This window comes from Fusibacter sp. QWL-12 (genome assembly GCF_058683495.1).
Genome location: NZ_CM178745.1, coordinates 1,784,047 through 1,841,717 on the forward strand (window position 1 = coordinate 1,784,047; position 57,671 = coordinate 1,841,717).

The 57,671-nt window shown below is 40.2% G+C and carries 50 protein-coding genes, 1 riboswitch and 1 other annotated feature (2 of these 52 only partly in view); of the genes, 34 read left to right on the forward strand and 16 right to left on the reverse strand.

From position 1 onward, the window contains the following. Nucleotides 1-901, forward strand: the 3' portion of a protein-coding gene (locus AC4PID_RS08800; RefSeq protein WP_492135198.1) for a Cna B-type domain-containing protein. 4,529 nt of this gene lie to the left of the window's left edge; the window shows 901 of its 5,430 coding nt (coding positions 4,530-5,430); its start codon lies off the left edge, out of view; the stop codon is at nucleotides 899-901. 100 nt (nucleotides 902-1,001) lie between these two features. On the opposite strand, the gene AC4PID_RS08805 is transcribed toward AC4PID_RS08800, so the two are convergent. The 3 genes from AC4PID_RS08805 to lplA form a co-directional block, all read right to left on the reverse strand. Beyond that, nucleotides 1,002-1,571: a hypothetical protein gene (locus AC4PID_RS08805; RefSeq protein WP_492135199.1), complete on the reverse strand. Its 570-nt coding sequence runs from the start codon at nucleotides 1,569-1,571 to the stop codon at nucleotides 1,002-1,004. A gap of 141 nt (nucleotides 1,572-1,712) precedes the next feature. Then, nucleotides 1,713-2,594: a lipoyl synthase gene (gene lipA / locus AC4PID_RS08810; protein WP_492135200.1), complete on the reverse strand. Its 882-nt coding sequence runs from the start codon at nucleotides 2,592-2,594 to the stop codon at nucleotides 1,713-1,715. A 63-nt stretch (nucleotides 2,595-2,657) separates the two neighbouring features. Next, entirely contained in the window at nucleotides 2,658-3,644 is a 987-nt protein-coding gene (gene lplA / locus AC4PID_RS08815) for a lipoate--protein ligase (RefSeq protein WP_492135201.1), read from the reverse strand. A gap of 224 nt (nucleotides 3,645-3,868) precedes the next feature. Here lplA and AC4PID_RS08820 point away from each other — a divergent pair, with 224 nt between their 5' ends. Next, nucleotides 3,869-4,231, forward strand: a complete 363-nt coding sequence (locus AC4PID_RS08820) for a VOC family protein (RefSeq protein ID WP_492135202.1) — start codon at nucleotides 3,869-3,871, stop codon at nucleotides 4,229-4,231. Nucleotides 4,232-4,376: 145 nt separating this feature from the next. Here the strand turns inward: AC4PID_RS08820 and msrB are convergent, their stop codons facing one another. Further along, nucleotides 4,377-4,853 carry a peptide-methionine (R)-S-oxide reductase MsrB gene (gene msrB, locus AC4PID_RS08825; RefSeq protein ID WP_492135203.1) on the reverse strand — a complete coding sequence of 159 codons (477 nt, stop codon included), beginning with the start codon at nucleotides 4,851-4,853 and terminating at the stop codon, nucleotides 4,377-4,379. 134 nt (nucleotides 4,854-4,987) lie between these two features. Here msrB and AC4PID_RS08830 point away from each other — a divergent pair, with 134 nt between their 5' ends. From AC4PID_RS08830 to AC4PID_RS08850, 5 genes are all read left to right on the forward strand, one after another. After that, the gene (locus AC4PID_RS08830) at nucleotides 4,988-5,362 is read left to right on the forward strand and encodes a GntR family transcriptional regulator (protein WP_492135204.1); all 375 of its coding nucleotides are present in this window, start codon (nucleotides 4,988-4,990) and stop codon (nucleotides 5,360-5,362) included. Nucleotides 5,363-5,371: 9 nt separating this feature from the next. Further along, nucleotides 5,372-6,232 carry an ABC transporter ATP-binding protein gene (locus AC4PID_RS08835; RefSeq protein WP_492135205.1) on the forward strand — a complete coding sequence of 287 codons (861 nt, stop codon included), beginning with the start codon at nucleotides 5,372-5,374 and terminating at the stop codon, nucleotides 6,230-6,232. A 1-nt stretch (nucleotide 6,233) separates the two neighbouring features. Next, nucleotides 6,234-6,845 (forward strand): ABC-2 transporter permease, encoded by a 612-nt coding sequence (locus AC4PID_RS08840; protein ID WP_492135206.1) that lies wholly within the window; start codon nucleotides 6,234-6,236, stop codon nucleotides 6,843-6,845. 91 nt (nucleotides 6,846-6,936) lie between these two features. Further along, entirely contained in the window at nucleotides 6,937-7,668 is a 732-nt protein-coding gene (locus AC4PID_RS08845) for an NAD-dependent protein deacylase (protein WP_492135372.1), read from the forward strand. Between the two features lie 14 nt (nucleotides 7,669-7,682). Next, nucleotides 7,683-8,480 (forward strand): TIGR00266 family protein, encoded by a 798-nt coding sequence (locus AC4PID_RS08850; protein ID WP_492135207.1) that lies wholly within the window; start codon nucleotides 7,683-7,685, stop codon nucleotides 8,478-8,480. 115 nt (nucleotides 8,481-8,595) lie between these two features. Here AC4PID_RS08850 and lysS read toward each other — a convergent pair whose 3' ends face one another. Both lysS and AC4PID_RS08860 read right to left on the reverse strand, forming a co-directional pair. Then, nucleotides 8,596-10,167, reverse strand: a complete 1,572-nt coding sequence (gene lysS / locus AC4PID_RS08855; protein WP_492135208.1) for a lysine--tRNA ligase — start codon at nucleotides 10,165-10,167, stop codon at nucleotides 8,596-8,598. A 146-nt stretch (nucleotides 10,168-10,313) separates the two neighbouring features. Then, nucleotides 10,314-10,571: a binding site (T-box leader), on the reverse strand. Nucleotides 10,572-10,624: 53 nt separating this feature from the next. Next, nucleotides 10,625-11,098: a GNAT family N-acetyltransferase gene (locus tag AC4PID_RS08860; protein ID WP_492135209.1), complete on the reverse strand. Its 474-nt coding sequence runs from the start codon at nucleotides 11,096-11,098 to the stop codon at nucleotides 10,625-10,627. 135 nt (nucleotides 11,099-11,233) lie between these two features. Between AC4PID_RS08860 and AC4PID_RS08865 the strand changes: the two genes are divergently transcribed. The 21 genes from AC4PID_RS08865 (at nucleotide 11,234) to AC4PID_RS08965 (ending at nucleotide 38,166) form a co-directional block, all read left to right on the forward strand. Then, nucleotides 11,234-12,628 (forward strand): WG repeat-containing protein, encoded by a 1,395-nt coding sequence (locus AC4PID_RS08865; RefSeq protein WP_492135210.1) that lies wholly within the window; start codon nucleotides 11,234-11,236, stop codon nucleotides 12,626-12,628. Nucleotides 12,629-12,707: 79 nt separating this feature from the next. Then, complete coding sequence (locus tag AC4PID_RS08870; RefSeq protein ID WP_492135211.1) at nucleotides 12,708-13,286, forward strand: putative metalloprotease CJM1_0395 family protein; 579 nt, start codon at nucleotides 12,708-12,710, stop codon at nucleotides 13,284-13,286. 107 nt (nucleotides 13,287-13,393) lie between these two features. Further along, nucleotides 13,394-14,854, forward strand: coding sequence for a sensor domain-containing diguanylate cyclase (locus AC4PID_RS08875; RefSeq protein ID WP_492135212.1), 1,461 nt, complete (start codon nucleotides 13,394-13,396; stop codon nucleotides 14,852-14,854). A 103-nt stretch (nucleotides 14,855-14,957) separates the two neighbouring features. Beyond that, nucleotides 14,958-15,449 (forward strand): hypothetical protein, encoded by a 492-nt coding sequence (locus AC4PID_RS08880; RefSeq protein ID WP_492135213.1) that lies wholly within the window; start codon nucleotides 14,958-14,960, stop codon nucleotides 15,447-15,449. A gap of 236 nt (nucleotides 15,450-15,685) precedes the next feature. Further along, on the forward strand, nucleotides 15,686-17,506 hold the full coding sequence (locus AC4PID_RS08885; protein WP_492135214.1) for a peptidoglycan-binding domain-containing protein: 1,821 nt from the start codon (nucleotides 15,686-15,688) through the stop codon (nucleotides 17,504-17,506). Nucleotides 17,507-17,664: 158 nt separating this feature from the next. Then, nucleotides 17,665-19,650 (forward strand): diguanylate cyclase domain-containing protein, encoded by a 1,986-nt coding sequence (locus AC4PID_RS08890; RefSeq protein ID WP_492135215.1) that lies wholly within the window; start codon nucleotides 17,665-17,667, stop codon nucleotides 19,648-19,650. 405 nt (nucleotides 19,651-20,055) lie between these two features. Then, a riboswitch (cyclic di-GMP riboswitch) is annotated at nucleotides 20,056-20,140 on the forward strand. Nucleotides 20,141-20,167: 27 nt separating this feature from the next. Then, entirely contained in the window at nucleotides 20,168-21,286 is a 1,119-nt protein-coding gene (locus AC4PID_RS08895) for a hypothetical protein (protein ID WP_492135216.1), read from the forward strand. 154 nt (nucleotides 21,287-21,440) lie between these two features. Then, complete coding sequence (locus AC4PID_RS08900) at nucleotides 21,441-21,986, forward strand: DUF4358 domain-containing protein (RefSeq protein ID WP_492135217.1); 546 nt, start codon at nucleotides 21,441-21,443, stop codon at nucleotides 21,984-21,986. A gap of 242 nt (nucleotides 21,987-22,228) precedes the next feature. After that, nucleotides 22,229-23,083, forward strand: coding sequence for a lipoate--protein ligase family protein (locus AC4PID_RS08905; RefSeq protein WP_492135218.1), 855 nt, complete (start codon nucleotides 22,229-22,231; stop codon nucleotides 23,081-23,083). A 10-nt stretch (nucleotides 23,084-23,093) separates the two neighbouring features. Beyond that, nucleotides 23,094-24,179 (forward strand): pyruvate dehydrogenase (acetyl-transferring) E1 component subunit alpha, encoded by a 1,086-nt coding sequence (gene pdhA / locus AC4PID_RS08910; protein WP_492135219.1) that lies wholly within the window; start codon nucleotides 23,094-23,096, stop codon nucleotides 24,177-24,179. Then, entirely contained in the window at nucleotides 24,180-25,154 is a 975-nt protein-coding gene (locus AC4PID_RS08915) for an alpha-ketoacid dehydrogenase subunit beta (RefSeq protein ID WP_492135220.1), read from the forward strand. 10 nt (nucleotides 25,155-25,164) lie between these two features. Beyond that, nucleotides 25,165-26,586, forward strand: coding sequence for a dihydrolipoamide acetyltransferase family protein (locus AC4PID_RS08920; RefSeq protein ID WP_492135221.1), 1,422 nt, complete (start codon nucleotides 25,165-25,167; stop codon nucleotides 26,584-26,586). A gap of 8 nt (nucleotides 26,587-26,594) precedes the next feature. Continuing rightward, complete coding sequence (gene lpdA / locus AC4PID_RS08925; RefSeq protein ID WP_492135222.1) at nucleotides 26,595-27,980, forward strand: dihydrolipoyl dehydrogenase; 1,386 nt, start codon at nucleotides 26,595-26,597, stop codon at nucleotides 27,978-27,980. A 209-nt stretch (nucleotides 27,981-28,189) separates the two neighbouring features. Then, the gene (locus AC4PID_RS08930) at nucleotides 28,190-30,058 is read left to right on the forward strand and encodes a sensor domain-containing diguanylate cyclase/phosphohydrolase (protein ID WP_492135223.1); all 1,869 of its coding nucleotides are present in this window, start codon (nucleotides 28,190-28,192) and stop codon (nucleotides 30,056-30,058) included. Nucleotides 30,059-30,173: 115 nt separating this feature from the next. Next, entirely contained in the window at nucleotides 30,174-30,365 is a 192-nt protein-coding gene (locus AC4PID_RS08935; RefSeq protein ID WP_492135224.1) for a DUF1858 domain-containing protein, read from the forward strand. Between the two features lie 8 nt (nucleotides 30,366-30,373). Next, nucleotides 30,374-30,994 (forward strand): hypothetical protein, encoded by a 621-nt coding sequence (locus AC4PID_RS08940; protein ID WP_492135225.1) that lies wholly within the window; start codon nucleotides 30,374-30,376, stop codon nucleotides 30,992-30,994. After that, nucleotides 30,991-31,563, forward strand: a complete 573-nt coding sequence (locus AC4PID_RS08945; protein WP_492135226.1) for a hemerythrin domain-containing protein — start codon at nucleotides 30,991-30,993, stop codon at nucleotides 31,561-31,563. Before AC4PID_RS08940 ends, AC4PID_RS08945 begins: the two co-directional genes overlap by 4 nt. A 196-nt stretch (nucleotides 31,564-31,759) precedes the next feature. Next, nucleotides 31,760-33,892 (forward strand): amino acid permease, encoded by a 2,133-nt coding sequence (locus tag AC4PID_RS08950; RefSeq protein ID WP_492135227.1) that lies wholly within the window; start codon nucleotides 31,760-31,762, stop codon nucleotides 33,890-33,892. A 61-nt stretch (nucleotides 33,893-33,953) separates the two neighbouring features. Continuing rightward, the gene (locus AC4PID_RS08955) at nucleotides 33,954-35,165 is read left to right on the forward strand and encodes an EAL and HDOD domain-containing protein (protein ID WP_492135228.1); all 1,212 of its coding nucleotides are present in this window, start codon (nucleotides 33,954-33,956) and stop codon (nucleotides 35,163-35,165) included. Nucleotides 35,166-35,174: 9 nt separating this feature from the next. Beyond that, nucleotides 35,175-36,992 (forward strand): sigma-54-dependent Fis family transcriptional regulator, encoded by a 1,818-nt coding sequence (locus AC4PID_RS08960; protein WP_492135229.1) that lies wholly within the window; start codon nucleotides 35,175-35,177, stop codon nucleotides 36,990-36,992. 103 nt (nucleotides 36,993-37,095) lie between these two features. Then, complete coding sequence (locus tag AC4PID_RS08965) at nucleotides 37,096-38,166, forward strand: SPM autocatalytic domain-containing protein (protein ID WP_492135230.1); 1,071 nt, start codon at nucleotides 37,096-37,098, stop codon at nucleotides 38,164-38,166. Nucleotides 38,167-38,401: 235 nt separating this feature from the next. Here AC4PID_RS08965 and AC4PID_RS08970 read toward each other — a convergent pair whose 3' ends face one another. Beyond that, nucleotides 38,402-38,797, reverse strand: coding sequence for a YybH family protein (locus AC4PID_RS08970; protein WP_492135231.1), 396 nt, complete (start codon nucleotides 38,795-38,797; stop codon nucleotides 38,402-38,404). A 103-nt stretch (nucleotides 38,798-38,900) separates the two neighbouring features. After that, the gene (locus tag AC4PID_RS08975) at nucleotides 38,901-39,938 is read right to left on the reverse strand and encodes a 6-bladed beta-propeller (RefSeq protein ID WP_492135232.1); all 1,038 of its coding nucleotides are present in this window, start codon (nucleotides 39,936-39,938) and stop codon (nucleotides 38,901-38,903) included. 461 nt (nucleotides 39,939-40,399) lie between these two features. On the opposite strand from AC4PID_RS08975, the gene lon reads away from it, so the two are divergent. Then, entirely contained in the window at nucleotides 40,400-42,775 is a 2,376-nt protein-coding gene (lon, locus tag AC4PID_RS08980) for an endopeptidase La (protein WP_492135233.1), read from the forward strand. Between the two features lie 131 nt (nucleotides 42,776-42,906). Here lon and AC4PID_RS08985 read toward each other — a convergent pair whose 3' ends face one another. From AC4PID_RS08985 to AC4PID_RS09000, 4 genes are all read right to left on the reverse strand, one after another. Continuing rightward, nucleotides 42,907-43,317 (reverse strand): VOC family protein, encoded by a 411-nt coding sequence (locus AC4PID_RS08985; protein WP_492135234.1) that lies wholly within the window; start codon nucleotides 43,315-43,317, stop codon nucleotides 42,907-42,909. A 136-nt stretch (nucleotides 43,318-43,453) separates the two neighbouring features. Continuing rightward, the gene (gene lipB, locus AC4PID_RS08990; protein WP_492135235.1) at nucleotides 43,454-44,119 is read right to left on the reverse strand and encodes a lipoyl(octanoyl) transferase LipB; all 666 of its coding nucleotides are present in this window, start codon (nucleotides 44,117-44,119) and stop codon (nucleotides 43,454-43,456) included. Nucleotides 44,120-44,774: 655 nt separating this feature from the next. Next, entirely contained in the window at nucleotides 44,775-46,091 is a 1,317-nt protein-coding gene (locus AC4PID_RS08995; protein ID WP_492135236.1) for an L-cysteine desulfidase family protein, read from the reverse strand. 340 nt (nucleotides 46,092-46,431) lie between these two features. Next, nucleotides 46,432-46,854, reverse strand: a complete 423-nt coding sequence (locus AC4PID_RS09000; RefSeq protein ID WP_492135237.1) for a hypothetical protein — start codon at nucleotides 46,852-46,854, stop codon at nucleotides 46,432-46,434. A 348-nt stretch (nucleotides 46,855-47,202) separates the two neighbouring features. On the opposite strand from AC4PID_RS09000, the gene AC4PID_RS09005 reads away from it, so the two are divergent. Continuing rightward, a complete protein-coding gene (locus AC4PID_RS09005) occupies nucleotides 47,203-47,601 on the forward strand; it encodes an OsmC family protein (RefSeq protein WP_492135238.1) in 399 nt (132 codons plus the stop codon). A 434-nt stretch (nucleotides 47,602-48,035) separates the two neighbouring features. On the opposite strand, the gene AC4PID_RS09010 is transcribed toward AC4PID_RS09005, so the two are convergent. The 3 genes from AC4PID_RS09010 to AC4PID_RS09020 all read right to left on the reverse strand — a co-directional run bounded on the left by AC4PID_RS09010 (nucleotide 48,036) and on the right by AC4PID_RS09020 (nucleotide 52,501). Next, nucleotides 48,036-49,382: a glycoside-pentoside-hexuronide (GPH):cation symporter gene (locus AC4PID_RS09010; protein WP_492135239.1), complete on the reverse strand. Its 1,347-nt coding sequence runs from the start codon at nucleotides 49,380-49,382 to the stop codon at nucleotides 48,036-48,038. 81 nt (nucleotides 49,383-49,463) lie between these two features. Beyond that, the gene (locus AC4PID_RS09015) at nucleotides 49,464-51,914 is read right to left on the reverse strand and encodes a glycoside hydrolase family 2 protein (protein WP_492135240.1); all 2,451 of its coding nucleotides are present in this window, start codon (nucleotides 51,912-51,914) and stop codon (nucleotides 49,464-49,466) included. A 23-nt stretch (nucleotides 51,915-51,937) separates the two neighbouring features. Beyond that, nucleotides 51,938-52,501, reverse strand: coding sequence for a TetR/AcrR family transcriptional regulator (locus AC4PID_RS09020; protein ID WP_492135241.1), 564 nt, complete (start codon nucleotides 52,499-52,501; stop codon nucleotides 51,938-51,940). A gap of 423 nt (nucleotides 52,502-52,924) precedes the next feature. Here AC4PID_RS09020 and AC4PID_RS09025 point away from each other — a divergent pair, with 423 nt between their 5' ends. After that, nucleotides 52,925-53,575, forward strand: coding sequence for a methyltransferase domain-containing protein (locus AC4PID_RS09025; protein ID WP_492135242.1), 651 nt, complete (start codon nucleotides 52,925-52,927; stop codon nucleotides 53,573-53,575). Nucleotides 53,576-53,596: 21 nt separating this feature from the next. Here AC4PID_RS09025 and AC4PID_RS09030 read toward each other — a convergent pair whose 3' ends face one another. Then, entirely contained in the window at nucleotides 53,597-55,003 is a 1,407-nt protein-coding gene (locus tag AC4PID_RS09030; RefSeq protein ID WP_492135243.1) for an MFS transporter, read from the reverse strand. 319 nt (nucleotides 55,004-55,322) lie between these two features. On the opposite strand from AC4PID_RS09030, the gene AC4PID_RS09035 reads away from it, so the two are divergent. The 3 genes from AC4PID_RS09035 to AC4PID_RS09045 form a co-directional block, all read left to right on the forward strand. Next, the gene (locus AC4PID_RS09035) at nucleotides 55,323-55,976 is read left to right on the forward strand and encodes a glucosaminidase domain-containing protein (RefSeq protein ID WP_492135244.1); all 654 of its coding nucleotides are present in this window, start codon (nucleotides 55,323-55,325) and stop codon (nucleotides 55,974-55,976) included. 98 nt (nucleotides 55,977-56,074) lie between these two features. Continuing rightward, nucleotides 56,075-57,094 (forward strand): DUF362 domain-containing protein, encoded by a 1,020-nt coding sequence (locus tag AC4PID_RS09040; protein WP_492135245.1) that lies wholly within the window; start codon nucleotides 56,075-56,077, stop codon nucleotides 57,092-57,094. Between the two features lie 134 nt (nucleotides 57,095-57,228). Then, nucleotides 57,229-57,671 carry the 5' portion of a hypothetical protein gene (locus AC4PID_RS09045; RefSeq protein ID WP_492135246.1) on the forward strand. 154 nt of this gene lie beyond the right edge of the window, so the window shows 443 of its 597 coding nt (coding positions 1-443); it begins with the start codon at nucleotides 57,229-57,231; its stop codon lies beyond the right edge, outside the window.

Below are 57,671 nucleotides of genomic sequence, written 5' to 3' on the forward strand. Positions count from 1 at the left end.
AAACATCACATTTGATGCAGAGCATCTAGAAAAATCAATCGTAGTAATCAATCAAAGAACGGCTGATGAACCAAGTATAGATGTTAACAAATCAATTTCAAATGCATTGGTAGAATTATCAAATGGTACGGCGACATTTAATTATAGCGTTGAACTAATTAACAATGGTAATAGAACACTTAGTGCATTAAAAGTGGTTGACCAAATGACAGGCCCAGAAGGTTCAGCTTTAGTATATGCACCAACACCTGATCAACAGGATGAAAATGGTGTTGTTTATGAACTCGATGGCACATTAAAGCCAGGTGAAAAAGTTGTGTTTAACTACTCAGTAACCGTTAACCTAGCAGGCACTTATACAAATACAGCTGTTGGCTATGGTTACTATGTTGAAACAGAAGTAAGTGACAATGGAAATGCAACCGCAGTTGCAACCAACCCTGAGGTACCTACAACTGAACCACCAACTGAGACACCAACTGATCCAATCCCTACAGATCCTACACCTCAAGGTGTTGTCAATGTAAGCTTTGTAGACACCAATGGTGATACTTTATCACCAAGCTATCAATTAGTTGGAGCAGTAGGAAATGATTATGCGACTACAGCTAGAGATATTTTAGGATTTGCATTGGTTGCGACACCTGAAAATGCTAACGGTACATTCATTAACGGTGCACTTACAGTTGTGTATGTATACGATGTCGTAGTGGAAACCATTACAGAAGAAGAGCCACCGCTTGGTGAAGCGACAACAGAAGCCGAAGAAGTTATCGTAGATGAAGGTACACCACTTGGTGAAGCCTTACCACAAACCGGTCAATTACCTCCAGAATTATATTATGGAATAGGTAGTATCGTAACCGCTGCTGGTGTTTTCTTGAAAAGAAAAAATAAATAATTGAAGACAAAACTAAAAGGAGTCATTCTTATGAATGACTCCTTTTTTTTAATTCACATAGCAATTAGAAAGTTTGACTGAACTCTGATATAGAATCGTATTAGTTACCAAATCCCATGCCTCTGCCGCCCATCATGCCACGACCTCTACCAGTACCAGTGCCTAAAGCACCATCAACATTTTGACCATTAAAGCCAGTACCGTCTTGAAGCTGTACGCCTGTACCGCCACAGTATCCACCTTGACCTAAACCTTGTCCATAGCCTAGACCATTCATCAGACCAGTACCATCAGCATTATAACCAAATCCCATGCCATAGCCAAGAGTTTCTCTGATGATGTGGTTTTGAGTACCATCACAATTTTCAAGCGCATCAATAATGGTTGCTGCTTGTTCTTCAGTGATCTTGCCATCACTTACAAGTTCATTGATTCTGGTGATTTTTGCTTCGATCATTTGATCGAAAAATGCTTCATAAACGCCAGCTTCAGAAGCAAGTGTGCCGTAAGTTTTTGCAGTGTCATAGTGAAGTGCATAAGCTTCTTCAAGTGTAATGCCTGTTAAATCAGCGTAGGTTTGAGCTGGATTAAAAACAGCATCTGCAAAAGATAAGGTTGTCATCCCAATCGCTAAAATTGCGAGGGCTACTAATAGTAACGTTTTTTTCATAAGTATCACTCCTTAAATAAAATAGGTTCTATCCGAACCGGGTAAGCATTGCTTAACTTCAAATTCAGTATAGAACCTAATTGTGATAGAAATGTGATAAAACGGTCAAAAGTTATTGAAAGTTTAAATGCTGTTGAAAGTTTAAAAATTGTTGAAAGTCTCTGCTGCATTATAAGAGCTTCTAACGAGTGGCGCTGAAGCAACATTTGGCACACCGATAGATTTTGCATAAGCGCCATAGGCATCAAACTGATCGGGATGTATATAGGCGATGAGGGGTGCGTGCTTTTCTGAAGGTGGTAGATATTGTCCTATGGTTAGGATATCTAGTCCGGTTGCTTGAAGTTCAAGAATCAGTTGATTCACCTCATCTACTTCTTCGCCAAGTCCAAGCATAAACCCTGACTTCGTAAAAATAGTATCGTCGAGTGCTTTTACCCTAACTAAAAGCTCAAGGCTTTGCTTGTAATCGGCTTCAGGTCTTATGGTATCGTAAAGTCTAGGTACGGTCTCAACGTTGTGATTGATGATATCCGGTTTTGCAGCCACCACTGTCTTGAGCGCATCGTAATTGCCTTGGAAGTCGGGTATAAGCACCTCGATAACCGTATTAGGAGCCGCTTTTCTAATCTCTATAATGGTCTGAGCAAAGTGTCCTGCACCACCATCGGGTAAATCGTCTCTCGTCACTGAGGTAACCACAGCGTGCTTTAGTCCAAGTTCTGCCACCGCTTTTGCGAGGCGGTAAGGTTCATCGATGTCCGGTGGTAGCAATTTGCCGCTTTCTATATTACAGAATCTACAATTGCGAGAGCACGTACTTCCCAAAATCATAAAGGTTGCAGTTTTCTTCGAAAAACACTCAAGTCGATTTGGGCAGTTTGCACCTTGGCAAACGGTATTGAGGTTGAGTGATTGAATTAATGAATTGACACCAGATAGATTTTTAGGATTTTGTATTTTAACTTTTAGCCAATCGGGCTTTTTAAGATATGGCTTTTTCGATGCGTTTTGATTTTCCATAAGTTCTCCTTTAGAAAAGATCTTGAATTCGACATATATGACGCTAAAATAACCTTTATATGACTAAACCTCGGTCATAAAATCAGCGAAGGCTTCTGCATCAATCCCTTGAAGATAATCGCCAAGATGGATAGAAGTAAGCACAGTGAGAATATCACTTTTCTCATGTTTAGTGCCAATGAGTGCATTACAAAGCTCGTTCGTTTCCTTTGAAGCAAAAAAGTCACCGTGGATGGCGAGCTGTTTTATGATGCCTTTTTGAACGGTGATTCCAAGCTCGACTAGCCCACTAGGGAACTTTTTAACGTTTGTATAATCGTACTTTGGTGAATCACCGTAATTCCACTGCCATGTGGCGTATTTCTCGTCAACAAGCTTTTGAACTGCTTCAAGATCATCGTGTGAGAGTGAATAATAGCTACAGTCCTCAAAACTTGACATGATGTGTTTGTAAATACCAGATTTAAAGGCACTTACGGTGAGCGATTGATCTGGAAGATAGGCTTTAATGTTTGTCACTCTGGCTTTAACCGAGTCAATAGCCTTTCCTTTGAATTTCTCCTCTCTTGGTGTAAGCGCATTTGCTAAAGCACCAAGCTTTGAGTCGAACAGTAATGTTCCGTGATGTAACGTTCTCGATTTGATACGATACTGTGCATTACCTGAAAACTTTTTATCATCTATAACGAGATCGTTTCTGCCCGAGAACTGGGCAGGTGCACCGAGGAGGTTAATATAAGAGATGATCGGTGCGGTAAATTTTTTGAAATCAGCAAAATTACCTAAGGTGTTTTCTATAAAGGTAAAATTGATGTTACCTGGGTCACAAAATACAGTACCACCACCAGACATTCGCCTTACGACCTCTATCTGATGTTCTTTGACATATGGGATGTTAATCTCGGTATAAGTGTTTTGATGCTTCCCAATCAAAATGGCATTTTCACTCATCCAAAGCATGAAAAATTCATCTTCAAAATGCGTCATGAGATACTCCTCAAGGGCTAGGTTAAACGCTGCAGAGTAGGAAGGGGTAACAACCAGTTTCAATAGAACCTCCTAAAGTCGCAAAATACAAATCAGGCTGAATGGTAATACAAATTTTGTATAATGCTTATCGTATTTTTGTAAGTTCATCTTAACAGAATTATGTGAACTGGACAAGTTAAGTTATATTAAAGCAATTCATTGATGGGATAGGCTGGACTTTAAATTACAGTTTAGCTGTGATAAAGTAGTGTTATTAAGCTGTGAAGTTATAAAGGAGGAAGCATATGAAATTCGGTCATATCGGTATAAAGGTACTGGATGTAGAGGCATCCATCAAGTTTTATCAAGAGGTTCTTGAAGCTAGAATCATTAAAGATTATGTTTATCCCAACAGTCGGTTGGTTTTTTTAGAAGTGGGTGGTACCATTTTAGAACTGATCTCTAAACCAGAAAACACTGAGCGTCAAATGGGTCCTATAGAACACATCGCTTTTAAAATTGACAGCTTGGCAGAGCAGATGCACAAGCTAGATGAACTAGGGATTCCTTATACTGAGCCGAGAGTTGTGGGCAGTGCAGAAATCATCTTTATAGACGGGCCAAACAACGAAAGATTTGAATTTGTCGCACGTGTTCAGATGGCATAGTGCTAAACGGTCATTAGTAGATAACATTTGGTTTATATCTATAAATAGTTAAGTCTGATATGAAGGTTAACGTATAAAATCCGGTTGTCATTTGAACCTTTGTTCATCTTGACTACCGGATTTTTAGTTGAAATACGCGCTAAGCTTAATCAAACAAGTGCTTAAATTCACCATAGCCCTCTTCATCGAGTTTGTCGTATGGGATAAATCTTATTGCAGCACTGTTGATACAGTACCTAAGTCCGCCGTGATCCTCTGGACCATCCTCAAATACATGTCCCAAATGACTGTCGCCAGCCTGGCTTCTCACCTCGATTCGATTCATAAAATGAGATCGATCTTCTAGATAATGGATCGCTTCTTTATAGATGGGTTTCGAAAAGCTTGGCCAACCACAGGAGGAATCAAACTTATCATTAGAAGTGAAGAGTGGTTCGCCAGTGACGATGTCTACATATAATCCCTTTTCGAAGTGGTCCCAATAATCATTTTGAAAAGGTCTTTCGGTTCCGTTTTCCTGAGTCACCTGGTAAGCGATGGGGCTCAGCTTATTTTTAAGTACTGACATTTCGGGTTTTTTATACTTTTCTTTAAGGTTTTCCCTTACTTTATCTACTGCCATATCCTTCTCCTTATCTGCAACAAACAGTTATGCCTGACATGTATTTACCCAAAATTCTAAAAAATATGCAAATGGGTTGACAAGATTATGCTGATTGTATATATTGTATATATACAATATATTGGAGGTACCATTTGCACATTCATATTAGTAATTCAAGCGGCGTCCCGATCTACGAGCAGATTAAGGACGGCATTAAAAGCGCTATTTTAAGTGGTGAGCTGGTGGAAGGTGAGGCGTTGCCTTCTATGCGCATACTGGCGAAAGAGCTTAGAATCAGCGTCATAACGACGAAACGAGCATATGAAGAGCTAGAAGGTGAAGGGTTCATCGTGTCACTGGTAGGCAAAGGCTCGTTTGTCGCCGAAAAAAACAGAGAATTTATCAGGGAAGAAAACCTCAGACGAATGGAGACACTTTTACAGCAGGCGGTAGAGTTAGGGAGAATGAGTGGTCTTGAAGCGGATGAAGTCAAGGCACTTGTGGATTTACTTTACAGAGGAGAATAGGAGAAACTTATGAACGATGAGCATTTTTATGAAAATGCCCTAGAGATTAAAGGGCTGACAAAAAAATACGATGGTTTTAAATTAGATGGTTTGGATTTGGTTTTGCCTAGTGGTTGCATTATGGGATTTGTCGGCGAAAATGGCGCAGGTAAGACCACCACAATAAAGTCCATACTCGATCTTGTACATAGTGATGCTGGTGAGGTTCGCGTCTTGGGGCAAGATGTGAAAAAAGGATTAACGCATATAAAAGAGAATTTAGGTGTGGTTTTAGATGAGAGCTTTTTTCCTGAAGCGTTAAACGTCCTAGGTGTCGATAAGATCATGAAACGCGTCTATAAAACATGGGATTCTAATAAATATATGGGTTGGATTGAACGATTTGAACTACCGGTTAAGAAAACCTTTAAGGAATATTCCCGTGGGATGAAGATGAAACAGGCCATAGCGGTGGCACTTTCACACGATTCAAAGCTACTGATATTAGATGAAGCCACCAGTGGTCTTGACCCATTGGTAAGAGATCAGATTTTAGACGTCTTTCTAGAGTTTATTCAAGATCCGGGCTGTTCGATATTTATCTCGTCACATATCATTAGCGACCTTGAAAAAATCTGTGATTATATTGCGTTTTTGCATAAAGGAAGGCTTATTTTTTCAGAGGCAAAAGACGATCTATTAGAGAAATATGTGGTTTTTAAAGGGGATGAAGTGACTTTTGATAAACTGCCCTCTGATAGAGTTATAGGCGTAAGAAAGAATAAATTTGGTGTGGAGGCGTTAGTGGAACGCAGCGCTGTCACCTCAGATATGACTTTTGACAAGGCGAGTATAGAAGACATTATGCTCTTTCATTATAGGAGGAAATAAAATGCTGGGTTTATTATATAAAGATATCGTTAATTTGAAAGCACAGTTTAAGGTCATGGCCTTGTTGGTTATACTCTATAGTTTTTTTGCATTCGCCAGTGGCAATTCAGCAATGCTAGGTGCAATTATAACCATACTTGGCGCCATGATGCCCATCACTGCACTTGCATATGATGAAAAGGCGCATTGGGATAAGTATGCACTCACCATGCCGGTTTCAAGAAATCAAATCGTCATGAGTAAATATCTATTGGGCTCAGGTTTCGTTATGATTGCCTTTGTGATCAATTTGATTTTCAACCTTTTGACGGGCATGATGCCGACTGATATGTTTCTTCCCGTTACCTTTGCTCTGACTGCAGCTGGGTTTCTATTTATGACGCTTTTATTCCCTGTGATGATAAAGTTTGGCGTAGAAAAAGGAAGAATAATGATGTTTCTTCTTATATTATTGCCGACGATATTCGCCATGATTGGTAGCAAGCTTAATCTACCATTACCTTCTGAAGAATTGTTATTATTGCTACCTTATATTGGATTTATGGGATCCATTCTCCTTTGTGGCATTTCTCTTTTGATTTCTATGAAAATTTATCAAAACAAAGAATTTTAATTCTAATTAAGCGTTTTAAACCTTATTTTGTTATAATTAACTCAGAGTGGGTATCTCTAAAAGGACTTTGAATAGAAAGGGAATCAAAGGCATGCTGGAAGATAAGTTGATTAAGCTTAAGGGATTGATTGAACGAAGTGAGCAAATTGTATTCTTTGGTGGTGCGGGTGTTTCAACTGAAAGTCATATTCCTGATTTTAGATCAGCGGATGGGCTATATGTGAAGGCTAGCAATAGAACCTTTTCACCGGAGACAATTTTAAGCCATAGCTTTTTTATGAGTCATACTTCTGAGTTTTATGCATTTTATAAAACCCATATGATTTATGAAGCTGCAAAGCCCAACCCAGCGCATATCGTCTTGGCAGAGCTGGAGGAAAGAGGAAAGCTTAAAGCTGTGATTACTCAAAACATTGACGGCCTACATCAAATGGCGGGATCGAAAAATGTACTTGAGCTACACGGGAGTATTCATAAGAACAAGTGCATGGTTTGTGGAAAAGCTCATTCACTCGATCATATTATCCACAGCGAGGATGTACCAAAGTGTATCGCTTGTGGTGGCATCGTCAAACCTGAGGTAGTCTTGTATGAAGAGAACCTCGATATGTCGGTTGTGGATCAGGCAGCTAAAGCCATCGCCACAGCGGATTTGCTCATCATAGGTGGGACTTCACTTGTGGTTTACCCAGCCGCTGGTTTAATCGATTATTTTAGAGGACAGTCTATGGTGTTGATCAATAAGGATACGACGCCACATGATCATAAGGCAAGTCTTCAAATTCATGCACCAATAGGTGAAGTCTTATCACAATGTTTGTAAAGGAGAATAACACAATGAGAGCACATGATATCGATTTTGAATTATTTGGCGACGATTTGCAGTTTGTAGAAATTGAACTTGACCCGAGAGAAAGCGTTGTAGCGGAAGCTGGCGCAATGATGTATATGGAAAATGGCATAGAAATGGAGACGATTTTCGGAGATGGGTCAGAAAGCAGTAGTGGTGGCGGCCTCATGGGCAAGCTTGCAAGTGCAGGAAAGCGTATGATTACAGGTGAAAGCCTATTTATGACTCAATTTACAAACCAATCTTCTGATCGCAAGAAAGTATCGTTTGCAGCAGCTTACCCAGGTAAAATCGTACCAGTGGATTTATCTGCATATGGCGGTAAAATCATCGCTCAAAAGGATGCCTATCTTTGTTCTGCAAAAGGTATCAGCATCGGAATCGCTTTTCAACGTAAAATAGGTGTTGGCTTCTTCGGTGGTGAAGGCTTTATCATGCAAAAACTTGAAGGTGATGGTCTAGCATTCCTACATGCAGGGGGTACAATTATAGAAAAAGAACTGGCTGCAGGTGAAGTGCTTAAGCTCGATACAGGGTGTTTGGTGGCATTAACAGGTAGCGTGGATTACAACATAGAGATGGTAAAAGGTATTAAAAGTGCCGTATTCGGCGGTGAAGGTCTCTTCCTCGCAACCTTAAAAGGACCAGGGAAAGTATGGCTTCAATCCCTTCCATTCTCACGTATGGCAGACCGTATACTTTCAAATGCGAGAGCACACGGTGGTAAATCCACCGGTGAAGGTAGCCTTTTAGGCGGTCTAGGGAACTTACTAGACGGTAAATAATAGAAAATAAATCACTGGCCTCAGTATGCTAGCGTTGAATCTAGCATACTGAGGTCAGTTTTATTATCTGTGAGCTAAAATAACTTTCGGAGGAGGCTCCACAGTAACACGAGGTCTACGCACTCAGCAACTTAATCATCTTAGCCTGAGGCACCATCTGTATAAGCATAGTGATTTGCGGCCCATTGCTTTGTCCCAAAATCATACGATAGATAATCTCGAAGAATCTTTTTTGATCCTTACGGCGTTGACTGGGAGAATTGTGCTGTACGATGTCGTAGATGGTTTGAAGCAGAGCTTCCGAGCTCATATGATTGATCTCAGTAGAAGCAATCAGATTTTTAAACTGGTCGATCCAGCCCTTTTCAGTCTGTGTGAGTGTTTTATAATAATAGCTATTAAAGATATCTTGAACCGTAGGCAGCCTTTTTGAGCTTAGGTTCCTTAACCAGAACTCAGCGTGATCGCATTTCATATTAAAGGCACTTAAGATGGCTTCATCACTAAAATCATATTCGGTCATCAGTGACATGAGCAGTGAACGATCAAAATTTAAAAGCGGTAGCGTCGATGCGATGTTAGAAAACTTAGGTGCCAGTGCAATAGATGCATTTGGTACAGAAAGCTGAAGCATTTCTGCAATAGGCGCATCTAGGCTATCATCGGCAAAATAACGGCCTACCAATCTTTCGTACTCTGTATATAATCGGTTGATGTCTTCGTCAAGACCGATATCAAACGCATCACTGTGATCGTATTTAGAAAACAAAAATAGGATGATCTCAGCTGGATAGACCTGTAAAAGATCAGCAGGTGTGATGAGATGACCTGTAGAACTGGACATTTTCGCTGAGTTGCCTTTTAGACCGATAAATTCATAAGGAATATAATGTGGTGCAGGTCTTGAAAACACTTTTTTTGTAAGGTCACTAGAGACTCTAAAGCTACCATTTTCAGCTGAGTGATCGCGTCCACCTGGTTCAAAAACGACGTTTTCATGTCGCCATCTCATTGGCCAATCCACTTTCCAAGTGAGTTTGATGCGGTTGAACCCTTCTAGCTCAGTGTATTCATGATGACCACACGCACAGGTGTATTCTAATATATCTGAGTCACTATCATAGTGCATGTGCGTCATGGTATCCTTGCCACAGCTTCTACAGTAGATGTTGATGGGATAATAGCTTGCACGTTCAGTTTCATCCCATTCTTGAGTTTTATATGAGGTGATGATGTCGTAAATTTGATGACGATTCAACAGCGCTTCACGTACGGCCTCAGTATAAGTACCCGCTTGATACATCTCAGACTGGTAGATAAATTCTGGATAAATGTTAAAACGTGCCAAAGCACTTTCAAATTCTGCTTCGAAATGCGCAGCATATGAACTATGACAGCCGTATGGATCAGGTACTTCGCTGTATGGCAGACCAATATAAGCCTCAAACTGCTCTGGTATACCTGCTGGAACTTTTCTAAAACGATCATAATCGTCCCAAGAAAAGATAAATCTTGTTTTTGCGCCAAGTGACTCAAGTGCTTTTACGACAAAGTATGTGGTCACCACTTCTCTAAAATTGCCTATGTGGACATGACCAGATGGACTGATGCCAGACGCACATACGATGGTTTCTTCAGTGCCATGTTGTCTAATTAATTCAGTTGCAGTTTCGATTGCCCAATGCATAATATACCTCCTAAAATGGGTTAAGATTATATAATGCGCAACTGGTTAGAATCGAACCGACAACTGAAGTGACTGAAGCTTAATGTTTATTTTCCACAAACAAGATTGTGGCTAAATAAAAAAACTCCCGACATCAAGACATCTGTCTTGAGGACGAGAGTTAAACTTCGTGGTACCACCTCAATTTGTCGTTAGAAACGACCTTTTTCAAGTACGCCATAAATGGTTATACTCTATCCTGATAACGGGGGCAACCGTTGCATCATCTTCTATCTGTAATTAAACGATAGATTCCTTGCAAAGCTCAGAGGCTTTTTTCTTCAAAATGATCATTTCTCCTTCTCAGCAACCGGAGTTCTCTGTAAAATGTCTCTTCTGAATACTCTTCTCTTCGTAGCCAGTTTTGCATTTTGTTAAAAATTATAATAATGCATAAAATTACAGGTGTCAATAGTTTTTATAATTTAATTTTAAGCATTTCCATATGTGGGATATTATCTTCAAGATAAATTTCTGAAACTTTTTCAAAGCCGAGAGATTCATAAAATTTTTGAAGATAGGCTTGTGCTGAGATACGGATAGGGACATTGCCATAGGTGTCCTTTATCGCACGAAAGGCATTGATCATTAATTCTCGCCCTAGTCCAGTGCCTCTTGTTTGTTCAGAAACGATTACTCTTCCAATGGAGACCTCGTCAAATGACACACTGGGTGGTAAAATTCTCAAGTAAGCTAAGATCTCTGGTCTGCTACTCTCATTGAGAATACGAGAATCATCATAAGCATACAGATGATAACAAACTTGATCCTTATAGTCGAGTTCAGGGTAAAGGCAGGCTTGCTCTATGATAAACACATTTACTCTTAGCGCAAGCAAATCATAAAGTGTTTCTGTAGAAAGTTCAGGAAAAGTTTTGAGTTCCCAATTCATAATTAACCTCCAAATTGAATTGACACTATTATATCATTATTGCTAGTGGTATGTTAAACTATTAGAAAATACCTTGTAAGGGTTCAGTTTAAAGAGGTTTATATAGAAAGTTATCAAGTAAAGGATGAGAGTTAAATGATCAGAATAAAAAGAATTAATAAAATTATGCTGTTGCTGTTTGTATTTTTATTAACCGCATGTGGCAATAAAGCAGTAACGCAACAAAATAACAATCCCCTATCAGGAGATGAACAAAGAAGCTCTGGCTGGTATGCTTTTGAGGATAAAAGTTCTGGATTATACGGATATAAGAACAAGTCTGGTGAGGTGGTTATCGAACCAACCTACCTAGAAGCGGAGGATTTTTACGGTGGTAGAGCCATTGTGAAGATGTTGGGGGATTCAACTGCGCCAACTTATGGTGTTTTAGCGGATGGTGTTTTTGGGATGATCGACCCTGATGGCAATTATGTGATAGAACCTAAAGGACTTTTAACACGTGTGGATACATGGCATTATTTATACGCAGAGCCAAGTGAGTTTTTTGGTGGCTATGGTCCTGATCTCAATAGCGTTATGAAGCGCTCATTAATAGATGGTGAAGGTAATTCGCATGGTGCAACTCAGTTTTATTACGTGATGCCAGTATCTGAACACGTGCTATTGGCTAACGATGGCAATAAGTCGTTGTTTATTGATGACGACGGGATGAAGATTGACCAATTCCCAGATTTTTATTTCCCAGTTACAGCAACTCTTATGGATGGCAAGATAATTGTTCGCCCTTTAGATGATTCGCAGAATCGCATTCACTGGATTTTGTCCGCTGACGGAGAAATTATAGATGAGATTAAGCTCAATGAAGGCATTGGTGAAGGCATTAGCTTTACCACAAACATTCTTTCACCTTACATTGGTACGTCCGTATTTTATCCAGAAATAAACCTTCAAAATTTGGATGCGCAATCAAAAATCAACCAAACCATTTTAGAGCTTGCTAAAGTTCATGAAGAGTTTGGCGCTGAGGAAGGTGCGATAATAGATTTAAATCAAGTGACGCAAATTGATTATAATCTTGAAGTTAACTTTAATTTAGGACTAATGGATAAAGTTTTAACCTATGACGTTTTAGGATACTGGTATGGCTTTGGTGCTGCTCATCCAAACAGTTTTCAAAATAGCTTTTATTTTGACTCTGAAACGGGAGATCAGTTGATTATTAGCGATTTGTTTAAAAATGATACTGAGTGGTTAGATGCATTAATTGCTTTAATCGACGATGCTTTTATGAGTAATAATGACATGTACTTGTTTATCGATCATCAAACGCCAAAAGACCAAAGACTAAAGACCTTTAAAGAGGCACATTTCGAAGTGGTATTAACAGAGCAAGGGTTAAAAGTGTACTATCCGGAATATGAAATTGCACCTTATGCAGCTGGATATCCAACCTTTGATATTCCATATTCAGATTTAGAACCTTTTTTCAATACTACAGGTAGGTTCTATCAGCTTTTGTTTAGCAAATAGTTTTTATGTGTGCTTGTTTGGGTATGAATTATCCGTATGAATTTTTTTGATTATAGAATAAATTGTGGATGTGAAAAATATGGTGATTAATTCTTCTAAAAACACCTTACTCGACAGTTATATTTCACTTGCAACTGAGAATACAAAAGAAAAATTCAAAACAAAAGATGTTAACTTGGTGAAAACCACGAGTCTTGATGACGCTAGCGTTAGAAAGGAGATCAAAAGGCTTGAACAGTGGGAAGCACATGTTATTTCACATGAAAAAATGCATCTTCTTTCATCAGGTGGATTAGCTGGAACGCCAAGCTACACGTACACTTATGGGCCGGATGGTAAGAAATACATCCAGGGTGGAGAAGTGAATTTTTACTTGCCTGCAGGACTTTCACTTGAGAGTGGTAAGGCAGCTGTTGCTAGACTCAAGGCAGCTGCATCAGCACCAACAGATCCTTCTCCATCAGATCAAAGGGCTTTGGCTATGGCAAGCGCAATAGAAAACTCTATTGATAATAAATTAATTTTAAAAAAAATCAAAGAGAGTTACGAAAAGTCAAAGGAATTTGGTGAGGCAGTTCATTCAAGTGGTAGAGAAAATAGTTCTATATTGTCTACGTTTAAATTTAATGAGATCAGTGGTTTTGAACTCTTTATATAAGACCTTACATTTTCTCAAGGTTTTATGTAATGTTTGACGGTTTTTAGACTTAATGATATTTTATATATGTACTTATTTATATCAAAGATTTAATATTTGGTGGTCTTATGTCTATTGATTTAAAAAAGCTGGAAAAATTGAATAGTGCAGATTTAGAAGTGATTGATCGATTGATTGCGATGCCAACCATCTTAGCCAATAAGAATAAAGTTGCGTATATCAATCCTCAGTTTCATAAGTTGTTTGGGTATGATTTGCAAACACTTAATGAACGTGGACTCGAAAAATTCATTCACCCCATACATAGAAATGGTTACGAGAAACTTTGTCATAAAGCTTTAGTGGGTGATGCATTTAATGAACAAAGCGAGCTGTGTGTTCTGCCTGCGTGTGGTAAAGAGTTTTGGGTTGAGCACAAAACACGTATTGTTAATTTTGAGGGGGAACCCTTTTTGTTATCTCATCTGATGGATATCTCTGAGAAAAAACGTGGCGAACGACATCTGTCAAAACTTCTCAAGCTTAGAGAATCTATGCTGGGAATCACACAGTCAGTTGTGCGTGCTGAAGGTGTTACTCAGATTTATAAGGATGTATTACGAAGTGTCGTATCCTGTATCGACAATGCAAAGCTCGGTTCGATTATGCTAAGAGATGGTGATTATTTAAAACCAGTTGCACAGATTGGATTTGATAATAGCCTGATGACCCACTTTAAATTAAAAACTGAAGACTTGTTTTTATATAGAGAAACCAAAGGTCGTCTAGACGAAATCGTGTTCATTAATAATTTAAGCAAATATGGTGACTTTTTTAAGTTTAAGACAGATGAAGGATCAGAGGCCTATATAAAATCTACATTGTCTGCACCAATATACATAAACGGTCGGTTTTTTGGCGCAGTAAATGTGGATTCAACTGAAACTGAGGCATTTGATCAAGACGATATAAAATTAATGGCATTTATAAAAAGCAACGTGGAAATCGCCCTTTCAAACCAGTTGCTATATGAAGAAAAAGCATTTTTGTCTAGATACGACGCCTTAACAAGCCTTTATAATAGACACTATTTTGACAATATGTTTGAGCACATCATCGATAAATCCAATCGATATGGCGAAAAGTTCAACCTGGTAGTATTCGATATCAACGACTTGAAGCGTATTAATGATGAGTTTGGACATATAGCAGGGGACGAGCTTCTTAAGTACTTTTCAAAGAGCTGTAGCTCTTTGATTCGAAAGAGCGATCTACTTGCGCGCTATGGCGGAGATGAGTTTGTTGGTATTTTTTATAATTGCTCTAAAGAAAAACTCAGAAAAAAAATCGACAGTCATCTAAAGGCACTTATGGAACAACCCTACTTGTTTGGGGGCAAACCATTCACATGTTCCTATAGCTACGGGATCTCCACCTATGGGGAAGATGGCACGACATTAAGTGAGCTTTTTAGGGTTGCTGATGACAGAATGTATCAAAACAAAATTCGATATAAATTGGGTTTTGATTTTTTAGATGTGTTTGATACCAGTGGCTATGGGATCAAAACTTTTACAGATAAACTCTAAAACTGAATCACATTGATTGAACCAGATTCGCATAAGCGTTTCTGGTTTTTTTATGAATATGTTATACTGTTTATGCGAGATTTATAAGTGAATGGGAGGCAGTATGGACACAAGTGTTTACAGCTATGGATTGATCACAATTGTTTGCTCAATGATTATTATGAGCGACTTAAGAAAGCGCGTTTTTAATAAAGAGGACATATTATATCGCGTCAAAAATAATAAAAAAAGAAAGTATGTATTTTATGCTTTAGGATTATCAATTCCAGCGATTATAATGTTTGCTGGTGTTTTGTTGAGTTACCATATTATTTTAAAAGTATTAATATTCATTATGAGTATTGAGATGGCGATTATATGGACCTATATTGAACTCGGTGATACTCTAATAACTAACAAATATGCAGGTAAAGTATGGTATGCGCAATTTGAGAAAGTTGAGAGTTATCAAATTTTACCTTTCAAAAATGAGTACTATCTTGCACTCAAAAGAAAAGAATCTAAAAAACAAGATATGGTACCGATTAATAAAGAGGATATAGAAGCGGTTCGTGGCATTATGGAGACTCTAAGTATTCCTTTTAAATCGGTATAAATACTTTGTAAATGATGGATCAAGTCTATGAACGCTGCCTTTTGGGGTAGCGTTTTGTTTTTCCACTGAATCGGTCGAAAGTTTACAAAATTGTACAAAATAATTGAGGTAAATTGAAAAAAAATTAACAAAATACTTTTGATATTTGGTACAATGAAAAGGAAGTGGTTTGACGATGTTTGACATAAGATTAACGAAATATCGCACATCACAAATTATAATAAAGGGGTAAATTTATGGAAAAGAAGATTAGTGCGTTGCTTTTAGTTGCAGTGATGATTTTAACCATGGTTGCATCCCCTGTGGCTAGCTTTGCCGCTTTAGATGCGACTACATCAGCGACAGCAACACCAACAACACCAACAACACCGACAACACCAACAACACCGACAACACCAACAACACCGACTACACCGACTACACCGACAGCTCCAGTAGAGCCTACTGTGACAGAAGAGGGATTTGCAATTCCTACTATCACAAGAGTTCTATACTTTGGAACAACTGGCGTTGATGTAGAATTACTTCAAAAGTACCTTATCAAATTAGGTCATGAAATTGAAGCAGACGGTATGTTTGGCAACATGACACTTAAAGCAGTAAAAGCATTCCAAACAAATGCTGGATTAACTGCTGACGGTTATGTTGGTAAAGCGACAAATAAAGCAATCTATGACGCAGCGGGTCAAACTGATGCGGTGACAACTGCTTCATTGGTTAATGATATTGAAGCATTCAAAGCTGGTATTGGATCAGAAGGAAAATGGATTGTTACAACACTTTCTGATTTGGTATCTGAAGATGAATTAGTTGTAGAGGGTACCTTCTTAAATGGTAAAAAAGACGCTACAACTGGTGAAGATGTAATTCAAAGAAAAATTGGCCTTTATACACAAGATGAAGACCATAATGTAACTGCAAGATTTACACTTACTGCACCGAAATTGACAATTAATAGCCCGAACATGAGATTACAAAGCGGAACATTCTACGGCGATGTTTATGTTAATGCAACTGGCTTTAACATGAAAGATTTTGTTATTGAGGGCAATCTTTACTATTTAACTCAAGAAGCAAAAGATACAGCAGCTATGGATGCAAAAAGCAGTGTAACTGGAGAAGTTGCATTAGTTGAAATCATCGAAGGTACTGACGTTGTGACTACAGCATCATTAACTTATGAAAATGATGTGTTTGCAAACAGCTTAGGTGCTGAAGGTACGTGGATTATCTCAACTTTAAAAGATATGACATTTGATTATGATCTTGTTTTAACTGGTGAATTCTTAAACAATAGGGGCGCTGTTCAAAGAAAAATCGCTCTTTATAGTCAAGATGAAGAACGTAACATCACACGTAAGTTCACGGTTACTGCTCCATCACTTACAATTGAAAGCCCGAACGCAAGAATTCAAGGTGGTATCTTCAAAGGAGACGTATACGTTTCAGTTGATAACTTCCAATTAGTTAAAGCTACAGTTGATGGTAATATCTATTTCACAACTCAATCGGCTAAAGATACATTTGTTATGGATGCGGATAGCTCTGTAACTGGTGAACAAATCTTAACTGAGTTAGATGCTGTCGTTTCACCATCACTTTTCAGAGATGAAGAAACACTTGTTAACAACCTTTCAAGCGAAGGTACTTGGATCATCTACGCTGGTAACGATGTGACAACAGATCAACCACTTTATTTAATGGGTGAGTTCACTTACAAAGATGTTGTACAAAGAAAAATCGCTTTATACAGCCAAGATGAAACAAGAAAAGTAACAAGAAGATTTACATTAACTGCACCAATGTTAGTTATCAAAAGTTCAAATGCTAGACTTGAAAAAGGTAACTTTGTTGGCGATTTATATGTAAATGCACCTAACTTCAAGCTTAATGTTGCTGAAGTAACTGGTAACATCTATGTTGGCCCATATGCAACAGGCTTTACAATGGTTAACACAATCGTTACTGGTAATGTTTACTATTCAAGCCAACGCGTTATGGATACTGCTGTAATTGATGATTTAACAACTGTATCTGGCGTTGTAGAAATACAATAACAGATCAAGTTTTTCAATATTTAACACTAAATGGAAGCGCACCTTTTAAGGTGCGCTTTTCTTTTTGAGAATGCAAGAATCCGCTAGTTGTTAAGGATTGTTAACACACTTAGCGCATGATATAATGTTGATAAATAACAACTATTAGGATGGTTCATATGAAGGAAAGCGATTTTATTGATCAGATCAGCCAATTAGAGCACAGTCCACAAGATCATATAAATCTTTTACTAAAGGAAATTGATTTTGATAGAGAACTTTCTAATGAAAATGAAGCCTTGCGTTTCTTTCTATTGGGTAGAGGGTACTTAATCACTGGTAAAAGTGACATGGCCATAAGCTTTTTAAACAAAGCGTTGTCTTATTATGCCACTATATATGACAAACTAGCTATGTTTTATTGCTACAGTAATATAGGGATTTCATACAGAGAAGAGAAGCAGTTTGATTTGGCTTTAAAGGCACTTAATAAATGCTATAATTTAGCCTTCGATCTAGATGATTTTTCGTATACCATCCAAACTTTGGTGCATATCGCCTCAGTTTATAGCTCACTTGATAACATACATAAGGCGATAGAGCTACTTGATAAAGCACTAGAGTATCGTGATAAATTAAAAAACAATAAAATTCTGGGAGATTTGTATAATAACTATGCTTTTGTATTACTTGGTATATCAGAGTATGAGCGAGCACTCGAATACTTTTTTCTTGCCTTTGAGGTGTATAAGGGTCTTTTTGGAACATCGTTTAGTACAAATGGTCTAATTGTTATTAGTAATATCGGTGAGACTTATGCCATGATGGGCGATTATGATCAGGCGATGATCTATCTCAATCAAGCATTAGAAAGTGCAATCGAACAGAATATTCGTTTTGTAGAGATGGACTGTCATAAAAATTTAGCGCTGACCTATGAAGCAAAGTCGATGTATAAAGAAGCTCTAGAGCATCAGAAGCTTTACTCTTATTTAAGAGAACAAGTTAGTGATGCTCAAAGTAAAGAAACGATAGATTATCTTAAACAGAAATTTGAGGATGAAGCTAAGAGAAGTGAAGAGGAAATTCACTTATTAAAAAATGTCGAGCTTAAAAACAAAACCATAGAATTAGAAAAGACGCTGAAAAACCTATCAAATATTGGACAGATTGGCCAGAGGTTAACTTCTTCAATGGACTTGGACCAGATTTATGAGATTTTAAGGCATTCGGTTTCAACTTTAATGAAGATTGACTTATTCGGAATTGCACTCTATATTCCTGAAGATCATCTGGTGAGTTTTAAGTATTTTGAAGAAGGTGGTTTAAAGCTACCATTAAAAGAAGTTGACGTTAATGATACGGTTTCTTTAGCGGCGTATTGCATTAAAAATCAAACAGATGTTTTTATCAGACATTTCGATACTGAATCTGAATTCTATTATCCACAAAGCTATTATATGGGACTTGGCAATAATAAAGACCAGAAGACACAGACGATCATATATACAAGACTAGTTAGTGAAAATAGATGTATTGGCGTATTAACCGTTCAAAATTATGATGTTGAGGCTTACTCGGATTCTGATTTTGAAGTTATTCGAGCGCTTGCATCCTATGTGGCCATCGCAATCTCAAATGCACAAAAGAAAAACATCATCATAGAAAAGGCCAATGAGCTTGAGTTTTTAAGTTATAATGATCCGTTAACTGGACTTTTAAACCGTAGAGCTTTTAGTCAAAGGATGAACAGTTTAATTAATAATCCTGTTTTTATGCCACTTGGATTAGTGATAGGTGATATGAACTATTTAAAAGAGATAAACGATCGATATGGCCACATGACCGGTGATCACTATTTGAAGGCAATTTCTGAGGTGATGAAAAAACATGCTGGCAATGCACCAGTTTACAGACTGGGCGGAGATGAGTTTGCCATCATTGTCGTGAATACGAAGCAAGAGGAGATGCAACAATTAGAGGATAAAATAAAGAGAACCTGTATAGAAACGGTATTATCTGCAGGAAGTTTGTCCATCTCGTTGGGCTATTATATTCAAAGTGAACCTTCTGAAATGTCAGATGACCTTTTTTCAAAAGCAGAATCGGCAATGTATGAAGAGAAAAAGAATTATCAAAGGCGTGAATACGTCAGAATAAAATAATTAACAAAAATTAAGGACCTGAACAAAAGTTTGGGTCTTTTTTTTATTTAAATGTGATGATATTATTATAAAATATGATTAAATTCAGAATTGTAATTATTTTCAATAAGTTAACATAAAATAATAATAACAATGATAATGAATTTCAATTGTCAAAAAAATAGCAATTAAACCCTAGCAACCGCAATATGTCTAGCTTTCGTGTGAAACGATTACAAAAATGAATAAAAATTAAAAAATATTGTTTTTTTAAATATATTGTGGGTATCTATCGAGTATCAAGTAGAAGGATAATTTAATACCTATAGAAACAAGTGGGGAAAATCACGAAGGAAGTAATGAAGTCTATTTTCAATCTGGGCACCTTAAATAGATGGAGCGAGTGGTGCAACCGACCCTTCCATTAATCGGAAAGGGAGCAATGAAGTATTTCTTGTAATCTGGGCACTTAAGAGATACGGAGCGAGTAGTGCAACCGACCTTTCTTTAAACAGTCGTTTAAAGAGAGGAGAACTATATGAAAAAAAGGATAAGTAATTTATATGTGTTTGCACTTTTAGCTTTATTGATCTTTGGAACGAGCTTAAGTGCATTCGCAGCAAGCGTAACGCCGACGTACAACAGTGGATCACATGATCCTGTGATTCCAGGATTTGAAACATTCAAAATTGATTCACCAAAATCTAATCATGATTACAACGATGTTGGTGGAGATTTACACATTGACGCATCATTCAATCATGGACCAAAATCACTTGACTGGAGTTCAAGCGAATTAATCTATTACGTATATGTTAAAGCTGGTAGAGGCGGAAACTTATACTATTATGATGGTGGATCATTTGGCGATACAAATCTAGTTGCTCCTGGTGGCAAAGACATCAGTCATGTAACCTTCTACTACATGAAAACGGAACCAACTACAGAGCCAACAACAGAACCAACAACAGAACCAACAACAGAACCAACAACAGAACCAACAACAGAACCAACAACAGAACCAACAACAGAACCAACAACAGAACCAACAACTGAGCCGACTACAGAACCAACAACAGAACCAACAACTGAGCCGACTACAGAACCAACAACAGAACCAACAACAGAACCAACAACTGAGCCGACTACAGAACCAACAACAGAACCAACAACTGAGCCGACTACAGAGCCAACAACTGAGCCGACTACAGAGCCAACAACAGAACCAACAACTGAGCCGACTACAGAACCAACAACAGAACCAACAACTGAGCCGACTACAGAACCAACAACAGAACCAACAACTGAGCCGACTACAGAGCCAACAACAGAACCAACAACAGAACCAACAACAGAACCAACAACTGAAACACCTACATTACCAACGGAACCTCCTACACTTCCTACTGAAGTACCTACAACAGAGGCAACTGAGGAAATTCCAACAGAACCAACTCCACTTGGACCAGCAACTGAACCATTTAACTTTGATAGTATCTATGACAATATGGAGCCAACACCTGAAGAAATAATTGTTGAAGAAGTACCTCTTGGTAGTGCTTTACCACAAACAGGACAATTACCTCCTGAACTCTACTATGGTATCGGATCAATAATCAGTGCTGCAGGTATTATCATCAAACGTAAAAACAAATAATTAAAAAATGAATGCATTAAAATGTAGGAGCCTTTCTAATTTGAAAGGCTCCTTTTATTTTTTTAGATATTGGAACTTTTTCAGGATATCTTCCGTCTTATTACAGTAAGGTTTCAAAGTGATGACAGATTTAAGACAAGATACGGAGATAGGGATGTTCAAACATAAAAATAAATGGTCGGTCAATGTGCTCATTGCAGTTTTATTATGCAGTGGCCTAGTAATTGGCATTCATTATAAATTAGAGGAGCGTTCACAAAGTAAATTAACTGATTTGCATGAAGCAATAAAAGACACCTATGGTGACTTTTATATACCAAGTAGAGCGATAGAATATGAAGAGCTTGTACTGAACTATGGCATTTCCATGGATTATGTGGAATCTTATATCGCCGAGTCAGCGATGATGTCCACATATGCAGACGTTTTTTTAAGTTTTAAAGCCGTCAAAGGAAAAGCGGATGTTATTGAGTCTGAGCTTGAAACCTACAGAGGTGATTTACTAGAAAAGTTCTCTGATAATAAAGCAGTTTACGCCAAAATCGAAACCACTGAGGTATTTAGATATGGCGATTATGTGATTTATATGGTGGTAGGACAAAACTCAGATATTTTCAATGCAGATGAAACCACCTACCATGAACAAGCAAAATCTGAGTTTATAAAATGTCAAAAAATTGTTGTGAAACTATTTAAGTGAAATATTTTAATTTAATGCGGTACAATAATAACGCTGATTACTGTATTCTGACAGTCTTCTGATAAATCTTTACCCCTTATGCTATTTTATCCAATGGGTTCCTCTCTACCCATAGGAATGAAGTAGCTCTTTTTTTTGTAACTGTTAACTTTTTGAGAATAATTCTCAATGATGTTAGTGTCCCGAAATTTAGGGTATATCGTAAACAAGACATTAATAATATCAAAATAGATGGAGCTGTTATGAAAAAACGAATGGTGATTATATCTAAAGAAAAAAACCCATATGTGAACCATGCGATAGAGGAGATTCTATTCACGACGTTTGTCGATTATGAACAGATTCTTTTTCTTTGGGTAAATGAGCCATCCGTCGTTTTTGGAAGAAATCAGAATCCTTGGCATGAAATAGATGTTCGCTTTGCCAAAGAGAAGGGTATTCACTTACTGAGAAGAATCTCGGGCGGTGGTACTGTCTATCACGACCTCGGCAATCTGAATTATTCTTTTATTGAGCATCATTCACTTTATAGTGAATCAGAGCATTTTGAGCTGATCATAGCAGCACTGGCTGGGTTAGGTATTCAGGCTGAGGTCTCCCCTAGAAAGGATCTAGTGGTTGACAGCCGGAAAGTGTCTGGGAGCGCCTTCTTTATGAAGGGGCTAAGACGTCTTCACCACGGAACGCTTTTAATCGACACCGATTTAGAGACGCTCTGGAAAAGTTTAAAGGTGCGTGATGAGGACTTTAAAAACAGATTTGAGATGGGCAGAACGATCCGATCGGTACCTAGCCCAGTGGTCAACCTCGCGGAGGTTGATCGAGAAAATAACGAAAAGCGTCTCAAAGTAAATGATGTGATCGGCGCGATCATCGATACCTATTACAGTAAAAACGCGTATCAGGTAGAAGTGGTCTCCGTTGAGGACATCCTAAAAGCACATCAGCCGGCCGTTGAAACTTTAAGTAAAAAATTGGCATCCTGGGAGTGGATATTTGGTGAAACGCCTACTTTTACTTATACAGATGAAGCAGGTTCAAAGCACAGTTTCAGTAGCGGTACGGTTACGCCTGAGGGCATAAATTCACTTTTTTAAGGAGGGCATTATGTTTCTTGATACTTTTGACCCATTGAAAGACAGTATGATTCAAATTATGGATAAGGACGGTAAAATCGTCAATCCAGACGCGATGCCGGAGCTTTCCGACGAAGAAATCGTGAAGCTCTATGAGACCATGCGCTATAGCCGCATTATCGATGAAAGAACACTCCAATATCAAAGACAAGGTCGTATGCTAACCTATGCGCCGAACCTTGGACAAGAGGCAACTCAAGTGGGTTCCATCGCCGCTGCAAGACAGACGGACTGGGTAGCACCTTCCTTTAGAGAGCTGGGCATCTGGCTTTACAAAGGGGCACCACTGGAAAATATCTTTTTATACTGGTTTGGTAATGAATTTGGCATGAAAATGCCTGAGGAAGTAAGAGTGCTTCCAGTTTCAGTACCGATCGCCTCACAGCTCCAACACGCAACCGGACTTGCTTATGCTGCGAGATATCAAGGAAAAGATGACGTGGCACTCGGCTATGTCGGTGATGGTGGTACCTCACAGGGTGACTTCCATGAAGCGCTTAACTTTGCAGCGGTACAAAGCTTGCCGACGGTGTTTATCGTTCAAAACAATCAATTCGCAATCTCGACTAGAAGAAAAATTCAAACCAAGGCTGGAACGATTGCTCAAAAGGCACTGGCTTATGGCATCCCTGGCGTACAAGTAGATGGCAATGACATCTTTGCAATGTATGCCGTAACAAAGGAAGCCGTCGATCGCGCTAGACGTGGCGATGGTCCAACTCTCATAGAGGCTTATACGTATCGTATGGGCGCACATACTACTTCTGACGACCCAACTGTCTACAGAAAAGATGAAGAAGTGGATGAATGGCGTGACAAAGACCCAATCGATCGATTAAGAAAGTATATGATCGAAAAGGGCATTTGGGATGATGAAAAAGAAGCTGCATTTTTCGCTGAAAAGGACAAGTTTGTTAAAGAAACCTTCGAAACTGTTGAAAAATCAGGTCTTACCCCTCTGGAAGACACATTTGATTACGTCTATGCTGAAAGGACACCTATCCTCGAAGCACAGTATCAAGCAAGAAAAGCTTTTTATGCAAAGGAGGGCAAATAGATGTTATTAAATTTAGTTGAAGCGGTTACCAACGCCCTAGATGTGGCAATGGGTCAAGATAAAAATGTCGTAGTATTTGGCGAAGACGTCGGCGTAGAAGGCGGTGTATTCAGAGCGACAAAAGGATTAATGGAAAAATACGGCGCAGAGAGATGCTTCGATAGTATCTTAGCCGAATCTAATATTATCGGTTCCGGAATCGGGATGGCAATCAATGGCTTAAAACCCGTTGTAGAGATTCAGTTCTCAGGCTTCATGTTCCCTGGCTACAACCAAATCGTAACGCATGCAGCACGTATGCGTAACCGTTCAAGAGGGCTTTATACAGTGCCGATGGTCATCAGAATGCCATACGGTGGCGGTGTAAGAGCGCTTGAGCATCACTCAGAGAGCTTAGAAGTTTTATTTGCACACACTGCAGGACTTAAAGTGGTTGTACCATCGACACCTTACGATGCAAAGGGCTTGCTACTTGCGGCGATCGCAGATCCTGATCCAGTGATCTTTATGGAGCCAAAGCGCATCTATCGTGCGTTTAAACAAGAGGTGCCTGATGAATACTATACGATTCCTATTGGAAAAGCAAAAGTGCTTAAAGAAGGCAATGACTTAACTGTTGTCACATGGGGCGCTATGGTGCGTGAAACACAAAAAGCCATTGAGGTCCTTGAAAAAGAAGGCCATAGTATCGAGCTCATCGATCTCAGAACCATTTCGCCGATCGATAAAGAGACGATTCTAGCAAGTGTTCAAAAAACAGGTCGATTTGCAGTGGTACACGAAGCGGCGCAAACCTATGGTCCTGGCGCAGAGCTGATCACCATCGTCAATGAAGGCGCATTCCTATACCTAGAAGCACCTCCAAAACGTATCGCAAGTAATGACACGATCGTTCCTCTTCCAAAAGGTGAGCATCACTACGTGCCAGAAACCAACTTGATCCTCAGTGAACTTAGATCTGTACTAGAATTTTAGGAGGTAGGATATGTTTCATGTAAAATTTGCAGACATAGGAGAAGGCATACATGAAGGTGTTCTCCTGAAACTGTTTTTTAATGAAGGCGACACAGTGAAAGAGGGCGATTCGCTCTTTACACTGGAAACCGATAAAGTAAATGCGGAGATCCCCTCTCCTGTAGATGGCATTATGAAAGCCATCAAATATAAAGTTGGTTCGAAGGTACACGTCGGCGACGTCATCGTTGTAATCGATGATGGTGAGCCGGGCATTCGCTCTAACATGGAGGGTGGCGAGGCGATTACTGAGGAAAGCTCAGGTTCTGGGTCTACCGTGGATGCGTCAAACTCTGCAGCTGTACCGCAAGTAGATCCACAAGCTACTCCTGCAGTAAAACACGAAACCGTAGAAGAAAAGGGCAGCACTTCTGTCGTTGGACAGATTGAGATATCCGATGAGGTCATCGCATCCAGTGGTGAAGCATCTGCACCTGTGGCTGCTGTATCAATCAAAAGAGTACTAGCAACGCCAGTGGCAAGAAAGATGGCAAAAGACCTCGGTGTGGACATCCAAACCGTCGTAGGTACTGGTCCTCAAGGTAGAGTTATGAAAGACGATATCCGGAAAGCAGCTGAAGCAAAAGGCAGTGTAGCACCAAAAGCAAGTCCTGCTCAAGTTTCAGGCGCATCAGCAGCAGTCGTTTCTGGTGAAGGCAGAGGCGGCTATCCTAAATATGCAGTTCCTCAAATGGATCGTGTCGAGCGCGTTCCAATGACCATGCTTCGCAAGACCATTGCAGACAACATGGCACTTTCTAAATTTACCATTCCGCACACTGCTGTTATGGATGAAGCAGATGTTTCAGAGCTTGTGGCATTTAGAACGGAAGCGAAGGAACTGGCGTCAGCAGAGGGCGTTAAACTCACTTATCTTGCTTTCTTTATTAAAGCAGTGGTAGCGGGTCTTAAAAAATACAAAGGTCTCAATGCATCACTTGATGAAGTGGCAGAAGAGATCGTCTATAAACAGTTTTATAACATCGGTATCGCCGTTGATACACCGGACGGCTTAATGGTACCTGTCATAAAAGATGCAGATCGACTCAGCGTTTTTGAAATAGCTGAAAAGATCGAGGATTTAAGTGCCCGTGCTAGAACGAAATCACTTAAACTGGACGAACTTGGCGGTGGCTCATTTACCATCACTAACTATGGTGCAGTGGGTGCTAGCTTTGGCGTACCGGTGATCAGACATCCTGAAGCGGGTATCTTAGGCGTAGGTGCCATCGTGAAAAAACCGGTGGTAAAAGACGATGAGATCGTCATTCGCTCCGTGTTGCCACTTTCACTTTCATTTGATCACCGTATCCTAGATGGTGCAGATGCAGGTAGATTTGTGGGATTAGTGAAGCACTTACTTGAAAATCCAAAAGTCTTACTCATGAGTTAGGAGGCAGTATGAAAAATTATGACGTCATTGTCGTTGGAGGTGGCCCAGGTGGCTATGTTGCAGCGATTAAAGCTTCACAGTTGGGCTCAAAGGTAGCTCTTGTGGAAGGTGATCGCATCGGCGGCGTATGTCTGAACTATGGCTGTATTCCAACGAAAACCCTACTCAGAAGTGCAAAGCTCTATCAAGATCTGATGCATGCAGAAGGATTTGGCATCGACATTGCAAATCTTTCTGATGTGAAGCTCAACTGGGCGAACCTGATGAACAGAAAAACCAGCGTCGTTAACAAAATCGTCGGTGGTGTGGAACAGCTCGTTAAATTCAATAAAATAGATGTCTACAAAGGGTATGGCACTGCAAAGGACGCAAACACTATCGTGGTGGGAGATGAAACCCTGCAGGGAAAAAATTTGATTTTAGCGACTGGCTCATCGGTTATGATTCCAAAAATCGAGGGAATTGATCAAGCACAAGAAGCAGGTATTGTCATCGATAGTACAGGTGCAATCATGCTGAAAGAACAACCTGAGTCGATTACCATACTAGGTGGTGGCGTTATTGCGATTGAGTTTGCAACGCTGTTTAATAGCCTAGGCACTAAGGTAACGATTCTGCAAAGATCTGACGCCATCCTTAAAAACCTTGATGCAGATGTTAGAACCACCATTCAAAGACATCTAGAAAGCACAGGCGTGGCAATCATCACAAATTCATCGCTCAAACGTGTAGAAGGTAACACAGTCGTCTACGAGGTAGGCGGTGAAGAGAAACGCATCACATCGGATAAGATTCTTGCCAGCCTTGGCAGAACACCTAACCTTAAAGGGTTCGAAGCACTTGGCATCAAGACCGATAAACGCGGCGTCATCGTAGACGATCATATGCGCACTAACGTGAAGGGCGTTTACGCCATCGGCGATATGTGCGGAAAAATGATGCTGGCACACGTTGCGTCAGCTGAGGGTATCGTTGCAGCCGAAGCGATTCATGGTGATGAAACCAAGATCGACTACAATAAGGTGCCATCTTGTATCTATAGTTTCCCAGAGGTAGGCGTCATCGGCTATTCTGAGGAAGCTGCCATCGAAGCAGGCTACGATGTCGGTACCAGCATGTTCCCACTTAGTGCCAATGGTAAAGCTGTGGCAGAGGGTGAAACCACTGGTTTCGTTAAAATCGTACACGACAAGAAATACGGCGAAGTCATCGGCGTTCATATCGTTGCTTCACATGCGACTGACATGATTGCAGAAGCTGCGGTGTCTATGGAGCTTGAAGGAACCATCTATGACATCGCTAAAACCGTCCACCCACATCCAACGCTTTCTGAGATCGTTATGGAAGCGGCGCATGGTGCGGTAGACAAGCCAATTCACATCATTAAAAGATAACATATCACATTGCGCTAGAAGAAGTCGGGAACTTTCCCGACTTTTTTTCGTCTAAATAAGGTGGATTTTTGCTTAGTTATAGACGCAAATACACGCCAATATTACTTTTTTGAAAGAAAAAGTTTGTTAGGAATTGCTTATTCAGTTATAATAGAATAAGTTATAACTGATAAAATTTGTAAAAATTTATGCGCTAAAGGTGGTAAATTTTGAAAAAGTTAATGAAGCATGCCAGACAACTTATATGGACACTTTTCGTACTGATCGTCCTAGTGCTCGCACTACAATTTGTAGATTTATTGGAAGTTATGAAACAGAGAGAGTTCATTAAAATACTAATTCTTTCTGGACTCTCACTAAGTGCCTTGGGCATACTTGCCTATCTGCAGCACAGATACATCAATGCGCCATTAGTTCAAATCGAAGAGCAGATGGAAATTATTGATGCCGACATCAACCCAGATTATTATCTCAGCATACCAAAAGGCTCACCTCTTAAGACGATGGTTGAAAAACTAAATGCCATTTTAAACAAGACTTATACCATGGTTAGAGAGATTCAAACTGACAAGGAAGAGTTACACGCATTAAACGAAGAGCTTGAAGCTTCTTTTGGGCAGCTGGTCGCTATGGAACAAGAAGTGACGAAGCAAAAGCTTAACTTCGAAGCGCTTTTTAGATATTCACATGATGCCATCGCTATGTTTGACCATGAACACAACGTTATTGACTGTAACAAACCTTTTGTCAGTATGTTTGGTTACACCTTATTTGAGATGTTGGGTAAAAACCTCGATAACTTTATTTCAGATCCCAAGCACATTGGAGATGCGAAAGTACTGACCGTTCAAGTTTTTGATGGCAAACAAGTCATCTCAGAGGGCGTGCGCTATAACAAGCACGGTGATGCTGTAGAAGTTGCCATACAAGGTGTTCCCATGCTGATTGACGGTCACGTCGTCGGTGGCTATGCCATTTATACAGATATTTCAGACCGTAAAAAGAATGAAAGACATTTGGCGCATATTAGTACACACGATTATCTTACAGATCTACTTAATAGAAATCATTTTGACAATTTGATGAACAAATACTATCGTGGCGACCACCAAATGCTGGGCTTTGTCATGATCGATATCAATAACCTTAAGCTGGTTAACGATGCATTTGGCCATGCGGTTGGTGATATGGTCCTCGTAGAAGTGGCCAATAGAATCACACAGAGTGCGAACCATGCCTTTGAAAATTGCAGAGATGTGGATGGCTGCTTGATTGGCAGACTTGGTAGCGATGAGTTTGGCGTTTTAATCCCAGATTCATCTAAAGAAGTGCTTGAGAATTTTGTAGAAGTTTTAAAAGAAAAATGCACCAACATTAGGCTGGGAGAGGTAGAGATTTCCGTCGCCTATGGCTGGTCTGAAATCGATAACACTGTTGATTCTCTCAAATCCTTACTCAAGAATACTGAAGATAACATGAATCGCAACAAGCTCATCGAGTCCCCTTCAGTTAGAGCAAAAGCCGTTTATGCCATCGTCAATACCCTCCACGAAAAGAACAAACGTGAGGAAGCACATAGCAGACGCGTCGGGAGCTTAAGCTATCAATTAGGTCAACATCTTGGCGTCTCATCAAGAGAGCTCGATGAACTGAAAAGCATGGGGCTGCTACACGATATCGGTAAGATTGCGATAGACGATCATATCTTAAACAAACCGGATCGCTTAGATGAGGAAGAATATACAGAAATCAAAAAACATCCTGAAATAGGCTACCGTATCCTCAGCTCTGTTAATGAACTAAGCGAGATGGCGGAGTACGTACTCTGTCACCATGAAGCCTACGATGGAAAAGGTTATCCAAGAGGATTAAAAGGGGAAGAAATCCCTTACCTTTCTAGAATCATAGCGGTAACGGATGCTTATGATGCCATGACACGGGATCGAGCTTATCGAAAAGCGATGACGCAAAAAGAAGCGGGCGAGGAGCTGAAAAGATGCGCGGGTACACAGTTTGATCCACAGATTGTCGAAGTTTTCTTAAAAAATATGGAGACGCTTGATGACATCGCCATTTAAACAAACGTAACATATGTAACGGAATTCGAATTTTAAACCTGTTATAGTCATATCATAAGAGATGACATAACAGGTTTTTTATTTATAAGAAAACAAGTTTTGAAAAGGAGAATTTATGATTACGAAAGATATGACGATTGGCAATGTAGTGAGAACTTATCCTAATACACCAGAGGTATTATTTAAATTTGGCATGGGCTGTGTCGGCTGTCCATCCGCACAAGCAGAGACACTCGAAGAAGCATGTTTGGTGCATGGCCTTAGCATAGACGCTTTGATGACCGCACTTAACGATTCAGTGAAGTAGGTGACCCTATGAGCGCATTTTTAGGACCGATCCACTATTGGTTATACAACAAGGTACTTTGGCACGAAGCACTATTAGAAGACATTTATACAGAAATGAAAAATTCTGATGCAGTCGCTTCACTTAAAAATAATTTAGAAGCGAGATATGGTTTACCAGAGACATCAGAGCTTTCAGACGTAATAGACGCTGGTAACATACACGGCTGGCTACAAGAAAAAATCCATAGCCTTGAATACCGCATGGCAGGTGCAATCACTGAAGGGCTTTCAAAAGAGTGGTTATCGGTGGAAGGACTTGCGACGCTTTACAGAAACAATGGCGAGAAAGCAGCATTATCAACTTCCAAACCCATGACGACACCACAGGAGCTCTTTGGCGTGATCTATGACTACCTACTTGAGGGTATGCCTTGTGATCGGGTTAACCAACCGATCGAATCTACAGAAACATCATTAACTTGGATTAAAAGAACCTGTTTACACACTGAATTTTGGGAAGCTGTAGGCGGTGACATTGCGATCTATAATCATCTTAGAGCGGCATGGTTAGAAGGCTTTGTAGACGAATCATTCGAACTTCAGATGCAGGATGCATCCACCTATATACTCACAAGGAGAGCAGCATGAGCACACAACTAAACGGAATCAAATTAATGGTGGAAGAGCATGTCTTAATCAAAAGAATGCTAAAGGTACTCAGAAATGCTTCCTATATGGCGATTCAAACCGGTGGCATCAACTATGATGACTTTGCAGAGATGATCGACTTCGTTAGAAGCTATGCAGACCGACATCACCATGGCAAGGAAGAGCTTTTATTGTTTAATGAAATGGTAGCTCATGGTGGCCCCGCTGCTGAAAAACTCGTCACACATGGCATGCTTGTTGAGCATGACCTTGGTAGACTCCATATGGCAGAGCTTGAAAAAGCATTAAAAGCACATCAGGAAGGCGATTTAGAATCAATTGTGGATATCGTGGCAAATGCCGTATCTTATACACATCTTTTACACCGACACATCGATAAAGAAGATGGTGTGGTCTATCCTTTTGCAGAAAGAAGCTTAGATCCAGCGCTGCTTAGCGAAATTGATAAAAGTTGTGAAGCCTTTGAAAAAGAGGCTGAGGAAAAAGGGGTTCAAGCGCAATATACAGAAGTTGTAGAGAAGCTTGAATCGAAATATCTATTGAAATAGATTAGAAAACGAGTCGAAATAAACACTCAAGATCGAATAAGGAAAAATTTTATTGAATATAATTAAAAACAGCCTACTTGACGGGTATCCTATCGTCGCGTAAGCTGTTTTTCTTTTTCAGAATTTTTAGAAAATCATTGCCAAAAGAAAGCTATTTAGATATATTGAATCTATTAGAAAGGAGTGGGTTTGAAATATGATGAGTAGCCAAAGTACGCAGAAACAGACGAAAACAGGATTAAAAACCTTTGAAGGTGTTTATACACCGACATTGTTAACGATATTAGGCGTCATACTTTACCTTCGGATTGGCTGGGTTGTTGGAAATGTAGGATTGATCGGCACGATTGTCATCATCATCTTATCACATGTCATCACCTTTTCCACAGCACTCTCCATGTCCTCGATGTTGACCAACATTAAGATAGGTGCAGGTGGCGCCTATGCCATTATAACAAGGTCATTAGGACATGAGATGGGAGGCGCAATAGGCATACCTCTCTACATCTCCCAAACCTTTTCCATCGCATTTTATATTACAGGTTTCAGCGAACTCTGGGTTAGCTTTTTTCCATCTCATTCTCAAGTGCTGGTCGGTGTCATTACATGGCTGGTCCTTTCTGCTATTTCACTAAAAAGTGCAAAGTTGGCATTTCGATTACAATACGGGATACTCTTAGCCGTTGGTTTATCCTTGATTTCATTCTTACTGGGTCCAAACATAGGCGATGGGACACTGGTTCTAAAGGGCACGTTTTCACAAGCGGGATTTTGGGCATCGTTTGCTATCTTTTTCCCTGCCGTCACAGGGGTGCTCACAGGTGCAACCATGTCTGGTGAACTTGAAAATCCCAGAAAAAGCATCATTAAGGGCACACTTGGAGCCGTATTTACTGGACTAATCGTCTATCTATTTGTCGCGGTATGGTTTGCACATCAAGCTTCTCAAGAGATGTTACTCAACGATCCTTCTATCATATTTAAGCTGTCCAAGGTTAAGTTCCTTGTAATAGCAGGGGTTATGGGCGCTGTACTATCATCTGCGCTATCGACTTTGGTAAGTGCACCAAGGACATTATCCGCATTGGCTGAGGATCGTGTGGTTCCATTTAGCGCAATTTTGTCAAAACAAAACAAAAATGGTGAACCAATTAATGCCATCATCATATCTGCCATCATCTCTGTTTGTGTCATCGTTCTAGGGAATTTAAACAGTTTGGCAGAGCTTTTAACGATGTTCTTTTTGACCACCTATGGCATGATTAATCTCGTCGTTCTCATAGAACAAATGACTGGCGTTATCAGTTATCGTCCAAGCATGAAAATGACGATTTTTGTACCGATAACAGGGTCACTTGGGTGTCTCTCCGTTATGCTACTGATCAATCCAGTCTTCACTGCAATCACTTTTGTCACAATCGTGGCACTCTATGTTTACCTAAAGAAGAAAAATTTGTCATCGCCGTGGGGTGACGTAAGAGGTGGTATCTTTATTTCCATCGCTGAGTGGGCAGCTCAAAAAGCGGCAGCAATACCAGATCACCCTAGACTTTGGAAACCTTCTGTGGTAATTCCAGTAGAGCATCCAGATGATTTTAGACGACTGTCTAAACTGATAAGGAACCTCGTTTTCCCTTCGGGTCGCGTCTATTACTTGACGGCAACTGAAGAGAATGCTTTCGATCAGGTGCAAAAGGAAGAAGTAACCGAGGTCCTAACGCCATTAAAAGAGGAAAATATCTTTGTGCAAGAGACGATTATTACCTCCTCGCGATTTGAAACAGCGATTAAGCCCTCGTTACAATGCTTAAAGAGTTCTTTTCTATCGCCGAATATCGTATTTTTTACGATAAGTGATGAAGTCGAACGCCGAAACAAGCTGCTTTATCTCGTCAACAGCCTATCTGGGCTCGATTACTCCTATTGCTCACTGTGGCTTCATCCTAAAAAAGCGCTGGGTCAAGAAAGAAAGATTAATCTATGGCTAAGAGACAAGAGCCCAAACAATGATTTGGCAGTACTTTGTGCGCTTCAGCTCTCTAGAAACACAGGTGCAGAGATCAACCTGTGCCGAGTGGTTCATTCTGATAAAGCAAAAGAAGCGACGATAAAAAAGATGAACGCTTTCATAGAAGATGCGCGACTTCCTGGAAACACGAAGGTAAAGGTGTTTACAGGTGAATTTATAGGTGTCATCACAGAAAATAATCCAGACCTCAGTATCATGGGGATGCCTACAAACCCTGGGCTTCTCACAAGCCTAATCAATCAATCGCCATCGAGCATACTTTTTGTGTCTTCAACAGGGTTTGAGGATGCCTTATTATAGTATTTAAATGCTTGGCGTGGTATGATTAGAGAGATAGAGAATTTTGATATAGGAGCACAGCATGTTTATCGCAAGACAACCGATTTTTAATAAAAATATGGATGTATTCGGTTATGAGCTTCTTTTTAGATCGGGAAGTAATTCCAAAAGCTTTGATGGGATTTCTTCTTCTCACGCAACTGCAAGCGTCATAGGCGGATTATTTGAATCCGGCATCGACGATATTGTCGATAACAAGCGCGCATTTATCAATTTTGATGCGTCATTTATCAACTCAGATCTACCTGAACTGATCGACAGTCAAAGACTGATTATAGAAGTTTTAGAGGATGTTGTCCCAGATCGTGAATTAATCGATCGAATCGTGGACTTAAAGAAAAAAGGGTACCGAATTGCACTAGATGATTTTATTGAAGGCTATTCTGAATATCCTTTAGTTCCGTACGCAGACATCATCAAGTACGATATTTTGGCGACGCCTCTGGATCAAATTCAAACAGAAGTGACGCGAGCACTTAAAGAAAAGAAAGTGTTATTAGCAGAAAAAATTGAGACAGAAACCGATTTTATTAAAGCCAAAGAGATGGGTTTTACCCTATTTCAAGGCTACTTTTTCTCTAAACCCTCTATCATAAGTAAGCCGACGCCGAAAGCGACGACTAAAGCACAATACGGCAGAATTATCAACGAGCTGAAAAAAGAAGAGCCTTCTTTTCAAGCGCTTGCTGAAATCATAGAAAAAGACGTTAACCTCGCTTATAAGGTGATGCGCGTCATCAGCTCAAGAGCTGGAGATGACTTGATCTATTCCATCAAGCGAGCGTTGACCTACATGGGTTTGAAAGAGCTTGAAAGATGGATTAATATTCTCATGATTCAAGAGCTTGGCGATAACAAACCTAAGGAACTGACACACATGTCACTGATTCGTACAAAGTTTGCCGAATCAGTTGCGATTATGGGTGGACTTAAAAATTTGAAATACGAGGCTTCAATGATGGGGCTTTTTAGTACCATAGATGCCATGCTAGATCAAAAAATGGAGATTGCACTTGAAGACATCTCTCTGCCCAGTTCTATCAAGGATTCGCTCATAAGAAATCAAGGTGTTTTAGTACCCATCTATCATCTTGTTTTATCGTATGAGAGAGGGGATTGGCAAATGGCAGATCTGCTGGCAAAATCTTTAAAGTTAGATGAGGGCGAGTTGTTTACCGCTTATCTAGATGCGGTTAAATGGTCGTCAGAAACCGTAAAGTTTGTATGTGGTTAGGAGGATTGCTTGTCACTTAATAAAATCATATCAAGTGTACAACTGATTTGTGATGCCATAGCAAGTGTGGTGAACATCGACGTTACCATCGTTGATGAAGATCGCATCAGACTGGCTGGAACTGGAAGATACCAAAGTAGTATTGGCGAAGTGGTTAACGAACACTCCGCCTTTAGCTTTGCTTTAAGGGAAAGTATGGGATTCATCATAGAAAACCCTGGAGAGCATCAGGCTTGTCTGGACTGTAATTGCAAGGATAAGTGCAATGAACACGCTGAGGTTTGCTGTCCTATTTTACTTGGAGGCAAAACCATAGGTGTCATCGGTCTAATCGCCTTTGAAGCTTCGCAAAGACAAGCGTTAATCGGCAATCAAGACAACCTGATGTCGTTCTTAACGCGTATGGCGGATTTGATTGCCACAAAGCTAAAAGAGTTTGAGAGCCATGAAGCGCTTGATCTAATGGCAAAGGAGCTCGAAGTAGTATTTGAAAGTATCGATACAGGGCTTCTTGCTTGTGATCGTACAGGTAATATCATCAGGGTCAATCAAAAGTTAAAGCGCATCTTTCATCAAGAGACGATTGTGCATTTAAAAGACCTTTTCTATGAAAAGGATTTGAGTCATATATTAAAGCTACAGGGAAACAGTAAAAACCATTATGTGACCTTTAAAAATGGGGGACAGGGCATCGTCGATGTGGCGCTCATAAAGATGCAAAGAGAAACAAAAGGCGTTCTTTTAACGATAAAAACACTTGAAGAGGTTATGAACACAGTCAACGATATGGTGCTCGATACACCGAGCACGGGATTTGATCAAATCATAGGCGATTCATCATTGCTTTTAAGTGCGAAAGAGCTAGCCCTTAAAGTAGCTTCTAGTACCTCGACTGTTTTAATACTAGGCGAAAGTGGTACTGGAAAAGAACTGTTCGCAAGAGCAATTCACCACAGCAGCGACCGAAAAGATGGGCCGTTTGTTGCGATCAATTGTGCCGCTATTCCCGACTATTTACTGGAAAGCGAGCTCTTCGGTTATGATGAAGGTGCATTTACAGGGGCAAAGCGTGGTGGAAAACCAGGGAAATTCCAGCTTGCAAGTGGTGGAACCCTATTCTTGGATGAAATCGGCGATATGCCGCTGCATTTACAAGGAAAACTGTTAAGAGCGCTTCAGGAAAAAGCCATCGATCGTTTGGGTGGTGCAAATGCCATTCCTGTGGACGTGCGCGTCATCGCAGCCACCCATAGAGATTTAGAAGAAAAGGTGGAAGAGGGTGCTTTTAGACAGGACCTCTATTATCGCCTTAATGTCATACCGATTACGCTACCGCCTCTTAGAGATCGGAAGGACGACCTCGTACTTACCGTCCAACACCTCGTCTCAAAGTGGTGTACGCGTTTGTTAAAACCAGTGCCAAGGCTTTCGGATGCTTTTCGAGGTGCAATCCTGATATACGATTGGCCAGGCAATGTCAGAGAGCTTGAAAATGCCATAGAGTACGCAATCAACGTATGTGATGGCAATCAGCTCGAATACTGGCATTTACCTAAACGCATCATAACAAAAATTGAACCTAAAGAAACCTTTGATATGCCTATACCAAATCATGCAGAACAGAAACATGAACCCACACAACTTTTGAACCAGCTTTCACCGGATCAACTTGAGCAACTCGACGAACCGATCGTTGCCTTGGAGATAATGGAAAAGCGACTCATCCAAGCGGCACTAAACAAGTTCGGTGATTCAGGCGATGGCCTCGCACAGGCAGCACAAGCCCTCGGCATCAGTCGAGCGACGCTTTATAGAAAGATCAAATAAGTAAGAAAAAGAATTTTCGACTCACGCCTTATTTTTTGCCACAGTTCTGCCGATATATAAATATGGTATGGATACTATGGTTTTTACACATGGAGGTGTAAGGATGAAAATTGCTAACTATGAAGTAACGCAACAGGCTTCATCGGCTTTTTCACGGCTAGAAACCAGAATGACGAAGCTTGAAACCTTTGTGGTACAGGGAAATGGCAATGCCAATGCAAATGTTGAAGGTCAGCTGAATCAACCTTCAGTGCTCTTGTCTCTCTCTGACGATGTTCAAAATGTCGATGAGACTAAGACAGATGATTTGTTCCACCTTTCTGAAACAGACAAAGCAAAGATCAGGTTACTTGAAAGCTTTATCAGCGCGATCACTGGAAAGAAGTTTAAGTTCCAGCAGGTTGTCAAGTCAGATGAAAGCGAAGGCAAGTCTTCACCAGAAACGAAGGGTTTGAAGCTAGGCCATCATAAGCCTCTACAGATCAGTGATAACAGAGGTGGGGCGTCAGAGGGATTTGGCGGAAGAATTATTACGACACACTCAGTAAGTGAACAAGAGTCAATGCAGTTTCAATCAAATGGCGTCGTTAAGACAGCCGATGGACAGACGATTGAATTCTCGGTCAATCTTCAGATGGCAAGATCATATGAAATGACTTCTACGACGATGATTGAGTTCGGTGCAAAGCTACAGGATCCATTGGTACTTAATTTTGACGGCAAGGGGATTCAGTTTGGCGATCAATCACTACAACTTGATATTAACCTCGACGGCACAGTGGATACGTTTAAGAACTTAGCTTCGGGCAGTGGTTTTCTCGCTTTAGATCAAAATGGCAATGGAACGATCGACGATGGTTCTGAGCTTTTTGGTGCGAAGACGGGCAGTGGTTTTGGAGAGCTTAGTGCGTATGACAGTGATGCCAATGGCTGGATCGATGAAAACGATACGGTTTTTAATTCCTTGAAAGTTTGGTCAGTAGGTGCAGATGGCACGATGACTTTACTCGGTCTTAAAGAAACCGGTGTTGGCGCAATTTATTTAGGTGGTGTGGCATCCTCTTATCAGATGAAAACCGGAGATGAGCTTTTAGGTAAAATCAAGCAGTCTAGCGTTTATCTGAAGGAAAATGGTGGTGCAGGCACGATTCACGAAATCGATTTGAAGCTGTGATGGTGGATTTGTGTTGAAGATGCTACAAGTGAAGTAGAAAATTATGATGAAATAATGGGGAAATATAGATAAAGCTACTATAAATTTTAATTTATAGTAGCTTTTATTAAGCCGCAAACACCCTTTATTTAGCCATGATCTTGTTCAGGGTAAAGTCCGAGGAATCGATGTCCAAAGATTTTTATTAACTCTATTAAGTTCACTGAAACCCCCTTAGTTGATTCACTAGGGAGGATTAATTTCCAATATCCGCCTCTATTTGCCACTCATTCTTCTCATTCTTCTTCCATATAGTCATATACCGACCTGTTTCTTCTTTCTCAATGCCATCTTCCAACCATTTGCGTACGTAATTTCCATATGTGAATCCCAGTGTCCCGTCATCGGACACATCTGCATGCATCGGATCCCATATCAAACTGTAACCCGGCTGCGAAAATATGTTGCTCATAGCATTGAATATGCTTGCAGGACCTTCAATTAAATTACCATTCGTTCCAACAAGTCTACCAAACTCACCAAAATACTTTGCCCAGCCTTTAGCGCCATCCTGTATGGTATCTCTGCAAAATGATCTTTCCATCTCTTTTAGTTCCTGAATCCAGTTCGCCTTTTGTATGATATTGTTCATGATAATCTCCCCTCTTTAAAATAATTCGATGCATGAATGCCAAATGCCACAATACCTGAATGCCACCTTGTCATGTGAAATAAACTCGATTTCGACTTTATCATTACTTCATCTTAACAGACACATACACTACGGTGATTTTCCCTGTGGATTGGTTGACCACATACAGCCTACCTGATGAATCAAAAGCAACAGCTGTTGGGCGTTTAAATGGATTTTTGGACTGTAAACGATCGCCCATAGCCCTTAAAAACTGACCTTCACTGTCAAATACCTGTAAACGGCCATAATCATAATCGGTAACATAGAGGTTACCATCTGGCGCGATGGCCATGCCCTCAGGCGTTCCCGAGATACCTATGTCCTCACCCATTTTCCAGCTGATGAGGAAGTTGCCCAGCGCATCAAATTTTTGAAGTAGCTTCGTTTCATAATCTGCCACATAGATGAATCCCTCACGATCCACAGCGATCCCTGTGGCATGTTTAAATAAGCCACTTCCTATGCCTGGACCACCAAAACGCATGATAAAGTTGCCGTCGTTATCAAACTTTTGAACGTAGGGGTTACCATCGTCAGTGACGTACACTTGACCGTCATTATCCACTGTGATGCCAATGGCTCTGACAAATTGTCCCTCTGCAGTGCCCTCGGATCCCCACTGTGTGATGAAATGGCCAGTAGCATCGAACTTTTGAATGCGATGGTTGGCATTGTCCACGACGAAGACATCATCATTTCCATCGATGGCGATGCCACCGAAGCCTAAGGTACTGAATTCACCCTCGCCGCTGCCTTGATTGTCCCACTTATCGAGAAGGGTGCCTTCTGTGTCGAAAATAAGCACTCGGTTGTTGCCTGCGTCACTGATGTATATATGATCTTTTGAGTTGATGGCGATACCATATGGCGCATTTAAAGGGTCCTCAGCTAGCTCAATCTCAAATAAAGTTTCGAAGCCGCTTGCCATTTCTGAGGAGGTTTCTGTAGTAACTACTGTTGTACTATCGGTTGTAACTACTGCAGTACTTTCGGTTATCCCTTCTGTGGTTGCTATAGTCGTCGGTTCTTTATTTTCACCACAGGCGGTCAGTAGAAATGCCCCAGTGGCGATGATTATGATGAGCATCAACGTTTTCATGTGTTATCCTCCATAAGAGTTAGCCATTTACAGTTAATATACCCTTTCGCTTCCAAATTATGACCATTCAAAATATAACATTTTTATAATCAGAATGCTACGACTCTGGTTATGTTTGCAATCTCCTTCTTAGATGCAATTTGCACTAGATAAAGCCTGCATAAGGTTGACATAAATTGTGTGCAATTGATTTGTTTTAAATTTCGTTACAAATCAGTCATAAAGATAGCAAGAACTAACTAGTGATAATTTGGTACTTTAGTATTAGAATAATACTCGATTGTTTTACTCGGAATTAATAAATTGAGTCGATAACTGACACTTACTCTGTTGCGTTATAAGACTTTATATTTAATTGGCGTGTAGCATAATGAATAAGGGTATAAGACAAATATAGCAGAGAGAAAGAGAAGTAAGCCGTATTTGTATGATCCTTTAATTGAATAGAGGAGGTCGAGAACATGATGACACATGAACCGAAATTAGTACTTAACGTATTAGGCATTTCTGAGATGGTTCTATTTAAAGGCAATGAAGTATCGATCAAAGTTGCAAAGGAACCTTCTCGTGATTTGGAAAGAGATTTAGTAGAAGACGCAATGTATGCACTTGGCGTCACTGTGAAAAAGCCAAGTCCAAATGGACAGTATGATGTGAAGGATTTTTATCGTTTTGGCGTGATGCTAGAAGTGAAGAGTATTCGACTTGAAAAAGACGTCTATTATATGGATGTCAAAGCGCTAGACAAAGTAAAAATCGACAAGTTTTATCAAATGGAGTCGATTCTTAAGGCAGATTATAGCTATGAACCGACGATTAGAGACATGGATGACGTGCCATTTGAAGATATGCTCAGCCACATCAAACACTTAGTACAAGAAATTAGCACTTATTTTAAAGGTGCAGAACCATTTATTAACTATATCGAAGAAATCCACGCTCTTGAGCTTTTGTCAGGTATTTTACTCCAATACCTCAATATCAGTATCGAGGATAAGCAAAAGATCTTCGAATCAAAAACTTACAGTGAGAAGGGGTTAAAACTCATCGATGCTTTAATTAAGCAAAGAGAATCCTTTGCGTTCCAAAAGGAAATGAGTGAAAAATTCTCACAAGAAGCGAATAAGAACTATAGAAAAGCTTTCTTACGCGAGCAACTCAAAGCCATTCAGGAAGAGCTCAATGAAGAGGGTGGCGAAGGCGGCAAAAAGGATTACAAGCAAATGATCGAGGAATCCTTAATGCCTGAAGAAGTAAAAAAAGTGGCATTTTCTGAGAGTGATAAGTTCGAAGGGCTTTCACCACAGAGTGCAGAGCGCAACGTCGTTGCCAACTATTTAGATTTATTGCTGGCATTGCCTTGGGGTAAATTTAAAGGCGGCGAAATCGACATTGAAAAAGCGAGAGCCGTTCTGGACGCAGACCACTATGGTCTTAAAGATGTTAAAGATAGAATCATTCAGCATTTGGCTGTTTTAAAGCTTAAAAAGGAAAAGCAAGGCTCCATCCTACTTTTAGTAGGTCCTCCGGGAACAGGTAAGACTAGCTTGGGTAGAAGCATCGCCAAAGCACTTGATCGTCCTTACGTGCGCATGAGCTTAGGTGGTATCCGAGATGAAGCTGAGATCAGAGGTCACAGAAGAACTTATGTGGCAGCGCTTCCTGGCAGAATCATTCAAGGGATGAAAAAAGCGGGTCAAACCAATCCGATATTTGTTCTAGATGAAATCGATAAGCTTCAAGTGGGCAACAGTGGTGATCCTGCCAGTGCGCTCTTAGAGGTGCTCGATCCTGAACAAAACAATTCGTTTGCCGACCATTATCTAGAAGTCCCTTATGACCTTTCGGACGTATTTTTCATAGCGACAGCAAACTCGCTTAGAAGCATACCTGGGCCGCTACTTGATCGTATGGAGGTTATCGAAATTTCAAGCTACACGAACCTTGAGAAGTTCCATATCGCGAAGGATCACTTGATTCCAGACGTTCTTGAGGAGCATGGCTTGACGGATTCTGAACTAATCGTCGAGGAAGACGCCATCAAACACGTGATAGATGCTTATACGCGAGAAGCCGGCGTGCGTGGATTGAAACGTCAAATGGCATCCATCGCTAGGGTGGTTTCAGAGAAGGTGGTCCTCAACCAAGTGCCACTGCCATATCACGTGGATGAAACCATGGTCTACGACCTACTTGGCAAACCGCTTGCGAGACATGATCTAGCAGGAACCAACAATGCCATCGGCGTTGCGACAGGTCTTGCATGGACACCAGTCGGCGGCGAGATACTCTTTATCGAGGGCTCATTTATGCCAGGTGGCGGTCAACTCATCCTAACCGGTAAACTCGGCGACGTGATGAAGGAGTCCGCAAGGATATCACTCAGTTTGGTAAGATCGCGCTTAGCCTTCCAAACACTGAATTTTGAGTTTAACAAGAAGGATCTCCACATACACGTACCATCAGGTGCCGTACCAAAAGACGGTCCATCAGCTGGTGCTGCATTATTCTCTGCTATATCATCATTGATCTTGGGCAGAAAAATCCCATCTGACATCGCAATGACAGGTGAGGTAACGCTTAGAGGCAATGTCCTTCCAGTTGGCGGCATCAAAGAAAAAGTCATCGCAGCACACCGTGCAGGCGTTAAAAAAGTCTTATTGCCACAGGAAAACTTGAACGATTTGGATCAAGTGCCTGAGGAAGTAAAAGAAGAACTCGAGTTCGTCGGCATTTCAAAGGTCGAAGAGCTGATCCATGAGTTATTTGGACTTGAACTCCCTGAAAATGAACCGTTGGCGGGCAGTACGTTTGATCCGGAGCAACCAACTTTTTAAAGTTAAGATGTGTATAAAGATGAACCATCAAATCAGTATATAGAAAGACCCTATAGGATAGATACTTTTTGAAAGTCTACCTATAGGGTCTTTGTTTTAATAATGGATTTTGATTTTTAGAAAATAGTAGATTACTCAGACTTTTGGTAGTTAAAACTCCACTGAACGCCAAATTTATCTGTTATAGCACCATAAATGGCATCCCAATAGGTGTCCTCTAAGGGGTTGGTAACCTGCCCAAAGTTTTTAAAGGCTTCGAATAGCTCGAGAATTTCATCTTGACTTTCACAGTCTAAATGTATGGTATATCCTGTTGCAAACGCATGTTGATCAGGTTCTGGAGTATCAGAAACATAGAGTTTATTATCTTTAAAATAAAGTTCTGCATGAAGCACCCAGTTTTTCATCGAATCGTCCATATCTGGAAACATATCCTTATTAAAACGCATGATGTCACTAACCTTCCCACCTAGCGCTTTTGCATAAAGTTGAATGGCTTCTTCCGCTTGTCCAGCAAAGTTTAAATACGGCACTAATTTCATTTGAAACCTCCTATACTTTTCTACTCTACAGGTTGATCTATTAAAATTGGATTGCCTTCTGGATCTACAATCACTAAACTGCTTGTACCGCATTCTTACCACAAAATTACGCCATAAAACACTTTGTAAGTGCATTTCACACTATAGCCTGAATACCTGAGGAGGTACTGTACCCGAAGCGCTTGGTAAATGCCAGCTGAACTTGGTTCTTTAATAGAACCATATCCACCGGATGACCGATGCAGTTCTCGATGGAAGTAACACCTCTTGTAGCGAGACCACAGGGTACGATGGTTTGAAAATCTGTGAGATTTGTATTTGCGTTTAGTGCAAAGCCGTGCATGGTGACGCCGCGTTTGACAGAAAGACCGATAGCGACGATTTTTGAACTACCAACAAAGACGCCAGAGTTGATTTCGTCTCGGATGGCGTTTATGCCATAATGTTCTTGTAAAAGCTCGATAAAAAGTGCTTCAAGTTCATAAACGAAGGTTTTGATACTGCCTCCGTGATTCTTCTTAATGTTAAAAATAGTATAGCCAACAAGCTGTCCTGGTCCATGATAGGTGACATCTCCACCTCGTCTCGTGCGAACGATATCAAAGCCCATATCCTTTAAGGTTTCATCGGGTAGGAGGATGTTTTCTGATTTAGCATTGATTCCCATGGTAATGACTTTTGGGTGCTCTAAAAGCAGAAGTTGATCATCAAGTCCTTCTCCTACCTGCTCCAATAGGTTTTCTTGTATATCGTAAGCTTCAAGATAGTTGATAACGCCTAAGTCACGTATGTTTAAGTTCATGGCTACCTCTTTATATTTGATGTTTTTTGGGTGTGGATTCAATACATAGTTTAACATGAAAATGAGGGATAATTAAAGGTTTTGATGGGTGAGTTATGAATTGGGGAGTTGATTTATCTGCTCCAAATCCGGTTAGTAAACTAAAGGATTCTCCACAGATAAATCAACTCCCCAATTCTAGAGACTCATGATCAAAATTATAATTATCAGTGAGAAGGAGAGATTTGCTCCGAATCCGGTTAGTAAACTATAGGATTCTCCACAGATAAATCAACTCCCCAATTCTAGAGACTCATGATCAAAATTATAATTATCATTGAAAAGGAGAGATCTGCTCCAAATCCGGTTAGTAAACTAAAGGATTCTCCACAGATCATACAACCACACATTTCCATAGGCTCATGATCAAAATTACAATTATGAGTAGTGTAAAAAAAGGAATTGTCTTTAACATAGCAGGCAAAGATTTTGATAACATTGACTATAATAAAACCCGTATAACATTAACCTCGGAGATTCCTTTGCGAAGCAACCGGAATTGGAGAGGTTGATGTTATACGGGTTTTAGTCACAGTTAATAAATTCCTTTGCGAAGCAACCGGAATCGGAGGGGTTAATGTTATAGGGTTTTTAGTCACAGTTAGCAAAATTTCTGTTACTCTGCGATATGATCCAGCATCACATTGAGAATGACATGATCAACTGTATCCATTGCGTGTCGAGATAAAACACCTAGATTTTTGATGGTTGCGTCTGCTGTTTTTGCGATAATGCCATTGCCATCTGGAACGGTGACGCCACTTATCGAAAGGAGTGCTGATTGTACGGCTGCAGAAGCTGAGGTAGCTAGTTTAAGAGAGCAGCCTACTTTTGCGCCATCACAGATCATGCCTGTTGTGTTGGCAATCATGTTTTGAATTGCACCTTCAAGTTGAGGGCGAGTTGCGCCCATGAGCCAAGCGAGAGCAACAGAAGCACCTGTTCCTGCTGCTACACCACAGCCGCAGAGGGCAGAGAGTCTTCCGATGTTGCTTTTGATAACCCCGTTAACGAGGTGGCTGATCGCTGCTGCACGTGCTAATTGATCATCGGATACGATATGTGTATTGGCATAAGCCACAACTGGAAGCAATGCAGTAATGCCATTGTTACCACTGCCATTGCTGCTCATTACAGGTAGTGAAGTTCCTGCCATCCTAGCATCAGATGCTGCTGCTGTTAATATCATAGAGCGGCTCATAAGGTCATCGGATAAGATGCCTTTGTTGATATTCTTTTGTAAGGAGCGACCAACTTCCATACCACATGGATTTGCTAGTCCAAACTCAGCGATTTTACGATTCATTTCGAAGCCATCATTAAGAAAACGAATTTCTTCAAAAGGTAGAGTTTCAACCGCATCTATTAAATCAATAATTGGATAGTCATAAAGGGGGTTTTTGCTACAAGAAGTTGCTGTTGGTGGCTCATCTAATAGGATTTCCATATCCGTTTCAATTCTTGAAAAATGATCGTGACGACTATCAATGACTGCGCGGCTATAGGTTGACCCATCCGATACTTTAGCGTCAATATAGACTTTCTTTTCTGTGTCAGCAATTCTTAAGAAAATTCGTTTGGATGCCATTAGTTGATAAGCAGCTTTAATAGTTCGCTTTGTGACATTCTTAAAGACTTCTAATCCATCCTCAGCTTCACATGCTGTCATACCGAGTGCAACTGCTAGCATTAAACCAACTTCGTCTGTACCAGGTATTCCAACAGCTAGACCATTTTTAAATATGTTCGGACTAACAGAGACTTCCACGATTAAGTTCTCATCTGACAAATCGAGTGATCCTTTAAAATGAGATTTTGCCATAGCCACTGCTAACGCCACAGCCACTGGCTCTGTGCATCCCATGGCGGGCTTGACTTCCTCTTTTAAGGTATCGATAATCATTTTTGAAAATTGAACTTCTGCACTTCTCATAAAAACCTCCCAAGTATTCTTGTTTAGATATAAGTGCAAAAGGCGTGCCAATTAGATGTATAAAATAAATTGGGTGGGATATATTTTGTACAGCTTAGTAACGAATGAAGTATTTGCAGAGGTTTTGTAGATAAATAGGGTTGGATTTATTTTAGAATTAGAATTTTATAAAGAAGCTTAATAATGTAATTGCGTGTAAAAGAAAAGGAAAAAACGGAATAGAGAGTTTAAAAATTCTCATAATGAGAAAAAGAAACTTCAAGAAATTCTCATTATGAGAAAATAATTAAGCTATTTGAATTTATTCTCATTTTGAGAATAGGTTTAAAGTAAGTTGCCATTAAACGGTATATCTTTTTTTCCAAGATATTGGGAAGGTTAAGTGATTGCCATAAACAAAACGTATTAATTGTCCATGATGCTGAATTTCATGTTCTAGCAAATCGAATAAGAAAGTTGTTTGTGTTTCGGTTAGATTCTGGTCTATAAAATCAAGTAGATTGTTATAGGTGTGATCTAAGCATTTAAGCACCTCGTTCTTCGAACTGAGATCTTTTAGAGAACAAGAAAATCCAGACCAAATGCCTCTTTCTACTGCTTTGATGTAGCTTTCTCTCGCACCAACGATGCACCATAACTGACCACCAATGGTATTAGAGGGTACTGTAGAGAGATGTAGCTTTAATGCATCTTCATCTAGATGCATTGCTAAATCCTTTGTGAGTTCAAATGCTCTAATCAGCTTATCTTTTAGAATTTGCATAAAAGCCTCCTTAAACAACTCTTAATAGCTTTATTCTATAATATTCATCAGTTTTTTACAAAAAAAAATGACGCTTTCGCGTCGGGTGGCATGAGTACGTTATGAGGAATTATTAACGTTATAGTTGTCCACAAAGTATTAGAAATTAATAAGGGATACCCCCTACCACGGGGGACTTCAACAGAATAGCATACACAGTTTTAAATTTCAATAGAATATGTTAAAATAATTAATAGATAGACAATCGAAATAATTTTAATTTCCATAAAGCGTTGAAATAGCTACTTTACAGAAGGTGACTCTAAGTGTAACGGAGTCACATACGAAATTTTAGAAAGGCGGATCAAAATGAGTTTAAAAGAAGTTACTTTAAAATTTACCAATGAGTTTTCGGGAGAATTAGTTGCTCCAAATGGAACAGTGAAGATCGGCACAGAAGCGGGAACCGTTCTACCTTATGATATGTTACTGGGTGCTCTTGGATCGTGTTTGTACTCAACTTTTCTAGATATCATGAACAAAAAACGCGTCAAATACGATAGAGCTGAGATTCATATCGTAGGTGAGAAGAGAACAGAAGTCCCAACGACGTTGAAATGGGTTAAGGTTGACTTTAAAATCGTTAATCCTGAAAAGGAAGTTGGCATCGAACAAGCTGTAAAATTAGCGACAGAATACTGTTCCATCTATCAGACGATTTCACATGTGGCTGATATGAGCTATACGTTTAGTATCGTTACTGAATAATTTAGCTAAATTAAGCAATATAAAGCTAAATAAACAAAATAAAACTAAATAAAGCTAAATAAAGCTAAATTAAAGTAAAGATTTTGATTTAGAACTTCGAGTTATTAAAGAATAATCCTGTAATAAGATAAGATTCTAGGAATGTTTTGTGCCATTCTAGGTTAACAGTTCTCATATTTTAACTGCCAATCTAGAGGAAAACTAACATTGCCCGACTTATCTGTGTTACAGGATTTTTTGTTTTTCGTTTAAGTCTAATTTAATTATCATTACCTTTAATAATCTATACCTTTAATAATCTATACCTTTAATGATCTATGTTTCATACAATTTCTGGTTTAATTTTTTTATCATTATTTATCAATTTTAAACGTAATAATTACTATCCAGTATCTTCAGATCGGTTATTCTTGAATACTGATTATAAGTTAAAGTTAAAGCTTTCTCGCATTTAGCTCAGATGTGATTTGATCGAGCTTCGCTTCATCCAGTGTATAGCGCTTTCTAAAATATAGAATCGTAAGAATTAAACCTACCATCGGAAGTACAATCATGATGCTTCTGAGTCCTAAAAGGGTTGATGCCGTTTGCGTCTGTGCATTCACATCGAGTTTGATGAGATCAATCCCTACGCCTGCCACTAAAACAGAGATCGCTGAGCCTAGCTTAACTACAAAGGTTTGAAGCGAGAAGATGACACTTTCTGTTCTGCGATTATTTTTCCATTCGCCATAATCAACGGTATCTGCTAAGAAGATGGTGGTTAGAACCGTTGCAATTCCAAATCCCATAAAGATGATGACAGCAGCAATTGCTAATAAAACCATGCTTCTAATCGATAGCATCCCGAAGATAAAGAGCATGGTATAGCCGACTAGAGTGATACCAATCGCAAGGGTAAGCAATTTTTTAATGCCAAATTTTCTTCTGAAAAGTGGCACCAAGGCCATAGAGAGAATCTGAGCAAGTCCACCAACTGTACCGAAAATACCAAACAGTGCTGCGTTGCCAATGTCATACTTAAAATAATAAATGGCAAGCTGTTGAGTGATATAAAGCGATGAGTTAAACATAACGATGGCGATGACCACGATTAGCGCTTGGTCGTTTGTGATCAAAGAATGAAACATTTCTTTGATGGTTGGACTTTTGGCAAGTGGCTTTTCCTTTTCTTTTACGTTTAGTACGGTTATTAAAATAGCGACGATAAAGAAGATGGCTATGAAGATGGAAAGCTTAGCAAAACCAGCATGTTCATTTCCAGAACCAAGTAGCGGGACTAATACCATTGTGAGGCCCACTGGTATCGCAAAGCCTAATCCAGCACAGCTTCTAGCGATAACTGAAAGCTGTTCTCTTTCCTTACCATGTGCGGTAATGGCAGGAATCAGTGACCAATAAGGGATGTCCATCATGGTATAAGTGACGCCCCAAATGACATATAATGCTGAGCTATAGATTAAGAGCTTGGAACCTGTAAAGCTGAGTGGCACTGAGAACATTGCCACTAGAACAACCGCATTGGTGAGAGTTCCGATCAGTAACCAAGGTCGAAACTTACCCAGTGGTGTCTTCGTTTTCTCGACGACAATACCCATAATTGGATCGTTAAAGGCATCAAACAATCTGGCAGCCATAAAAAGAATACCGATAAAAGTTGCACTGATACCGAGTACCGTGTTGTAGTAGTACATTAAAAATCCAGCTACTAAAGAATAAACCAAATCTTTTCCAACAGCGCCAATACCATATGCGCTTTTTTCTTTTGTACTTAAGCTCATATTTCCCCCAAAATAAATTTATTAAGTAGTTTGATGGTAATTGATTTCATTCTGATTAAATGATTAAAGTGAAGCTTCATTCTATGATTTAAAGCATTCAAATGTCAGCTTAACTGGTTCGATTTCATCATGGTCAGCGACCTTGATGGTTAGGGTCGCTGGTCCTGAGAGACCAATGGTTTTAATATAGGTACCAGTCATTCCACCCTGCAAGCTAATGACGTTTGGCCCTACAAGCTCTGCGTTGCCTTCGAGCTTTAGTGATAGCGGTGCGTTTAGGTAAGTAGAGATATTACCATAGATATCCTTTACCTGAATGCGAATCGAAGCGACGTCGTAGGTGTCTTTTTCATGTAACTGAATGGTATCTGTAAGTGCTTCGATGTGTAAATGGGTGGATGGCCCTTTCATCACTTCAGCGACCACTTCACCGTTTTTAACCGCTTCAAAGCGATAGGTCGTCGCAGTGTCGCCCCAGTTACCGATATAGGTGCTGTAGATTCTGACCCCGTCCTTCAGAGTGAATGGGCTTGTGAGGATCAGCTTCGCAGCCATTAACTTATATTTAAGCGGAAGATTGGCTTCGCCGTATTTTGCACCAGCATCGAGGAGTTTCTTTACCGTTTCTGAGGCACTTTTTGAGTACCCTTCGTTTGTCATCAGTTGATCGCCTATAAAATCATCGATCAGGATCGGTGGATGTGGCAGTTCGTTGCTTTCTTTACGATCGTTGTCTCTACCAGTCGTGCTTCTTTTGAAGGTCTTAATCATACGATCGTTTTTATAAAACCGAACCTCGTCTGCGTTGGTATATGCGGTGATATTGCCGATGTATCCAGCGGGATAATCACCGATGCCCATTTCAGAGTCCAGAGTAAGGACGGGTATTTCATCCTGTTGACTGGCATAGACTGCAGCTGCTAGCTTTGGATTTCTAAAAATGTCCGTTACACCATGATGACAGATTCGATCGCCACTACCAAACTCTTGATGGGTGTTGTAGTCGAAGAAGCACCACCCGAAGCCGCCGGCGATGTTGCCGCTTTTATATATGGCATCTAAGACATTAAAGTGTCTTCTTGCGTGTTCACTACGTCTTTGGATGCTGTCATAGGATTTCGTCGGATACATATGACCATTGAACTCAGAGATGAGATATGCCTTTGAAACGTCTGGTGTGACCTTGCTTTTATCCAGTGCACCTACATTTGAACCAATGTGTGAAAAATCGTTAAACGTATAGACGTCTTCAAGTAAGTTGCTTTTTCGAATATAACGAACGCCACCTGTTGGTCTTGAAGGGTCAAGCGCCTTAGCTAATACATTCGTTTGTTGGTAGAATTCATCATCGTCCTGTGATTCATTGATTCTAACGCCCCATAGTATGATCGATGGGTGATGGCGATAAGCGAGAATCATTTCCCTGAGAGAGGTGAGTGCAATTGCTTTCCACTCACTGTCACCGATATGCTGCCAACCAGGGATCTCAGTAAAGACCAGTAATCCCAGTTCATCACACCGATCTATAAAATGGTGCGATTGAGGATAGTGAGAAGTCCTTACCGCGTTACAGCCAAGCGCGTACTTCAACAAATCCGCATCTGTCTTTTGTGGTCTTTCTGGCATGGCATAGCCCACATAAGGGTAACTTTGGTGACGGTTGAGACCGCGTAAAATGGTCTTTTTTCCGTTGAGGTAAAAGCAATCGCTTTTAAACTCAATCTGCCTAAAGCCAGCTCTTTTTTCAGAGGTGTCAATGAGAGTGTCTTGGTGCTTAAGTGCGACCTTGATCTGATACAGTTTAGGATTTTCAATCGACCAAAGCGTGAAAAGATCAAGATCGACCTCTGCTGAGTTAGTCGTCGTCGCATCGCTAATCGGGTAAGTGCCATGATAGCAGAGCTGGGTATCGTCCCATATGTCGACCTCGAGGGTATAGCCTTCTGCAGCTAGGGCTTGATTGAACGTGGTTTGAATTTGAACGAAGGCATGTGAACGATCCGTGTGTGAGGAATCGACGTGCGTTTCATAGTTTACGCTTTCAATATAGATGTTCGGGCGATAAAAAAGTGTGACCTCACGATAGATCCCCCCGTAGGTCATATAGTCGATGACGTGCCCAAAAGGTGGCAGATTACTGGTTTCACGGCTATCAACCACAACACAGATTTGATTCTCATCGCCAAATTGGACGTGTGGGGTCAGGTCGAGTGTGAACTCGGTATAACCACCAAAATGTGAATCAATGTAGGTTTGATTGATAAAGACATGTGCGATATGCGCCACTGCGCCAAACTCGATCATGCAGAGCTGATTTTTCATCTCAGATGGGATTGTGAGTGTTTTAGTATATGCGGTAACTTTGCTGTAGAGCGATTCAGAAAAATAGTTCAGCGGAGTTACGGCAACGGTATGTGGGATGTGGACCACTTCAAAGCTGCCATTTAGCTCTGGATAAGTTATGTGAGTTGCATCAAAGGTGATTTCAGGGTAGAAATGCCAATCGAAATTGATGGGTTGTTTTTTTGTCATAGCGAGCCTCCTTGTTCCTAATTCTATTTGCGTACGGCAGCACCGTCGATCAATAAATCGATCATCGCCTCTAGTGCCTCACAGTAGGTTGCACCGCCGAGATCTTCTTTTGATGCCAGTAAGAAATGCTCAATGCTGGCTTCTACCATACCTTTAAAAATATTAAGATTGATAGGTTTGATGACACCTTCGTCGATCCCTTGTTGTATGAGTGCGAGCGTCGGCTCCCAATCGGATTCGATTCTATTGGCAACGGCTTCAAAGAGCTTTGGATAGCGTTCTTTGATGGTATGAAATTTGGAATAATCGATTTGTTGATACACCTCAGGAAGGGCGATAATCACCTTTCTGATTTTCTCCACAGTGGTGTAGCTAGGATGATCTAAAATTTCCTTTTCAGCCTGCTTGATGGCTTTAAAGGTTTCATCGAGCATGGCGTAGAGTAAAGACTCCTTGTCTGGAAAGACGGTATAAATGGTTTTTTTACTGATGCCTATGGATTTTGAAACGTCTTGAAGGGTGAATTTTGCGCCATATTGATTAAACTGCTCAGCTGCAGCAGAAAGTAGATTCTCTCTTAACGTCATATTTGCCTCCTTGCTATGTAAAAAAGTATGGAAACCCGTTTTGTTTTTCTGGTTTCCATTTAATCATATATAGAATATTCAGTCAAGTGGTTAGATGCAAAATTGTTTGGAAATAGATACAAAATATTTACATTTCGTTTTCTTTAATTCATAGATTTTAGATTTCATAATAGTTATTCTGATAGTATCAGTTTCACGATTATTTCCTCTTCAACATATTTAGAGTATCGTGTCAACTGAAATGACGTGTGTGTTCCGTGCAATCCCTTATAGGTGAGAAAGGTGATTTATATGAGATACCGATACAGATTTAGATAATAACGACTAACGCTTTCATTATGCAAGGATCTTGGACGCACTAAAGTCCGAGGACCTCCGTTAATTTTTTAAAATGAAAATTTTAAAAATACGGAGGAAAGGCGAATGAAAGCCTTCTTTAAAAAAGAAAGTAGAGAACTTAGTCCATCGGAATGGATAGCGATTAAAAAGAATTATCAGCACGTATATATCGACTTAGGAACTGGAGAAGGAGAATATGCTTTTAGACAGTCTCAGAAAATGGAAGAGACCCTTTTTATCGGCATAGATGCTTGTCAGGCAATGATGAATGATTATGCTTTAAAAGCTGAAAAGAGAGCAAAGAAACAGCATTTGAATAACCTTTTATATGTCGTTGCAAATGCAGAGTCACTACCCGAAGAACTAACAGAGTGTGCAGATAAAATCACGATTAATCTGCCTTGGGGTAGCTTGCGTGATGGTATCGTAAAAGGCTGTCCAGTTCTTTTATCAAACCTTAAAAGAATCTCGAAAAGTGATACAGTCATAGAAATTTTTATTACTTATTCAAAAGAGATTGAAGCGACAGAAATAGAAAACAGAGATTTACCCTCACTCACGAATACCTATATTAAAGAGACCTTAGGACCTCTGTATCGAAATTCAGGTATTGAGATTAAGAAAGTGAAAACACTGAGTAACAAGGAATTAATTCAACTGGACACAAAATGGGCAAAAAAGCTGGGATATGGCAAACCAAGAGAAATCTTTTTTATATCCTGTGTCGTAAAATAATAAAAAAACAGAGCGTCAGTATTATGACTGACGCTCTGTTTTTAATTTATTATGAATTTCATTCATTTTATTTCTACTCAGTGTATAGGGACGATAGGAGTAAAATGCCAAGATGAAGCTGACCGCACTGCCCACAGCCAGTAATAGTGAAAGTCCAGTAACCGTACTGTCCATCTGTACCGCTCTTGAAGAATCAAATTTAAGTAGATCCAGCGCCAGTCCCAATAGGAAGATGGCAACCGACTGAGAGAGCTTATAGCAAAGGGTTAAAGTGCCATAGAAAACGCCTTCCTGTCTAGCACCTGTGGCAAGTGCTTGAGAATCCACGGTATCTGCAACCATTGCCTGAGGCAAGGTAAAGAGTCCGCCTGTACCAAAACCGCCTAAGATACCAAAGGGGATAAGGTAAAAGACATTGCCATAGATGACGTTTTTAAAGATCGAGCATGCAATAAAGTAGAGACAAGCGAGAAGCGCCATTAAAAGTCCAAGCTTTACACCATCTTTTTTCTCAGTGCGATCGGTGTATTTGATCCAGAAAGGTTGACTGAGGATGCTCATGGCGAGCTGTGTCCCAACGATGATGGCAATCCCGTTGTTATTGAGGCCAAAGGTATACGTATAGACGTGAAGCCCAAGTGTACTGATGAGCGCACTTGCTATATTTGTAAACAAGTAGCCAAGAACCACCGCTCTAAAGTCTACATTCTTAAAGGCGTTGTAGATTTCTTTAAAGAACTGTGTGAAGTTCGCACGTTCACTTTTTAAGATTCTTGCGTTGAGCTGTGGAATGAGGTGCTGAGTTGAAAAATACGCCGATAGCATTGAGGCGATCATAATCACAGAGGCAAAGACCGCCATGTTGTGATAGCCACTTGGATTCAGCTGACCGACAGGATATTCAGGCGTGCTTCTAAAAAAGAGGAACATCCCAAGCGCGGTTGCGAAGAACAAGCCCAGTAAAAAGAATGTGGTTTTAACCGCTTGAATCCGCGTTCTGTCGGTGTAGTCGTCGCTGATCTCAGCAGCAAGTGCTGTATATGGCGTTATATAAATGGTTAAAAAGGTCTTTACAAAAAGGACGAAGACGATCATCATCAGCCACTTGGTCAAGTGACTGAGATCGGCTGGGATAAACCAGAGCATGATATTGACTACGGTCGTTCCAATACCACCGATTAGTAGATACAGATGCCGTCTGCCAAAACGACTGCTTCTCGTTAAGTCAGATAAATACCCCATAATAGGGTCTGAGAGGGCATCCCAAATGATGCCAAGACTGACCAAAATCCCAATGGAAGCGCCAGACATTTTTAAAATGACAGTAGCGTAAAACACCAAATATGCCGATATTATCTGTGTAGTGAGTCCGAATCCTATGTTTCCGAAGCCAAAGCCCCAGAGTGTGCGTTTTTTTAGTGCTTCCATGGTGTTCTCCTAACGAAGTATTAGATTCTGAACTCATTATATGTCAACGTTTCCCCCCTTGCAACACGTCTCAAATTAAACTTTGGTTAAATTTGAGATAAAACGTATCAAAGGGGCTGAGCGCAGACTATAATTATAGTGCGGTATATTGAAAATCTAAGGCTATATAGACTTTAATTAGCACCCCAGTTGTGATAAAATCGAGTCAGTTAGATAGAGTCATTAAGAGCATATATGTGATCTCATATTTTGTGAGCGAATATTTTTCATTAGAGTCATCATATGCTTAAATCTAGCCAGATAGAAATTGAGGACAATTATGGCGAATAAAATTGATACAAATATTCAAGCGAAAATCATCTCCAGCTTCGAAGGTCCAAGTCAAAGCTATTACGATGCGAAAAACCGCTTCGAATCTATATTAAGAGATAAGCTCGGCGTATCTACAGGTACATCACAGGGCTATGGCGTAGCAGATGCAACTGTAACCAGCAACCTATCTGCGATGAACAATACCTCTGGCGTGTATTCAGTTAACAATGTGTACTCAGACGTCAGATTGGGATCAGGCGCAACCGCAGATGCCATCAACGCAAAGCTAGAAGGCACTGGCATGGCAGGACTTGGCGACGCCTTTGTGGCAGCTGAGGCAAACTATGGCGTCAATGCATGGTTTCTAACCAGCGTGGCAGCACATGAGTCGGGCTATGGCACCAGCAAAATCGCACAGGACAAAAACAACCTCTTTGGGTTTCAAGCCTATGATAGCTCGCCGTATGCAAGCGCGGCTACGTTTGCTTCAAAGGCAGACAGCGTGGACTATGTGGCGAAATACCTCTCTGAGAATTACCTAACAGAGGGTGGCAGCTACTATAATGGCGTGTCCATCGACAGTATCGGTAAAAGCTATGCGACAGATCCAGACTGGTCGACGAAGGTGAAGAAGGTTATGGCGAACCTACTCACCTATTAATGGAAGGCGATGACGTTTTACCATAGCGTATTAAAACGGATAAAAAATAGTTAAGAGAGTCAGGAGGCGACCTGACCGAGAAAGGGTAGAGGTAATTTATGTCTAAGGTGTATTTTAAACGTGTGGAAAATAAGGATATTCAGGCACTTAGCGATGCTGCTTTGATGCTTTTAAAGACGCTTGTGGCGGAAGACGGGCATAGCTTTACAGGGACTGTACCGCTCAAGGTACATTTTGGCGAAAAGGGCAATAACACGTATGTGCCTTCTGCTTGCTACGATGGCGTTATCGGCTACCTAAAGGAACAAGGCGTGGATTCGGCATTTATCGAAACCAACGTTTTATATAGAGGTGCAAGAACCACTGCTGAGAGTCACTTAGAGATCGCAAAAGAGCACGGGTTTACACAGCTTCCTGTCATCATCGCAGATGGTGAAATGGGCGAGGCGTTCGACGAGATCGAAATTAATAAGGAATTCTTTAAGACGTGTAAAATCGGAAAAGCGTTTGGGGATTACGACCAATTCGTGGTAATGAGCCACTTTAAAGGGCATGGTGCTGCTGGTTTCGGCGGTGCGATGAAGCAGCTTGCCATGGGATTTGCTGCGAGAGGCGGTAAAATGGCACAGCATGCTGGTATCAACCCAGTTGTGAAGGAGCCAAAGTGTATCGCATGTGGTCTTTGCTTTAAAAAGTGTGACGTCAATGCCATCGAAATGCGTGAAAAAGCATACATTCACCAAGACAAATGCGTAGGTTGTGCAGGTTGTATCGCAGTGTGTCCAGTAGGCGCAATCGTCAGTGACTGGTCGGGCAAAAACTTCAAAGAAAAAATCGCTGAGTACGCTTATGCGGCTCAAAAAGATAAAGACAACGTGTACATTTCATACCTCATCAACGTAACGCCTGAGTGCGACTGTATGGGACAACACATGCACACCGTAGCAGAAGACATCGGCGTTTTCGTGTCGAAGGACCCAGTTGCCATCGATACAGCTTGCATCGACATCTTACAAAAAGAGTCAGACGAAACCTTATTTGATGACGGACGTGCTTCCATCGTACATGCGGTGAAAATCGGTCTTGGATCAGATCAGTATGAGTTGATTGAGTTATAAGAAAATCAGCTGGTTTTGACTTAAATCAGATACCGACTCATTTGATTTTTTTGTCAATGACAAAGAAATCACTCAGACCATTTAAGTGGTAAAATTAAGCTACTTAGATCTGAGATATCTATGGGGAGGTGTCTATGAAAATTAGTGTAATTAGGAGCTTAACAGTTTTATTCGTTATTAGTCTATTTGTAATTGTTGGGTGTTCTAAAGAAGTGAATACTTCTAAAATTAATGAGGAAAATTCGTCAGATATTAAGGCGGAAACAGAATCTAAATTAGAAGAAACATCCACAGCTACATCCGATTTTGATCCTGGAAAAGGAATAGAACCGATTGAAGCTGAAACCTTTGTAGGGTATTGGCGAATGCTTGAAAGAGATGAAAATGGTGAGGTTGAGGATGTTTCAGAATATCCAATTTACTTCTTAGAGGTTACTGAAAATCGACTTTATATCATTACAACATCTTTAAATGAAAATGAAGGCTACTCATCTGCTGATAAATATTATGTACTTGATGGTGCTTATTGTTATTATGACTATGATGAAATCAATCAAGATAACTATAAAAATGCACT

Bases quoted from the DNA above. Each gene is read 5' to 3' on its own strand.
- AC4PID_RS08965 (WP_492135230.1), top strand. From the start codon at position 37,096: ATGAAAATTGCTAACTATGAAGTAACGCAACAGGCTTCATCGGCTTTT.
- AC4PID_RS09005 (WP_492135238.1), top strand. From the start codon at position 47,203: ATGAGTTTAAAAGAAGTTACTTTAAAATTTACCAATGAGTTTTCGGGA.
- AC4PID_RS08845 (WP_492135372.1), top strand. From the start codon at position 6,937: ATGCTGGAAGATAAGTTGATTAAGCTTAAGGGATTGATTGAACGAAGT.
- lipB (WP_492135235.1), bottom strand. From the start codon at position 44,119: ATGAACTTAAACATACGTGACTTAGGCGTTATCAACTATCTTGAAGCT.
- AC4PID_RS08950 (WP_492135227.1), top strand. From the start codon at position 31,760: ATGATGAGTAGCCAAAGTACGCAGAAACAGACGAAAACAGGATTAAAA.
- AC4PID_RS08870 (WP_492135211.1), top strand. From the start codon at position 12,708: ATGGTGATTAATTCTTCTAAAAACACCTTACTCGACAGTTATATTTCA.
- AC4PID_RS09015 (WP_492135240.1), bottom strand. From the start codon at position 51,914: ATGACAAAAAAACAACCCATCAATTTCGATTGGCATTTCTACCCTGAA.
- AC4PID_RS08865 (WP_492135210.1), top strand. From the start codon at position 11,234: ATGATCAGAATAAAAAGAATTAATAAAATTATGCTGTTGCTGTTTGTA.
- AC4PID_RS08875 (WP_492135212.1), top strand. From the start codon at position 13,394: ATGTCTATTGATTTAAAAAAGCTGGAAAAATTGAATAGTGCAGATTTA.
- AC4PID_RS09030 (WP_492135243.1), bottom strand. From the start codon at position 55,003: ATGGAAGCACTAAAAAAACGCACACTCTGGGGCTTTGGCTTCGGAAAC.
- AC4PID_RS09020 (WP_492135241.1), bottom strand. From the start codon at position 52,501: ATGACGTTAAGAGAGAATCTACTTTCTGCTGCAGCTGAGCAGTTTAAT.
- AC4PID_RS08895 (WP_492135216.1), top strand. From the start codon at position 20,168: ATGAAAAAAAGGATAAGTAATTTATATGTGTTTGCACTTTTAGCTTTA.
- AC4PID_RS08995 (WP_492135236.1), bottom strand. From the start codon at position 46,091: ATGAGAAGTGCAGAAGTTCAATTTTCAAAAATGATTATCGATACCTTA.
- AC4PID_RS08935 (WP_492135224.1), top strand. From the start codon at position 30,174: ATGATTACGAAAGATATGACGATTGGCAATGTAGTGAGAACTTATCCT.
- AC4PID_RS08885 (WP_492135214.1), top strand. From the start codon at position 15,686: ATGGAAAAGAAGATTAGTGCGTTGCTTTTAGTTGCAGTGATGATTTTA.
- AC4PID_RS08970 (WP_492135231.1), bottom strand. From the start codon at position 38,797: ATGAACAATATCATACAAAAGGCGAACTGGATTCAGGAACTAAAAGAG.
- AC4PID_RS09040 (WP_492135245.1), top strand. From the start codon at position 56,075: ATGTCTAAGGTGTATTTTAAACGTGTGGAAAATAAGGATATTCAGGCA.
- AC4PID_RS08940 (WP_492135225.1), top strand. From the start codon at position 30,374: ATGAGCGCATTTTTAGGACCGATCCACTATTGGTTATACAACAAGGTA.
- AC4PID_RS09035 (WP_492135244.1), top strand. From the start codon at position 55,323: ATGGCGAATAAAATTGATACAAATATTCAAGCGAAAATCATCTCCAGC.
- AC4PID_RS09000 (WP_492135237.1), bottom strand. From the start codon at position 46,854: ATGCAAATTCTAAAAGATAAGCTGATTAGAGCATTTGAACTCACAAAG.
- lipA (WP_492135200.1), bottom strand. From the start codon at position 2,594: ATGGAAAATCAAAACGCATCGAAAAAGCCATATCTTAAAAAGCCCGAT.
- msrB (WP_492135203.1), bottom strand. From the start codon at position 4,853: ATGGCAGTAGATAAAGTAAGGGAAAACCTTAAAGAAAAGTATAAAAAA.
- AC4PID_RS08945 (WP_492135226.1), top strand. From the start codon at position 30,991: ATGAGCACACAACTAAACGGAATCAAATTAATGGTGGAAGAGCATGTC.
- AC4PID_RS08955 (WP_492135228.1), top strand. From the start codon at position 33,954: ATGTTTATCGCAAGACAACCGATTTTTAATAAAAATATGGATGTATTC.
- AC4PID_RS08905 (WP_492135218.1), top strand. From the start codon at position 22,229: ATGAAAAAACGAATGGTGATTATATCTAAAGAAAAAAACCCATATGTG.
- AC4PID_RS08835 (WP_492135205.1), top strand. From the start codon at position 5,372: ATGAACGATGAGCATTTTTATGAAAATGCCCTAGAGATTAAAGGGCTG.
- AC4PID_RS08975 (WP_492135232.1), bottom strand. From the start codon at position 39,938: ATGAAAACGTTGATGCTCATCATAATCATCGCCACTGGGGCATTTCTA.
- pdhA (WP_492135219.1), top strand. From the start codon at position 23,094: ATGTTTCTTGATACTTTTGACCCATTGAAAGACAGTATGATTCAAATT.
- lon (WP_492135233.1), top strand. From the start codon at position 40,400: ATGATGACACATGAACCGAAATTAGTACTTAACGTATTAGGCATTTCT.
- AC4PID_RS09010 (WP_492135239.1), bottom strand. From the start codon at position 49,382: ATGAGCTTAAGTACAAAAGAAAAAAGCGCATATGGTATTGGCGCTGTT.
- lpdA (WP_492135222.1), top strand. From the start codon at position 26,595: ATGAAAAATTATGACGTCATTGTCGTTGGAGGTGGCCCAGGTGGCTAT.
- AC4PID_RS08820 (WP_492135202.1), top strand. From the start codon at position 3,869: ATGAAATTCGGTCATATCGGTATAAAGGTACTGGATGTAGAGGCATCC.
- AC4PID_RS08900 (WP_492135217.1), top strand. From the start codon at position 21,441: ATGTTCAAACATAAAAATAAATGGTCGGTCAATGTGCTCATTGCAGTT.
- AC4PID_RS08805 (WP_492135199.1), bottom strand. From the start codon at position 1,571: ATGAAAAAAACGTTACTATTAGTAGCCCTCGCAATTTTAGCGATTGGG.
- AC4PID_RS09025 (WP_492135242.1), top strand. From the start codon at position 52,925: ATGAAAGCCTTCTTTAAAAAAGAAAGTAGAGAACTTAGTCCATCGGAA.
- AC4PID_RS08985 (WP_492135234.1), bottom strand. From the start codon at position 43,317: ATGAAATTAGTGCCGTATTTAAACTTTGCTGGACAAGCGGAAGAAGCC.
- AC4PID_RS08850 (WP_492135207.1), top strand. From the start codon at position 7,683: ATGAGAGCACATGATATCGATTTTGAATTATTTGGCGACGATTTGCAG.
- AC4PID_RS08860 (WP_492135209.1), bottom strand. From the start codon at position 11,098: ATGAATTGGGAACTCAAAACTTTTCCTGAACTTTCTACAGAAACACTT.
- AC4PID_RS08920 (WP_492135221.1), top strand. From the start codon at position 25,165: ATGTTTCATGTAAAATTTGCAGACATAGGAGAAGGCATACATGAAGGT.
- AC4PID_RS08890 (WP_492135215.1), top strand. From the start codon at position 17,665: ATGAAGGAAAGCGATTTTATTGATCAGATCAGCCAATTAGAGCACAGT.
- AC4PID_RS08915 (WP_492135220.1), top strand. From the start codon at position 24,180: ATGTTATTAAATTTAGTTGAAGCGGTTACCAACGCCCTAGATGTGGCA.
- AC4PID_RS08880 (WP_492135213.1), top strand. From the start codon at position 14,958: ATGGACACAAGTGTTTACAGCTATGGATTGATCACAATTGTTTGCTCA.
- AC4PID_RS08840 (WP_492135206.1), top strand. From the start codon at position 6,234: ATGCTGGGTTTATTATATAAAGATATCGTTAATTTGAAAGCACAGTTT.
- lysS (WP_492135208.1), bottom strand. From the start codon at position 10,167: ATGCATTGGGCAATCGAAACTGCAACTGAATTAATTAGACAACATGGC.